This is a genomic window from Pseudogracilibacillus auburnensis (assembly GCF_003201975.1).
In the GTDB taxonomy this organism is placed as follows: domain Bacteria; phylum Bacillota; class Bacilli; order Bacillales; family Amphibacillaceae; genus Pseudogracilibacillus; species Pseudogracilibacillus auburnensis.
In genome coordinates this window covers 57,672-115,342 of record NZ_QJJQ01000003.1, presented here as the reverse complement: position 1 = coordinate 115,342, position 57,671 = coordinate 57,672, and the positions used below count along the sequence as shown (strand labels likewise).

The window sequence follows — 57,671 nt, the reverse complement described above, 5'->3', positions numbered from 1 at the left end:
CACTCCATCGTTGCGCCATTTTATCTCAGCGGTGTTACGAAATGATCCCGTTTCAACAGAAAAGAGATAAGTACCGCTCAAGCAAATACACCAATGTCAAGCCGTTAGGTGTAGACAAAGGCGATGGTGCGCTTCTGCTGATTTGTTAAACTCTGAACGCGATAAGTATGTGAAACAGTCGTATTATCGGCACACTTGAACGCTCTAAAGTGCGACGAAGCTTCAGATGAAATTAGTAATTCCACACTGAACCCAAGTCTACATTATACGAACGAGTTAAGCATATCACAAAAAAAAATCACTAGCAATAAATTTAACTAAATTGTAACAAAATTCAGAAATACAGTATCGAAAATAAAGTTCGGAACATTACTCTCATCATTTCAGATTGTAATATTCCAAACAAATATTTTACTCCTTCTCATTTGTATAGTCAAATTTATTGCTCTTAATAATTATATCATGCACCATTTTATTTATTCTTGCACATTTTCTTGATAATCACAATTACTACATTTTACCTGGACTTGTTTTTTTGTTCTTTTTTCAACTAAATAAGCGTCACATTTTGGACAACTTCTAGCTACCGGCTTATCCCAAGAAACAAATTCACAGTCAGGGTATGTGTCACATCCATAAAAAACTCGGTTCTTTTTCGACTTTCGTTCAACTATTTCACCTTTTTTACACGATGGACATGTTACTCCGATCTTTTTTAAAATAGGCTTCGTATTACGGCAATCAGGGAAGTTAGAACATGCCATAAATTTGCCGTATCGTCCCATTTTATAAACCATCGGGTGGCCACATTTTTCACAGTCAATACCAGCAGGTTCATCTTTTATCTCAATCGTTTTCATTTCCTCTTCCGCTTTTTCAAGACGAACATGAAAATCTTGATAGAAGTCATCAATGATATTAATCCAGCCGACTTTTCCTTCTTCGACCAAGTCTAGATTATCTTCCATTTGTACAGTGAAATCAACATTTGTAATTTCAGGAAAATATTCATCTAATATATCGACCACAATTTCGCCAAGTTCGGTTGGAACGAATCGTCTATTATCTAAATTAACATATCCTCTACGTTGAATCGTATCTAAAGTTGGAGCATAAGTAGAAGGTCTACCAATTCCTTGTTTCTCTAAAGTACCAACAAGTGTCGCCTCTGTATACCTTGGTGGCGGCTGTGTGAAATGTTGATTAGGCGTTAGATCTTTATAGGTTACACATTCACCCTCTTTTAAATCAGGAAGATACTTTTCTTCTTCCTTCTTCTCATGATCTGTTCCTTCTATATATACAGTCATAAATCCTTTGAATTTTATCTTTGAACCGGTTGCTCTAAATTCGACACCATTATTTAGTAAATGTACGGTCATCGTATCCATTACTGCTGGTGCCATTTGACTAGCCAAAAATCGATCATAAATTAATTTATATAATTTATATTGATCATTAGATAAAATCCCTTTTAAGGAAGCAGGGTCCCGCAAAGAAGATGTCGGTCTAATTGCTTCGTGAGCATCTTGAGCACCTTCTTGTTGTTTCTGATTTTTTATCGCACCAACATATTGTTTGCCAAACTTTTCTTCAATATATGATACAGCTTCATTTCTTGCAGTTACTGAAATTCGAGTTGAGTCTGTACGCATATACGTAATTAACCCGGTGATACCACCAGATTTTCTACCTAGGTCAATTCCTTCATATAACTGCTGGGCAATCATCATCGTTTTTCTCGCCCGAAAATTTAATTTTCTAGCGGCCTCTTGTTGTAATGTCGATGTAATAAATGGCTTAGCAGGATTTCTTCTTCTCTCCCGCTTATTTACTTTATCAATTTTAAATTGTTTATCTGTTAATTTTTTTATGATCTCTTTTACTTCAGCCTCATTGTGTAACTCTCGTTTCTTTCCATCTATACCGTAAAATTTACCGGTAAAACTATCTTTGTTTTTTAGGAAAGCTGCTTCGATTGACCAATATTCTTCTGGCTTAAAGTTTTTAATTTCTTTTTCGCGCTCAATAATCATTTTCACTGCAACAGATTGGACACGTCCTGCACTTAACCCTTTTTTCACTTTCTTCCACAACAATGGACTAATATTATAGCCGACTAGACGATCCAAAATCCGCCGCGCCTGCTGTGCATCTACTAAATCATAGTCAATCTTTCGAGGGTGTTTAAAAGACTCTTTAATCGCGTCTTTCGTTATTTCATTGAATACAACTCGACATTCAGAATTTTCATCGACATTTAATGCGTGGGCTAAATGCCAAGCAATAGCTTCCCCTTCACGATCCGGGTCAGCGGCAAGATAAATTTTAGTCGCTTTTTTTGCTTCTTTACGTAATTCCTTTAAAATATCTCCCTTTCCTCGAATGGTGATATATTTCGGTTTATATTGCTCTTCCACATTAACACCCATTTGACTTTTTGGTAAATCGCGTACATGACCCATTGATGCTTTCACTTTATATTTTTTTCCTAAATATCTTTCAATTGTTTTTGCTTTAGCTGGTGATTCTACGATTACAAGATAATTTGACATATTCTTTCCTCCTATTAACTTGAGGGTTAATTTATATAGTTAGTTTTCGCATTCATAAGAGGATAACCCAAATACTTTGAACATCCTCTTGTGTTTTTTATATTTATATGAAATAAAATAGAAATCTCCACTAATAGTAAGGACATCATGTTGTTTTGTCAAATATAGCGATTATTTTTTTATAGATTATCCTTGTTTTTCAGATATATAAAGTGTAATAATGGGCAGTTTACCACGATAATTTGTCTTTTTAACTTATTTCCAATCATCTAAAATATCATTCGCACACATAATTAGTTTTGCCCCATCTTGAATCATTTGATGGCAACCGACTGTTTGTTTTATTAATGGTGAACCTGGAACAGCGTAAACTTCTCTACCTTGATCTAATGCTTGATCGACAGTAATAAGAGTACCGCTTTTTTCTGTCGCTTCGATGACTAATGTTGCTAAACTTAATCCGCTAATGATACGATTCCTTTCAGGAAAATGATATTTTCTTGGTGGGACATCGGGGGGATATTCAGTTACAACTAGCCCCATTTTTGCAATTTGTTCAAATAATTGAATATTTTCTCTAGGATAAATATGATTCAATCCACTTCCTAACACAGTAATTGTTTTGCCCTTGTGAAATAAAGCTAACTTATGGGCGAGACTATCTATTCCATACGCTAGTCCACTAACAATGACCCAATCGTTTTTTATGATCGGTGTGACTATCTGTTTTAGTTTTTGTGGAGCTTCATTGGTTGGCTTTCTAGTGCCAATAACACTTATTGAAGGGAGATGTTTAAGGAGTGCTATATTACCTAATGTATAAAGTACAAGTGGCGCATCAGGAATTGTTTTAAGTTGATCTGGATACTCCTTATCATATATGGTAACAATTTGCGCTATTTCCTCATCTTTTTTCATCATCTGCGGATGGTCAAGGTGATTCAATTTTTTATAGATGGTTGACGCTTTTTTTAGTGGGATGGATAAGGAATGACTTATCTCGTTTGGGGTAAAAGAGAAGATTTTTTCTAAGGTTTTGTCGAACTGTGTTATTTTATGTATCATTCGACGAGTCATAAAACGGTGTAAAAAAATGAGACGTTTCCGGACTTTTTGCAACGATGCAACAACTCCTTTTCTATAAAGAGAAGAACCTAAAAGGTTAGGTTCTCCATTGATTTATAACATATCAAAATAAAATGTCTTTGTAAAGCTTCTTTTCAAACGATAGTTACCTTATTATTTGGCGAAAGCCTAGTTGTTCTGGTCTAGTTCAAAGGAAGTTCAATTAATTGCGCCACTTTGCGTGGTAACATTGAACCACCCCGCAATGTGCAGGCGCAGTTTATACGTTGCTAAACGGTTGCTTTCGCTTTTCTAATGTGTTTTACATTTTTCGGCTAGATCTTTTTCTTTTAATAGGTTAATCATTGTTTCGCCCATTTTGGCTGGTGATTCAGCGACTTTAATACCACATTCAGCCATCACACGTTTTTTCTCTTTGGCAGTACCTTCACCACCAGAAATAATTGCTCCTGCATGCCCCATTCTTTTTCCTGGAGGGGCAGTCGCTCCACCGATAAATCCTGCAACAGGTTTGGTCATATTTTCTTTCACCCAACGTGCGGCTTGTTCCTCTGCAGTACCACCAATTTCACCAATCATCATCACAGCAAGTGTTTCTGGGTCTTCATTAAATTCTTTTAATACATCGATAAATGAAGTTCCATTAACTGGGTCTCCACCGATTCCTACAGCAGTCGTTTGTCCATAACCAGCTTGAGATAATTGATGTACTGCTTCATACGTCAATGTTCCAGAACGTGAAACAACACCAATATGGCCTTTTTTATGTATATAACCAGGCATAATACCGATTTTACATTCATCAGCAGTAATGACCCCTGGACAATTTGGACCAATTAATCGTGTATTTTTATCTTTCATGTAATCTTTTACTTTAATCATATCTGTGATTGGGATATGTTCCGTAATGCAAATTGTCATCTCTAACCCTGCATCAGTTGCCTCCATAATTGCGTCCGCTGCAAATGGCGCCGGAACATAAATAATCGACACTGTTGCCCCAGTAGCCTTAACTGCTTCTTCCACTGTATTAAAGACAGGAACGCCTAAAATTGTCGTCCCTCCTTTTGCTGGAGTAACACCACCGACAATGTTTGTACCATATTTAAGCATTTGTTCTGAATGATCCATCCCTGCAGAACCAGTAATTCCTTGTACAATCACTTTTGTATCTTTATCAACATAAATACTCATTATCGAAACGTCCTTTCTTGAAACTGATATCGCACGTTTATTTTGTCATTTCGCTCAAGCATCGTTATTTTTGTTTAACTGTTTCTTTTACCATGTTAACGATTTTTTTTGCTCCATCGCCCATTGAATCTGCAGCTGTAATATTGAGACCTGATTCATTTAATAATTTCTTGCCGATATCAACGTTCGTACCCTCTAATCGTACGACAAGTGGAATTTTTAAATCGAATTGTTTTGTAGCCGCAATGATCCCCTGGGCAATATAATCACACTTCATTATTCCACCAAACACGTTAACAAGAATTCCTTTTACCTTTGGATCAGATAAAATTATTTTAAATGCCTCGGCTACTTTTTCAGGTGTAGCATCTCCACCAACGTCTAAGAAGTTTGCCGGGTTTCCGCCTTCATATTTAATGATATCCATCGTTGCCATTGCAAGACCTGCACCATTAACCATACAACCGATATCTCCATCAAGTTGAATATAGCTTAAATCATATTTTGAAGCTTCTATTTCATTGCGATCCTCTTCATCAAGATCTCTTAATTCTAATACATCTTTTTGACGATATAACGCATTCCCATCAAAATTCATTTTCGCATCAAGTGCTAATACATTTCCCTCTTTCGTTGTAACTAAAGGGTTAATTTCCGCAACCATACAATCTTTATCAATAAATGCTTGATATAAATTTAACATTAAATTAGCAACTTTATTAATGACTTTATTAGGAAAATTTAAATTAAATGCTAATCTTCTCGCTTGGAACCCTGTTAAGCCAATAGCTGGATCAATTACTTCCTTAAAAATCTTTTCAGGTGTTTCGGCAGCAACTTCTTCAATTTCCATGCCACCTTCTTCAGAGCCCATCAAAACAATTTTAGAGAGATTGCGATCTAATACAAGGCCGAGATAATATTCTTTATCAATATTACATCCTTCCTCGATTAATAATCGTTTCACTTCTTTTCCTTCTGGTCCTGTTTGAGGAGTAACAAGTACTTTCCCTAAAATTTCTTTTGCATATGCACGTACTTCATCTAAATTGTGTGCAACTTTAACGCCGCCGGCTTTTCCTCTTCCACCAGCATGAATTTGAGCTTTTACAACCGTTACTTCACTACCGATTCTTTTCGCATACTCTACAGCCTCATCAATCGAATACGCTACATGCCCATTAGGTACATTTACTCCGTACTGCCTCAAAATATTTTTACCTTGATACTCATGTATGTTCATCTAAATGCCTCCGTTTAAAAAATTGACTGCTATCTTATTGTAATAAAAACGACAGAATTAAACAAAGAATAAGCATTAATTATCTATACTGATTCGTATTCCTTATCATTTGTCGATTTTTTGATCTAACCGATAAACAAAAGCGAACACCTCAGCAACAGCTTCATATAATTCTTCAGGGATCGTTTCATTCACATTCAAATTAGCTAACAATTCAACTAATGATGGATCCTCTAATACAGGTATATGATGTTCTTGAGCACTTTCAATAATCGTTTCTGCGACAAGTCCCTTCCCTAAGGCTGAAACTCGAGGTGGTGCACCTTCTGTTTGATCATAGGATAAAGCAGCTGCTTTTTTTCTATGTTCGTTCATATGAAAAAATCAAACCTTTCTTTTTGATTATTCAAGTCTTTTTTGGGCTGCTTGATCGTTTCATTTTGCTCGGGTACATGAAGTGGCTTCCATGTAATGGTCGATAAATGATAATGTAACTTATTTAAATTGTGAGCTAGTGTTTCTTTTAAATCAGTATTATTATATGTTAAATCGTGTATATCATTAAAAATTGTGACCGAAATTATTCTTTTCTGTATATGCATGTCGATAATTGTTTCTTGTAAATGGTGTAAATGTAAGACAAATAAAATTCGACAATAGTCTGGATCGATTTGATCTTTTTCCGTTTTTTTCCCTTCAAATTGCATAAAAATATCTTTATGTAAACCAAGCTTTTCTCCTGGAATCTGTAAAGCAGCATGAAGAAAATTATTCGATTCTTGCACAGATTGTAACTGCATACCATTAATGAAGTGAAGAAGTTGGTGGACTCGTTCATTTGAACCAACATTTTCTTGCTGAATCATTTGTAGGAGAAGCGATTTCACTGTTTCAGGTTGTTTATGATTTACTATAGTCTCTCCTTGCTCCAGTATGGAGGAAAAGTGCATTTTTAGCTGCGATTCATCGAGAAGTCCAATTGATTGGACATAATTGTTTATATGGATAATGAACTGTCTTTGTAAGGGCTCATATAAACTATTATGTTCTTTTGTCTCAGTTAAAAGTACATCTTGTGCTATCTTGTATGTCTCTTTATTCGCCATCATTTGTAATAATTGGATTAATTGCGTGTTATTCTCCATCTTATTTTGTTGGAATAATGGTCGTATTTTTTCTTTTGTAATAGTAGGTAAAAGTGGTATTAATTCATCCATTATCATGTTTCTCCATGTTGCTAATTGTTCACTTGAAATGGTATTAGTTTTCAATGGATGATGAAATAGTCCAATTATTTTTGCGGCTATTGCTTGTATTTCTCGGGCATTTACTACAATTGTTGAAAATGTTTGTAGGATTTGATTGCTCCTCTCTGAAGAAAATTGTCCTACCTCTTTTTCGCCAATGTTTTGTCCTGTCGTATGCTGAAAATTAGTTTTCAACGAGTTAATGGGTTGCTCTACTGTCTGTGACATGCTTGACTCCTTGTAAATTTCCCTTCCAATGAAAGAATTCCAAAATTGTTCAACCGATATATGGTTACGATTAGCTTGAAGGAATTGTCCAACTGCATTATTCAAACGAGATACTTGCTGATTGATATCGACAATTCCAGCCATCTTTAAAAGAGTAAAAATTGTTTCCCTTTGTTGAGGGGCATCAAACATTTGTTTGACTAATTGTAATTCCGAAGATAAAGGCCTCTCAACAATACTTTCTAAAAGCGTAAGTAATTTTTGTTGTGAATCCTGTAAATGAGGAAGTTGCCTTAATTCTGTTATTAGTTGGTGTAATAACGGCGAGATGGTTGTATGCTGATTGGAAGAAAGTGCTTGAAAAATAGTATTGGTCATAGGCAAGCGGTTAGCAATCATTTCTTTTAGCACTTGCATTGCATCCGTTTTACTTGGAGCTTTCTCCAACATTTGCACTGCTTGTTGTAGTTGCTCTTCGGTAAATGAAACTTTATCATTCATTAGAGCGTGCATAAATTGACTATTTAGTTTCGTCCCTTTTATCCCTAACTGAGTTAGTAAATGTACTATATTTTGGCTATTTTCTTGCTTTAAAGGTTCACCAATCACTTTTAATTGAACTAATTTATCAGCTGCTTGCACTTGAAAGAAATATCCTCTACCAACACTTAATGGAGTAGTAATTTCCGCTACTAATTTATGAGCACCAATTTGAATTTCGGCACGATTATTTGGGAATATTTTCAATATTTTCCCTTGAACAATTTGACCATCTCGTAAAGTAGTCACTCCATTATTTGCCGGCTGTATAAGTCTATCTCTCACTATTCCTAATACCGTCATTCTTACCCTCCTAACTCGTTATTGCCTGCATAACTGGGCCAAAACTTCTTCGATGATAAGGAGTGGCACCATATTTTTTTAATGCATGAAGATGTTTTTTTGTACCGTATCCTTTATTGTTTTTAAAGTCATACATCGGATATTTTTCATCCATTTCTTCCATGAGACGATCACGAGTAACTTTTGCTAACACGCTCGCTGCGGCAATTGCCACACTCTTTTCATCCCCTTTGATTATTTCTTTTGTCGGAAATGGTAAACCAGATAATTTTACGGCGTCAATGAGTGCCATTGTTGGAGTTTGCTCCAAATTAACCAATGCCTCAATCATTGCCCTTTTTGTCGCTTGGAATATGTTTATCTCATCAATAATTTTATTATGTAAAATAGATACATGGTAACTTATTGCTTGTTCAGTAATTCTTTCATAAAATATATTACGCTCTGTTTCTGTTAATTGTTTTGAATCCGTTAAGCCAATCAATGTAAAACCAGCTGGCAACATAACAGCTGCGGCAACTACTGGACCAGCTAAAGGACCACGTCCTGCTTCATCTACACCGGCTAATCCTGCTTTACCATATGTACAAAATTGTTGATCAAACTGATCCATTTGATGAAAATTATGTAATAATGTTGCTTTTTTTTGCTGTTTTTTATCGTAAATAGTAATTAATCGCTGAACGCCTTTACGTTTATCCTCCCGTAGTTCATTTATTAATTCTACGTCTATTTCATCTTGATCAAGAAGCTCTTTTATCGTATGTATTGGCTTTGTTTTCATGCTTTTGTTCTCCCTATTATATATATCGGTATGATTTAAGTATTTTTAAAATGGAAAAAACGAGACTGGGACATAACGAAGTGATCAAATTTAAAGATGAACCACACACTACCTTATCGGATTTATCTTTGATAAAAACACTTTTGTCCCAGCCTCTTTATTCAGGTACTTCTAATGTTATTCTTCCTAATTTCCCTGTGCGAAAGTCTTGTAAAATAAATTCTGCTACTTTATCAAAATTAACTTGTCCACCACTTTCTAATGCACCACGATGTTTTCCAATATGAACAAACGTATCCCACATATCGTCATGTTCCGTTAATCGGTATCGTTTTTCTAGTTGATTTGGATCATGTTCAAACAAAAAATCGATCACAAACGCAGCAACATCTTGTGTCGGAACTAACTCATATTTAATAGTGCCGATCGCAGCTAATTTCATCCCAATTAATTGTTCTTCAAATTTTGGCCATAAAATACCTGGCGTATCTAATAACTCAAACTTTTGCCTTACTTTAATCCATTGTTGTTTTTTTGTTACCCCTGGACGATCACCAATTTTGGCAATTTTTTTATTGGCTAACCTGTTAATTAATGTAGATTTTCCGACATTTGGCACCCCTGCAATTAATGCACGTACTGCCCTTTGTTGTACTCCTTTATTTAATAGCCTCTTTTGCTGTTCCAACCCTTTATTGTTTACGACTTCTATTATTTTAGCGATATCATTTTTATTATTTACATGGATCGCAAGTGCAGTTATTTCATTTTCATTAAAATAAGTGATCCATTTTTTTGTTTTAACAGGATCGGCTAAATCCTGTTTCATTAACAAAACAACTTTCTGTTTATTTTGAATAATCTCTTGTAACATTGGATTTTGTGATGCATGTGGCGCACGAGCATCGACAAGTTCAATGACAACATCGACTAATTTAAGATTTTCTTCAATCTCTCTTCTCGCTTTTGCCATATGTCCTGGAAACCATTGGATCAATGAGAAACACCCCTAATCTTTCAAAAAATGAATCCTCTGAAGCGGCCAATAAATGATACTCGTTTTACCGACTATTTGATCGATACTAATCAGTCCTAGTGATCGACTATCGGTGGAATTACTTCGATTATCTCCCAAAACTAATACATAGCCTTCTGGGATTTCATCATATCCACCTGGTAGCATCTCTAGTGTAAAATCATTCGTAATAATTGGATATATGATAGGAGTATCATCATGTTGCTCAAGAAATGGTTGTTCGACTTCTTTTCCATCTATATAAAGAATATTATCTTCTACCATCACATGTTCACCAGGTAAACCAATTACCCGTTTTATAAAATCTTTTTGCTCTGATGCATGGAAAATAACGATATCAAACCGTTCTGGTTTTGTAATATGGTAAATAAATTTATTCACTATCATTTGGTCACGATCATAAAGGGTTGGTTGCATGGAGGGACCATCAACGATGATTGGGGAAAATAAAAATTTCCGGACAAGTAATGCAAAAATTAATGCGATGATAAATACTTTAAACCAATCAGATCTTCCATTTGAGATTTGTTGCGACATTTATTCCCCTCCGTTTACAGCTAGCCTACATATTTAATTGTAATGGAGCAATAGTTTTTTTACCAATAATTTATGAATTATTTATACTTTCTCTCCATTTTTACAACCCTAGTACATCCGACAAGTAAAGAAATATAAAGATTCTTTTATGAGTTTCATGAAGAACTTACCAATCAAACCTATTTTCATTCCATTGGTTTCTAAACTCATTCCAATTAATAAATGATGGCTGTACAGAGAGGACATCCATTTGTTGCTCATCTTCTTCATACATAGTTAATGGTTCTCTTGAAAATTTCTTCCCAACCTTCTACTATCGTCATCACTTGATAAGTTAAAGGGATACCCTTTCTTATGGATTTTCTCTAATCATACACTTCCAAGCCGGCACTACTTTCTGTCCCTGCAGGATAATGATGGATAATATTGAAAAAACAAGTGATGCATAGAACACAAACAGCAGCAACTTATATTAACTTTTTCTTATTTATCTTCTTTTCCATACTTATATCATCATTTTACATGAGGAAAAATGAGGGAACTCTTTCCTGTTAGATTTCTTCCTTGCTTTCCTCGCTATGATCTAAAAGATAAGCAAATTTATGTATTCCTACATATAAATTTCCGTTTATATGTATGAACGTATGTTCGTTTGTGTTATACTAAAAAATAATAGTAGACTGGCTTCTTATGAGGGAGGGTGGCACACTTTTTCTTTAAGGATATTTCCTAAAGGAGGAGGTGGTGTCATTGGGTATGGAGAATGTGTTAGCGCTGATGATTTCATTTGGCGCATTGATTGCATTTATCGTGTCCGAGCGAGACAAAAAATAATCCCTCCTGCTCTTGAGCCAGCGCGTGAGGGATTATCATCTTAACGTGCCATCCCCTCTTTGAAAAGGGTTGGTCTACTCTCACCGTTCCATGTTGATGGCATGGAACGGTTTTTGTAAAATATGTTTTCTAGTCCTATTATACCACAATATATTGATTGTGACACCTATAATCAAAACAGCCCCTTGATTGCGTTAACTGTTCCCTCGTATACAATATCTTGAAGTGCCAAGCTCCTCTTGAATAAAAAAGACATGTTTCTTGTGATGTCCGGTAATACCTTATACGTTTAATGAGTTAACACTTCAGTTCATTTTTAGCTTTATTGATAATCGCTTCAATAAATGGAGCTTTAACTGAGGCGTAAAGTAGTCTATCCATATGGTACTTTTCAGCTAAGTCCTCTTTTAACTGATGAATAAGCACTATTGGATAGTTTCTTAAATAATCTCTGAATAGGATATTATTATTCCAATACTCACTCTGGTACTGATAAATATGAAAGTGATGTGTGCCTGCTCTCCACTGTCCTTTTCTAAAAAAATCGTCTAAAAAGGAACTCCTTATGAAAGTACAAATTCATATCCTATCTGACTTAGTGACCCAATAAACTCGTCTACATCTCTTAAATCTTTTACTCCAGCCATTATGTCAATAATAGGTTTTGATCCTAAGTCCTTAACGGAAGTGCTGCCAACTTGCTCAATCCCAATAATCTTTCCCATTCCGTGTTGGTTGCAAGAAAGTTTTAGATAATATGATGATCTATCGCATTCTACGATCTTACAAACTAGAAAGAGGAAAATCTGTCATGAGACGGTGCCCTCCATAATAAGATAAATTAACAGTTCTTTATTCTTAATATTCTAATAATTATTCCTGCTTGTGTACACTCATTTTTATCGATTGGAGGTGATAAAAAAGTTGTTTGCAATTCATTCCAACAATAAGAAAGGAAGGGATATTGAATGGTTGAAACAGCTTGGTCATTATTACCACCTATTTTCGCAATCGTATTAGTTTTACTGACAAGAAGGGTGCTTTTATCTTTAGGGGTTGGAATTATTGCCGCGGCATTATTTATTACGAACTATCATATGATTGATTCAATTTTACTCATATGGGAAGCATATAAGGGCGTATTTGTTGCTGATGGTAGTTTAAATACTTGGAATATCTATATTTTACTCTTTGTGCTGATGCTTGGAATTATTACTGCGTTTGTTCATTTACTTGGTGGAACGAAAGCATTTGGCGAATGGATCATTCGTCGAGTAAAAACACGTGTTGGTGCCCAGTTAATGACGATGACACTAGGGATCGTCGTTTTTTTAGATGATTATTTTAATAGCTTGACTGTTGGTCAAATTGCAAGGCCTGTGACAGATCAGCATCGTGTTTCTAGGGCAAAACTTGCCTATATTGTCGACTCTACAGCCGCTCCTATTTGTGTGATTGCCCCTATTTCTAGCTGGGGTGCTTATATCATCGGCTTAATCGGTTCGGTGTTCGTAACACATAACATTACAACTCAATCAGAACTTGTGGGCTTTTTAAAGATTATTCCGATGAATTTTTATGTTTGGGCAGCACTTGGTACCATGTTTGTTATTATTATTAGTAAAGTTGATTTTGGTGCGATGAGAATGCATGAACAACATGCGATAAAGACAGGAGAAGTGATAAAACATCAATTGAAGGAAATAGATAGTCATGATACTAATCAACACGAAAGCAAGGTAGGGAAAATGAGTGATTTAGTTATACCGATAGCTGCTCTTTTTATTGCTACGATTGGTTTAATGTACTGGACAGGGAGTCAATCTGTAACAGAGAGTAAAAATCTCATTACCATTTTTGGAGAAGCAGATGTTTCTAAATCGTTATTATATGGGGGCATTGTTGGTACGATCACTACGTTTCTATTATTTATCCGCCATTTTAAACAAGGGGAAGTAGAAAAAAGTCATTTTGTAAAATCCGTCATTACTGGAGCAAAATCGATGCTCCCTGCATTTGCTATTTTAATCTTCGCTTGGGCAATTTCTGATCTTATTGGTCAGCTTGGAACAGGATTATATTTAGCCGAACTTGTCCATCAGTCTAACTTACATTTTTGGTTCCTTCCATTTATCGTCTTTTTAATGGCTGGGTTTATCGCCTTTGCTACTGGCACGTCTTGGGGATCTTTTGCCTTACTTATGCCAATTGCAGGGCAAATTGCTGCTGCAACAGAAATCGATCTACTCCTGCCTATGCTTGCTGCAGTACTTGCTGGTGCTGTGTTCGGTGACCATTGTTCTCCTATTTCTGATACAACGATTCTTTCATCAACAGGTTCAAGTTGTCATCATATTGACCATGTAACGACACAGCTTCCATATGCGTTAGTTTCAGCAGGAATTGCTGGAATAGGCTACTTAGTGTTTGGCTTTACTGGAAGCGTGTTGCTCGGTTTAGCCATTGTTGGGATTAGTCTTGTCGGATTATATATTTTTCTTACTAAAAAACCAGTCAAAAAGTTATCTTAACTCAACTTTCGAGAGTGAAAAGGGACAAAAAACCTTTCATAGAATGAAATTGGATGAAAATACAGTGCTCAAGTTGACCTTGGATTAACTGTTTGCTCTAAGGAGTCTGTTTACATCTAGACTCCACCTGCTCTTTTCGTTACGTTTGTTGCTATTATCACGCATTTGATATAAACTGCGCAGGTTAATTCTTAGATGTAAAAAACAAATCTATTTGGGTCGTCAAAGATTTTCTTTTTTTGAAAATGTGAAAAACCTCCAAACAATTGTTTAGAGGTTTTTGTTTTTAATCGTATACTATTAGATTCTTTCTTTAATACGTGCTGCTTTTCCACGAAGTTTACGGATATAGTACAATTTAGCACGACGTACAATACCTTTACGAGTAACTTCAATTTTATCAACACGTGGGGAATGAAGTGGGAATGTACGCTCAACACCTACACCATAAGAAATTTTTCTTACTGTGAATGTTTCATGGATTCCCCCATTTTGTCTTTTAATGACGATCCCTTCGAAAATCTGAATTCTTTCTCTCGTTCCCTCAACAACCTTTGCGTGTACACGCACTGTGTCACCAGGACGAAAATCAGGATGATCTGTACGTAATTGATTTTTCGTAATGTCTGCAATTAATTTTTGCATGGTATTCACTCCTTCCAAACTAATGCTCTTACCAAATAGCTTGATAGCGGAACATCGTTTTCGAGCTTAACGATTTAAGCACATCTTATAATATATCATAAGTATGAAAATGGAACAACTAAAATCTTATTTTTTTTCGCTTTTTATTTCCTTTAACAATAGTAATTCAGCTTCACTTAAAGTCGTTTCATTCATTAAGTCTGGTCTTCTTTCAAATGTTCGTCTTAGTGATTCTTTTTTACGCCATTTATCAATTTCCGCATGGTGACCTTGAAGTAAAACAGCTGGTACTTTCATCCCATTATAATCTGCCGGTCTCGTATAATGTGGGTGTTCAAGTAAACCAGTTGAAAATGAATCTTGTTTCGCAGATTCAACATTTCCTAAAACATTTGGTAAAAGTCTGACGACACTATCAACAACGACGAGTGCACCAATTTCACCACTCGTTAATACATAATCACCAATAGAAATTTCGTCGGTAACCAAATGCTTACGAATTCGTTCATCATACCCTTCATAATGACCACATATCATAATAAGATGGTCTTCTTTTGCTAGTTCTTCTGCTTTTTTCTGTGTGTATGTTTCTCCCTGTGGGCACATTAAAATAACTCTTGGTTTCGAATGACGTTGTTCTTTCGCAAATTGAACCGCATCAAAGATCGGCTGTGGAGTTAAGACCATACCAGCACCACCGCCATATGGGTAATCATCCACTTTTTTATGCTTATTTGCTGAAAAATCACGGAAATTAATTAGATTATAATGAAATTCTTCTTTATCCAATGCTCTTTTTAAAATAGAGCTATTAAAAGCCCCATCGAGCATTTCCGGAAATAATGTTAAAATATCAATATGCATTACTCTATTAATCCTTCCATTAATTCAATAATGACTTTCTTATTTTTGATGTCAACCTCTTTCACGACATCTTCTATATATGGGATTAAAATCTCTTTTCCACTTTTTTCCTTAACAACCCAAACATCATTCGCACCTGGAGAAAGAATATGATCAATCACTCCTAATTCATCTCCCGTTGTAGTTACGACAATACAGTTAATAATTTCATGGTAATAGTATTCATGTTCTGCTAGGTCCGTAAGTTGTTCTTCTTTAATATGTAGATTAATTCCTTTCAATTGCTCTACATCGTTAATCGAATCATAGCCAGCAAAATGTAATAAATCATTATTTTTTTGTGTACGAAATCCGTCGATTGTAAGTGGAATAAATGAATTTGATTGATCGATAACATAGACTACTTCACCTACTGCAAAGCGTTCGGCAAAGTCTGTGATCCGTTTTACTTTTACTTCTCCTTTAATGCCATGTGTATTAATAATTTTTCCGACTATAAACATTTTATCACCTTTTACTCATGATCAATTCTAATGACTATATCATCTTCTATCACGATTGATTTCTTGCCGACAATCTCATCCCATCGCATGCCGACTTTCACATCGACAAGTCCGTCGACTTCTTTTTCAATAATTTCACTACCAATTTCAAGTAGTTCTAGTTGTTCCATTTTAAAATCTATCACCATTATTTTATCTTTCCGATGTTTAATTTCTTGTTGGAATCTTTCTGTAATTTCTGTTTTGGAAGGGCCTAATTTATTCTTTAGTTTACGTTGTTCAAATAATAACTGTTGGCACTCTCGTTCTAATTGTATTTTATCTCGTGCAAATTGTTCTCTTAGTACTTCTTTACTCTTTTCAGTAATAACTTGTTTTATGAGAACTCTTTTCATTATTTGCATTTAAATCCCCATCCTTTAAAAGAATTCTACGCACACGGATTAGACAACAATCTATTATGATTCATTGTTACATAATTGGGGTTTATATAAACGATCCATTTTTTCTATCTGATGTATACAACTGAGGTTTAATTTTATAGGGGCTCACATATGAAAAAATGACGAGATTGGAAGGGAAAAGGCAGTCCTTTTCCCACCAAATCGTACTTACATGATGTCGAGATAAACACGTTTATTTGTTTCCGGCTTTGAAGAATAAACGATCGTACGAATTGCTTTTGCAATTCTTCCGTTTTTTCCGATTACCTTACCAACATCTTCGTCATTTACAGTTAAATGATAAACAATTTTTTTAGCTTCTTCCCTTTTTTCGACAACGATATCTTCAGGGTGGTCAACTAAAGGAGTCACGATTGATTCAATTAAAAGCTTCATGAAATCACTCTACTTTACTTTTGATTTTTCGCATCGTGAAACTTTTGCATTATACCTTGTTTAGAAAATAAGTTACGGACAGTATCACTAGGTTTTGCACCTTTTGACATCCAGTCTAACGCTTTTTCTTCGTCGATTTTAACCGATACAGGATCTGAAACTGGGTTATATGTTCCAATTTGTTCAATCGAACGACCGTCACGTGGTGAACGAGAATCTGCTACTACGATTCGGTAAAAAGGTTTTCTTTTTGCGCCCATTCTTTTTAAACGAATTTTAACTGCCATTTGTTTGCACCTCCAATAATCTATTACACCTAAATGATTTTAACATGGTTCATTTAGTCTGTAAAGTATTTTTACATGACAGTTACATAAAAGGTAGCTGAAAACCTTTTCCTTTTTTCCCTTTTTGCATATTTGTCATCTGTTTCATCATTTTTTTCATCTCATTAAACTGCTTTAATAGTCTATTTACTTGGGAGACATTTGTTCCTGAACCTTTAGCAATTCGCTTCTTTCTACTTGCATTCATAAGCGATGGATCTTGTCTTTCTGCTTTCGTCATCGATTGAATAATTGCTTCGACAGAAATGAGTTGCTTTTCATCAAATTGAACATTTTTCATCCCTTTCATTTTATTGGCACCCGGGATCATCGCAAGAAGGTCTTCTAAAGGCCCCATTTGTTTCACTTGACTCATTTGTTCAAGAAAATCATCAAATGTAAAGGACATCGTGCGCATTTTTTCTTCTAATTCTTTTGCTTGTTTTTCATCAATATTCGCTTGTGCCTTTTCAATTAAGGTCAACACATCACCCATACCAAGAATACGAGAAGCCATTCGTTCTGGGTGGAATTCTTCTAATTCGTCTAGCTTTTCTCCCATCCCGATAAATTTGATTGGCGTATCGGTAACAGCTTTAATGGATAAGGCTGCTCCACCTCGAGTATCACCATCTAATTTCGTTAAGACAACACCTGTAATATCTAAATGCTCATTGAAGCTTTCCGCAACATTTACCGCATCTTGTCCTGTCATCGCATCAACGACGAGAAAAATTTCATCCGGTTTTACTTCTGCTTTTACATCTTCTAATTCTTGCATTAGCGTATCATCAACATGAAGGCGACCCGCCGTATCAATAAGTACATAATCATGATGTTCTTGTTTAGCGTATTCGATCGCTTTTTTACTTATTTCAACAGGGCTTACGTCTGTTCCCATTTCAAATACAGGCATATCTAATTGCTTTCCGAGTGTTTGCAGTTGTTTAATTGCAGCTGGTCGGTAAATATCACATGCAACGAGCAGAGGTGATTTATTGTATTGTTTTCGTAATAAATTGGCGAGTTTTCCTGTCGTTGTCGTTTTCCCTGCACCTTGTAACCCGGACATCATAATGACTGTTGGTGGTCTGTCACTTACAGCAATTTTACTTTGTTCGCCACCCATTAAATTTGTCAACTCTTCTTGGACAATTTTAATGACTTGTTGTCCTGGTGTTAAGCTTTCCATTACTTCTTGCCCAATAGCACGTTCTTTTATGTCGTTGATAAAGCTTCTGACAACTTTAAAATTAACATCTGCTTCTAATAGAGCAAGGCGAACTTCTCGTGCCATCGTCTTTACATCTTGTTCGCTAACTTTTCCTTTACCAGTGATTTTCTTGATCGTTTCTTGTAAACGATTTGAAAGTCCTTCAAATGCCATAGAAGGTATCCTCCTAGTCTATTTTCTGTAATTTGTCCATTACCTTTACTATTTCGGTAGTGTCTGATCCGTTTATTATTAATTGTTGTAGCGTTGTAAGTAATTGATTCCGCTTCATAAATTTTTCATATAAATGAAGCTTTTCCTCGTAAGAATGTAGTAATTGTTCTGTCCTTTTTATGTTATCATAAACAGCTTGTCTTGACACGTCCCTTAAGTTCGAAATCTCTCCTAATGAATAATCTTCACGGTAGTACAGTTCCATATATTCTTTTTGTTTATTCGTTAATAGCTCATGATAAAAATCATATAACATATTAATTTTCGTTGTTTTTTCAAGCACGTGTCTTCATCCTTTTTAATCAAGGCTTTTTTTATAGCCCGATTCCTTCGTTCACATTTCAAATACACTTCACTTACCACAGACAGCTGATGGGCCCTCTCGCGTGCTACGCTCCTGCGGGGTCTCCGACGCACAATGTTTATTGCACCGAGTAATCGCAGGTGTAATACGTTGCCACAAATGTTTTCGATGGGACGAGCATTTAGCGGAGTCCTAGGACGTGCTAGTGTTGGCGTAGGTCGCATGGACCGTGCTACTTTTAGCCGACCGAATCCTTCGTGTATTCGATTTGCTTAGTGCATGATACATTTTTCATTCTAATCGTAACAATCTTTTCCATAGCTACCTAAACAAGCATTCTATTGGTGATCCTCATCTTCTTCCAGCATATCAGCAAATAATCCATATACAAATGCATGTGCATCAAACTTTTTCAAATCATTAATTCCTTCCCCAAATCCAACTAATTTAACTGGTATATTTAATTCATTTCGGATCGCAAGGACGATTCCACCTTTTGCAGTTCCGTCCAATTTCGTTAGGACAATGCCAGATACTTTTGTTGCATCTGAAAATGTCTTCGCTTGGCTTAACGCATTTTGGCCAGTTGTAGCATCTAATACTAATAGTACTTCATGTGGCGCATTTGGAACTTCACGCTCAATGATACGATGAATCTTTGCTAATTCATTCATTAAATTTACTTTATTTTGCAAACGACCAGCAGTATCACAAATTAATATATCTGCATTTCTTGATTTAGCTGCTTTAATGCCGTCAAATATGACTGCAGCAGGATCACTTCCAGCTGACTGCTTGATTACTTCAACCTCTGCTCGTTTGCCCCATTCTTCTAATTGTTCAATTGCTCCTGCCCTAAACGTATCACCCGCAGCCAAAACGACATGTTTTCCTTCCTTTTTTAACTGGGCAGCTAATTTACCAATCGAAGTCGTTTTTCCGACTCCATTTACACCAACGACTAAAATCACCGTAAGCTCATTTTCCTGGATATTGATATGTTCTACCGTTTCATCGTCATCATGATAATAAATTTCTACTAATTTTTCGGAGATGACATCTTTTACTTCATTCGTTTCTTTTATATTACGACGTTTCACTTCAAATTTAAGTTCATCAATTAAATCCATTACAGTGGAAACACCAACATCGGACATGATAAGCGCCTCTTCTAGCTCTTCAAAAAACTCCTCGTCAACTTGACGGTATCGTGCCATTAAATCATTTATTTTATCGGTAAATGATTGTCTAGTTTTTTTCATCCCCTCTTTATATGTTTCTGTTTCTTCTTCATTTTTAATAAAACGATTTTTAAGTTTGTTAAAAAAACTCAATGTCCTTCTTCCTTTCTTAAATCTTTACGTTGATTCCACAAGGTCTGATGTGTCTTCGAGTCTTACAGAAACAAGGCGTGATACACCAAGTTCTTGCATGGTGACACCATATAAAGCGTCTGCTTCTTCCATTGTTCCCTTTCGATGAGTAATCACAATAAATTGTGATTCTTCACTAAATGTTTTTAAGTAATTTCCAAACCGAACTACATTTGCCTCATCTAGTGCCGCATCCACTTCATCAAGGATACAAAACGGTACGGGACGTGCACGTAAAATAGCAAATAATAAAGCAATCGCTGTTAAGGCGCGTTCCCCACCTGATAGAAGTCCAAGGGAACGTAATTTTTTCCCAGGAGGGCGAGCGACGATTTCAATTCCTGTCTCAAGTAAATTATTTGGATCAGTTAATGTTAATTCAGCATGACCACCACCAAACAATTGTTTAAAGACATTCGTAAAAGAGGACTGTATTTGAACAAACATTGTGCTGAACCGTGCTGTCATCTCTTCATCCATTTCCCGTATAACTGTATGCAAGGTATTTTTCGCAGCAATTAAGTCATTTTGTTGCTCGGATAAAAATGTGTATCGCTCCTTGATTCGCTCATATTCTTCAATCGCTCCGATATTAACAGTTCCTAATTGATCAATAGAGCGTTTAATTGTTTTAACTTCTGCTTTCGCCCGTTCTATATTCTCAACCTTATCATACATTTCAGCTGCCTTTTCATAGGTCATTACGTATTCGGTTTGTAATAGGGATAGACGGTTTTCTAATGCTACATCAAGCCGGTTTGCTTGTACCTCTTTTTCTTGAATCGTTTGGACAAACTTTTCGTGATTTTTGTATAATCCTCTTATTTCTGTTTCCTCATCATCTGTAAGCTGCATTTTCTTTTTACGTTCAGCTCGTAGTTGTTCAATTTTCATCATCGTATCATGACGAAGCTGTTTATATTTTTCGATCTGTTCACCTAATTCATCTTCCCTATTTGCCGATTGTTCTAGTTGTTTTATTTCTTCCATTTGTTCGGTTATCTCGTTATTTTCAGCTTCTAATTGGTTACATTGCTCCTGCAAACCGTCGATACGATGTAAATGGTTTTTCCTTCTTTCCTCCCTTTCAGCAACCGTAATTTGTAATTCATGTAATTGCTTTTCTGTATTTTTTTCATTATCTTTTACGGTTTGTTCTTCATATGTTAATCTTTCAATTGTTTGTTCCGTATTCATTATTTTCGTATTCATTGTTTCTAATCTTTTAACGATTGACTCTTTTTGTTTTTTATAACGCGCTCTATCTTCCTCTAATTGTTCCATACCTACATGATAAGTCGTTAAATTATCTTTTGCTCTTCTAAGTTTTATCGCAAGCTCGCTCTCATTCGCTTGAACTATTTCTAAGTTGTTTTTACATTGTTGCAAATCCTGTTCTGCCTTAGTAACTTCATGTTCAAGCTGCATGATTTTCTCCCTTTGTTTATTAACTTTAGTGGAAAAATCATTTCGCCGCATTTCAAATTCATGAAGTTTTTCTTCTAATAGTGTAATTTCCTTTTCTCGTGAAAATAAGGATTGATTTGTTTTCTTTTTAGCTCCACCTGACATCGATCCCCCCGGATTTACAACATCCCCATCAAGTGTAACGACCCGAAAACGTCTATTCGTTTTTTGAGCAATTTCGTTAGCATGTTGTAAAGTATCCGTAATAATGACATTTCCCATCAGGTGTTCTTTTACTTTGTCATATTTTTTATCTGTTTGGACAATGTTTGCAGCAATGCCAAGAAAGCCTTCATGCTGTTCCACAGTTCGGATCAAATGGTCTGGAATTGTTCTCGTTTCAATCGATTGTAATGGTAAAAAGGTTGCCCTACCTTTATTTTCTTTTTTCAGCCAATGAATGACATTTCTTGCCACCATATCGTTTGAAACGACAACATATTGGGCTTGTGCCCCTAAAATGGTATCGACTGCCGTCATATATTTTGTCGGTACTTGTATTAAGTCCAATACCGCCCCTTCGATATCTTGCAAACGATTTTCTTTACTAGCTTGTAAAATTTCTTTTACCCCGTAAAAAAAACCTTGAAAAGTCTCTTTCATTTCGACTAACATTTCTTTTCTTGATGTTAATTTTGCGATATGTTCATTTCCTTCATACAGCTTTTGCTGCATCACATCGTACTGATTACGTTCGCTCGCTAAATGTTCCTTTAGTTCCGTAATGTAATCCTCTTGCTTTTGAACTTTTTCATGATTCATTTGTATTTTTTCATCTATTTGCTGTTTTTCTTGAAGAAAATTTTCTTCTTCTTCTAAAAAACTTTTATGTGAATCGCTTTGTTGTTGTTTCTGTCCATCTATTTGAGTTAATTGTTTTTCAGTAGATTGTAATTCATTTTGTAGCACAGCTTGCTCATTTAAATATTCGATGTAATCTGATTTTAAATCTTCTATTTCTTCTTTTACGGCATCAAGTCCATGAAAAAGTTTATTTTCTAGTTGTTTTATTTGTGTTTTCACTTGTTGAACCGTTTCTGTTACATGTTTTAATTGCTCACGTTCAGTCGTTAAGGACGTTTTCGTTTGTGCCAATCTTTCTCCCAAGACATGTTGTTCATGGACTAGTTTTTGTTTATTTTCTTGCATATGTTTCGAGCGCTCAATCAGTACATTTCGTTTTCCTTCATATTTTTCAAGTTGTTCTGTCGCTGTTAATAACTTATTTTGTAACGTTGTTATTTGCTGGTCAAGCTCTTCCAGATAATGCCTATCTTTTGTCACATTTGCTTCGCGTTCTTGAATCGCTGTTTTTTCTTTTATTTCTAGCAATTTTTCTTCCTCTATTTTATGAAGGAGTTCTTGCCACTCTGTATGAAGATGTTCGATTTCAGTCACTAATAAAGCTATTTCTACTTTTTCTAAATGTCCTTTTTTTTCCTTATACTTTAATGCCGTTGCGGCTTGTTCTTGTAATGGTTCGATTTGCTGTTCAATTTCATGAATAATATCTTCCACTCGATCTAAATTATCGGCTGTTTCTTTCAGTTTAAATTCTGCTTTATGTTTTCGTTGTTTATATTTTAAAACACCTGCAGCTTCTTCAAAAATTGCACGCCGTTCTTCCGCTTTCGAACTTAAAATTTCATCAATTCTTCCTTGTCCAATAATAGAAAATGACTCTCGTCCGAGCCCAGTATCCATAAATAAATCGACGATATCTTTTAATCTACACGATTGTTTATTAATAAAAAATTCACTTTCACCCGAACGATAAACACGTCTCGTTACATTCACTTCATGGTAATCAATTGGTAATTCATTATCTTCATTATGTAATACTAAAGACACCTCTGCAAAATTTAGCGGGTTTCTCGTATCACTACCTTGAAAAATTATATCTTCCATTTTTTGACCACGCAATGACTTTGCTGATTGTTCCCCTAACACCCAACGAATGGCATCAATAATATTACTTTTTCCACTTCCATTAGGACCGACTACTGCCGTTACGCCTGGAACAAACTCTATCGTTGTACGTTCAGCAAAAGATTTAAAGCCAACCGTCTCTAAACGCTTTAAAAACATAAACATTCTCCTTATTAAACTTCACGCATATGGATAGGAAAAATGAATCATTCATCAATATTTCCATACAAATATTTGTGTTATGTTCTATATCATTGTAAACTAATTTTAAGTTATTTTATATATATATATTTTAAATTGCGGGGGAACCGATATGAATTTAGATAAACCTTCACAGGAAAACTTGAAATACATTTTAGAACAATTAGTCGACAAACTAGGTGTCGCTAATCGTATGCTATTAGATGAAAAAGACTATGATTTAAATAAATATGATGATTTAAAATTTTTATATGATCATGTCGTTACATCTGGCTCTTTAAGTCCAGCTGAAACACAAGCATTTGTGGATGAATTACGCTCTGTACGAAAAGTATAAGCAAAAAAACGTGAATAAAAACAACCTGAAAATCGTTGGAATTGATAGTTCTCTCTTAATAGAAGGAGCTTTTCAACGATTTTTTTGATTTATACTGTTATTATTTACTCAACTTTCGCACGAATAAAATGAGTTCAAACAGTTCGCTTGGTTAAGCTACTTCTCCAATCAATAGATGTTGTTCATATAAGAACGAAACTGTGCAGTAACTGCTAGGTTGTTTTCCGCTACGGACCATTGCTTTCCGTGGGCACGGCCTCAGCCTCCTCGAGAAAACCACTCTGCGGGGTCTTCGGACACGCGCTTTTCCCACAGGAGTCAATGATCCTTCGCTCCAAACAACCACCAGAATAGTGAAAACAAATGCCTCGTACTATTCTATTACACATCCCAGCGAAGGAAATACACGGAGATTCCTATTGGATAGCAAGGAGACCACTGCAAAGTGATTATCGGAAAAATAATGATTAAGCACATTTATAGCAGCCTGAATATGCGTAGACTCCTGCGGGAGGAAAGGCCTAGATGAGACCACACAACGAGCAAAGCGAGTGAGGAGGCTCAACAGCCGCCCACGGAAAGCGAAGCATATTCAGGATGCGGTAGTATACGAATCTATCCCCAATTTTTTTATAACCTTTTCAGTTGTCTCAAAAGGCGGAGTGTATTTCCGTAGCGGTAAGACACATTCACATTCACTATAAAAGTTACTGTGCAGTTTATCTCAAGTGCGTGTTAATAGCAACAAACGTAACGAAAATAGTAGGTGAGTCTAGATGTAAACAGACTGCTTAGAGCAAACAGGTAATCCAAAGTCAACTTGAGCACTGTATCTATTTATGGTTCCTTTTTAATTGTTCAAGCATTTTTTTAGCCGCAAATTGTTCTGCCTCTTTTTTGGAACGGCCGATTCCAATGGCATTTATTTTATTATTAACCGTCACTTGTGCACTAAACTCTTTCGCATGGGAAGGTCCTTTTTCCTCAACGATTTTATATTTTAATGTGTTTCCTTTTTCTTTTTGAATAAGCTCTTGTAATTTTGTTTTATAATCCATCACATGCGAAAAAGCATCACTAGTAATATGAGGGAACACGTGACATTCTAGAAACGATTGACAAACAGCCATGCCTTGGTCTAAATAGAGCGCACCTAGAAATGCTTCAAACACATCGGCAAGTAAAGCTTGTCTATTTCTACCACCTGTTCGTTCTTCTCCTCTACCTAATAAAATATATTCACTCAATCCTAAAATTTCAGCGAAGTGATATAAAGATTCCTCACAAACAATATTCGCTCTTAATTTAGTCAATTCACCTTCACTCATCTGTTTATGCCGTTTATATAAATAATCAGAAACCGCTAACTCTAGTACAGCATCTCCGAGAAATTCCAAACGTTCATTGTCAGATAAATGTCTATTTTGATGCTCATTCACATATGATGAATGGGTAAAAGCTTGAATTAATAGCTCTTCATTAGAAAACGAGATCGATAATGTTTTTTTAAACTTCTTTACGTCCAATTTACTCACCCCTTTAAAAGAAAATGGAAAAGTCCCGCACATGCGAGACTTAAAATCATGGTAGTTACAAAGTTCTCTTATGTATACTACTAATATTTTATATAATAGCAACTTTATACATAATACTGTCATTCATAAGTGCACATGCTCATTATTGCTTGCCTTCAATATAGTTAACAGCATCACCAACAGTATTAATGTTTTCTGCTTCTTCATCAGCGATTTCTAAATCAAACTCATCTTCTAATTCCATTACAAGCTCAACAACGTCCAATGAATCTGCTTCTAAATCATCTCTGAAAGAGGCTTCCATCGTAATTTCTGATTCCTCTACATCTAATTGTTCAACGATAATTTCTTTTACGCGATCAAATACTTCTGACATCTCTTTCACCTCCCTCCAATAGTATATGTGAATTCAACTAAAATTACTAGTGATACTTTTATTACATAACCATGCCACCATCAACATGAATCGTTTGACCAGTTATATATTTTGCATCATCTGATGCTAGAAAACAGACAACATTGGCAATATCTTCTGGTTCTCCTAATTTTTCTAATGGAATGGTTGATAGGATTGCAGTCTTTTGTTCATTTGTTAACACATCTGTCATATCTGTCGTAATAAATCCTGGTGCAATCGCATTGACGAGAATATTACGGGATGCTAGTTCTTTCGCTGTTGATTTTGTTAATCCAATCATCCCAGCTTTTGCAGCAACATAATTTGCTTGTCCTGCATTTCCACTAACCCCAACAATGGATGCGATATTAATTATTTTTCCTGCACGTTGTTTCATCATTTGTCTTGTTACTGCTTTTGTACAAAGAAAAGCACCTTTTAAATTTGTTTCAATGACATCATCAAACTCTTCTACTTTCATTCGCATTAATAAGTTATCTCTCGTAATCCCAGCGTTGTTTACTAGAATATCGAGTGTGCCAAATGTTTTTATCACTTCTTTTATCATTGCTTTTACATCTTGTTCATCCGCTACATTCGCACGGATTTTAATTGCTTCTACACCTAGGTCTTTTAATTCCTGGACAACCTCTTCTGCTTTTGTTTCATTTCCAGCATAGTTGACAGCAATATTTGCCCCTTTTTCTGCTAATGCTAATGCGATCGCTCGTCCAATCCCACGTGATGAACCTGTAACGAGTGCTGTTTTACCTTTTAACATATTAGGCATCCTCCTTATACCAAGATAGAAATTGCTCAAGAGATTCTTGATCTTGGACAGCAAATGTTTTTATTTTACGATTAATTTTTCGGACTAAACCACATAATACATTTCCTGTTCCTACTTCAACGAAAGCGTCGACTTCCTCTTTGATCATATTGTTAATTGATTCTTCAAAACGAACAGGGGAATATAGTTGTTGAATTAATAACTGTTTTATTTCTTCTTTATCTGTCACAGCCCCTGCGGTTACATTTGCATAAACTGGAACCGTCGCATCGTGAAATGTTACTTGGTTTAATGAGTCTTGAAAGGTGTCATTTGCCGATTGCATCAATCGTGAATGGAATGGTCCGCTCACATTTAGAGGCAGAACTCGTCTTGCCCCAGCATCCTTTAAAAGTTCTCCCGCTTCTTCGATACCACCTCTAGAACCTGAAATAACGATTTGTCCTGGACAATTTAAGTTAGCAATATCTACTATTTCTTCTTCCGAAATTTTTTCAAGTTCTACACGTATTTCTTCTTCTTTCATGCCAAGTACAGCTGCCATTGTCCCTTTTCCTTTGGGGAAAGCTTTTTCCATTAACCTACCACGTGTCATCACTAATGGAAGTGCTTCTTCAAGAGAAAGAGCTTGAGCGGCAACTAAGGCACTATACTCTCCTAAACTATGACCAATCGTCATGACCGGAGTAATATTTTCTTTTATTAGCAAAGTGAAGACAGCAATACTATTTAACAGTAAGGCTGGTTGAGCATTTTCTGTTTCTGTTAATGTCTCTTGTGGTCCGTTAAACATTATATCCGTAATATCCTTATGTAAAACATTGTTCGCTAACGTATAGAGTTGCTTTACTTCCTCATATTGATCATATAACTCTTTTCCCATTCCTACTACTTGTGATCCTTGCCCTGGGAACATGAATGCAATTTTTTTCATCTATTATTCCTCCTCCACAAAATCTAACGATGTTACAGTTCTTTCAATCGTACCAATAACGTCGTTTTCAATCATATGACATGCTTGTTTAATCGTATGGTATATAGCACGACTATTCGATGATCCGTGCGATTTAATGACAGGGGCTGATAATCCAAATAATGCCGCACCACCATATTCTGGATAATCAAGTTCGTTTTTTAGTTTTTTTAAATCATTTTTTATTAGTCCAGCGGCAAGCTTCGTCTTTAAAGAAGATGTTAATGTATTTTTAAGTAACTTCATTACGTGTAAAGCGGTTCCTTCAATTGATTTCAATGTAATATTACCGCTAAATCCATCAGTGACAACGACATCAGCAACCCCATTAAGTAAATCTCTTGCCTCCACATTGCCAATAAAATGGATCGGTGCATTGGCCAGTTGTTGAAATGCTTTTTTCGTTACATTATTACCCTTTCCATCCTCTGTCCCGACATTTAATAAACCTACTGTTGGCTTTGGAATCATTCTAACTTTTTCACAATAGATGGAGCCCATCACTCCATATTGTACGAGATTGTGTGCACTTGCATCGACATTTGCTCCTGCATCAAGTAATAAAAATCCCTTTCCATCTGCTGTTGGCAAAGTCGGACTTAGTGCTGGACGATCAATTCCTTTTGTACGTCCGACTACAAACAGTCCAGAGACGACGAGGGCTCCTGTATTGCCTGCTGAAATACAAGCATCCGCCCGCTTTTCTTTTACTTCGTTTGCCATTAAGACAACAGAAGCATTTTTTTTCCTCCGCACCGCTCGAATCGGCTCTTCATCTCCTTCGATCATTTCGTTCGTATGAATAATGGTAATTCGTTCATCATTCGATAAATATTTTTTAATTTCATTTTCATTACCAACTAATGTAATATGTAATTCTTTCACATTATCAATGGCTTCCATCGCGCCTTCTACCACTACTTTTGGCGCGTTGTCTCCCCCCATTGCATCTATCGCTATTTTCATGAATTATGTCTCCTTTTTGTCTCCACTTGAACGATACATATGAAATTCGCCTGTAAAAACTAGTTCATTTTTTACATAACTTTGAACGTTGACGATCGTAATTCCATTTTTTTGAACATCCTTTACCTCTGCTTTTGCAACTACTTGTTCTTTCAGGTTCACTTGTCGTTTAAACATAATTTCCGACTTTCTCGTTAAAGCTAGTTCATCGTTTATTAAGGCGACAGCCAATGAATTTGCTTGCGCGAAAAGGTGATGTCCACGAGCGATTTTATTCCTCGAAAAAACGTGCTCACGTTGAATTGTCATAATCGATATCGCTCGTTTGTCTAACTCTAAGTCAATAATATCTCCAATGACCTCTTCAAGCGGTAAAGACTTGACTGTTTCATTCCAGTGATTCGTCGCCACAGATTTTATCCTCTCCCTTAGCTCCGGGATGGACAATTCTAACCGGTCTAAGCGAATCGTTTGAATACTTACTTTAAAATAATTCGCTAACTCTTCATCCGTAATAAAGGGTGTACTCTCTATTTTTTCAACTAATAATTGTTGGCGTTTATCTTTTTTCATCCTCATTTTTTACACATCCATAGCACGTAATTATGACTAGGTAATAATAGTAATATATAACACCATGTTTAAAAATGCAAGGGGCAAAATATCAAACTTTCATCTTCATGATTACTTCATGTTGAATTATTTGCTTAGAAAAATAAGATTGGAAGGGGATGCCGCCGCAAATCACTTCTCCTACTTTACTGTTTACAAAGTCTGTGGGAGTGGATCACAATCTGCTTTTCTATAGAGACCTATCCAAGCTCTTTCCATGGCTATTTCAGTACATCTTACTTTCGTGATGATCGCCTAATCAAACCTTTGTTGTTCTGTATATTCTTCAAGCATTTTATTTAAACTTAGATAGGCCCTATCTGTTTCTAATAAATGATTTGAAATGATGTACGCAGCATCTTTCCTAGCAACTTCTAATGCTCGGTAATCATGAATTAAATCGGCAACTTTAAATTCTGGTAATCCGCTCTGTTTTTTTCCGAAAAAATCTCCAGGGCCTCTTAATTTTAAGTCTTCTTCTGATAATCGAAAACCATCATTTGTCTCCGTCATAATTCGCATTCTCTCTTTTCCAACTTCTCCTTTTGGATCTGCAATTAAAATACAATAGCTTTGTTGATCCCCCCTACCAACTCTCCCCCTAAGCTGGTGTAACTGAGATAATCCAAAACGTTCTGCATCATAAATAACCATGACACTTGCATTTGGTACATTTACTCCTACTTCAATGACTGTAGTAGCAACGAGAATATGGATTTTGTTTTGGATAAACTGCTGCATCATTCCTTCTTTTTCATCATTTGGGAGCCTTCCATGTAATAAGCCTATCTTTATATGGGCTGGGTAGTATGTCTCTAGTTGATGGTATAAATCAATGGCATTTTGATAATCAAATGCTTCCGATTCTTCAATTAAAGGAGACACGATATATGCTTGTTCACCATGAGCAATTCTTTTTTCAATAAATTGTAACACCCTGTCTAACATATTATCTTTTACCCAATATGTTTCGATCTCTTTTCGACCTGCTGGCAATTGATCAATAATTGAAATATCCATATCGCCAAAAGCAGTAATAGCAAGTGTACGTGGAATTGGTGTAGCTGTCATAAATAATACATCTGGTTCAAGCCCTTTTTCCCGTAATGTTCGCCGTTGTTCAACACCGAAGCGATGCTGTTCATCAATGATAATTAATCCTAATTGATGAAAAATAACATCGTCTTGAATTAATGAATGGGTACCTATCACAATTTGAATATCATTCTTTTTAATGCCGTCAAGTATCTCTTGACGTTTTTTTCCTTTTACCGAACTGGTAAGTAGGGCAATCTTAGTTTCAGAGCCAAGCAACTTAACAATCGATTGATAGTGCTGTTCAGCCAAAATTTCAGTTGGCACCATAAATGCACCTTGATTACCTGCTGTGATAGATGCATATAAACATATGGTTGCAACCGCCGTCTTTCCAGACCCTACATCCCCTTGAAGTAGTCGATTCATTTGGATCGAAGCTTTCATATCTACCAATATTTCGTCTAAAGAATTCCTCTGTGCACCTGTTAATGTAAAGGGTAGTTTTTTGATGAAACGTGCAACCTTAGCATCATCGAGTTCCTGTTTTCTACCTTCTGATAGTTGGCGATGATGTTTTTTTAATAGATTCATTTTTAGTTGAAATAATAATAATTCTTCGTAAATAAATCTTCTTCGCGCATGTTTCAGTTGTGCTTGACTTGATGGATGGTGGATCATTTTTAGAGCGTCTTTTCGTGTTGGCAATTTGTAAGCTGTTAAGTATGTATCAGGCAAAATTTCTTCTATTTCATCAAGATAATGGTCGATGCATTGTTTGATCAATACTTTTAACTTTCCAGGTTTGACATCGCCTTTTACAGAATATATTGGTTGAATATGGACGTCTGTATTTGGATAACCAACCTGATAGTTGCTTACAGTAATTTGGAGACGATGAGCATCCCATTTCCCGGATAAAGTAACAATTGTACCTTGAGGGAGATGTTTTTTTGCAAAAGTTCGATTAAACATAACCGCCTTGACGGCGGCATGTTCGACTTTAATATTAAATGTGAGTCGAGAACGCTTTCTGCCATAGTGTGTAATAGAGGGATCATGGATTACTTGACCAACAATAGTAACATGATCGTCATGAACCAACTCTGACAATGGCTTAATTTCTGCTACATCGTAACGAAATGGAAAATAATGAAGAAGATCTTCCATCGTGTATATGTCCATTAAGGCAAGATCATTTTTAAGCTTTTCTCCTACCCCTTTTAGCATATCTACCGAATCTGTTAACAAATTTTATTCACTCTTTCTCTTTTAGAGGTTGTTCAAAAAGTCCGTAAAAATGACACTTCGCATTTCTTTGTTGGCTTGCTTTTCCGCTACTCACGTATTAAATTGCATACGCTCCGTTCCTTGGAAAAGAAGACAACTTTTCCGGCGTGTTAAAACATTTGCTCAAAGCTACACCGCCTCGAACTGCTCGATCCTTTTTATCCTCTTTTTGAACACGCACTTTTATAAGAATTTCCACACACATTTTTTCGGACAATCGTTTATTTATTATTATAACAAGTTGAAATCGTTAATGATAGAAAATTATCGTACGACTGTTCCACGTACAATATCGTGTAGATGATAAGGGCAAACGAAAAAAACGCAACTTTTGAAAATACTCATAAAGTTGCGTTCATCGTTTACATGTAGCTCTTACTACACCAACTTAATCCTAAAGGAAATCATTTAATTTATGTAGAAATAAGGCTAGTTTTTAACTGATTACGTTTATTCAACCATTAAAATAAATGAGTAGATCGGTTGATTACCAAAATAAAATTCAACATCCACATCTTCTACATGTTCATTCACATAGTGTTTTAATCTATTTAATTCGTCTTCTTGTACATCTTCACCATAAAATATCGTTATAATTTCGTCATCTTCATCAATTATTTCGTTTATTAATAATTGTACCGTTTCTAATTTATCCGGATTTGTCACCTTAATCGTCCCGTCGTTTAATCCCATGTAAGAATCCTTTTTAATTTCCATATGGTGAATAACTGTATCACGAGTCGCATACGTAACAAGACCAGTCTTTACATCCTCGATTGCTGCCATCATATTTTCTTCATTCGTATCGACGGACTCTTCCTCGTCAAATGCAAACAGAGCACTAATCCCTTGAGGTATTGTTTTTGTTGGAATAATAATAATATTTTTCGTTGATAATTCCTTTGCTTGGTTGGCGGATAAAATAATGTTTTTATTATTCGGGAAAATAAACGTATGTTTAGCATTCGTTTTTTCAATGGCGGTTAGTAAATCTTCCGTACTCGGGTTCATCGTTTGGCCACCTTCGATAATCGTTGTAGCCCCAATACTTTCAAACATTTCTTTCAACCCACTGCCGAATGCAACCGCAATAATTCCATATTCTTTTTCCACTTCTTGTCCTTTACCTTCTAAAGATTCGTCAATAATGGATGCATATTGTTTTCGCATATTTTCAATGTCAATTTTCGTTAATTGTCCATATTGCTGTGCAATTGTCATTACTTTTCCCGGGTATTCGGTATGAATATGTATTTTTACAAAATCATGGTCTGATGCAACTAATAAAGAATCACCATATTCGCTTAATGTCGTACGAAAGGCATTCTCATCAAATGGAGTTTTGTCTAGTTTTTCTGGATCAAATTCAACAAAAAACTCTGTACAATAGCCATATTCAATTGATTCTGCACTGATGAAAGATTGTACTGCATGCTCATGTTCTTGTTGAATCCTCATTTCCATATTTGTTTCATCTTTTCCTGAAATTTCTTCGCCTTTTAATGCTGCTAGAAATCCATCATATATGACAACGAGACCTTTACCACCAGAATCAACTACTCCGACTTCTTTTAATATCGGTAACAAGTCTGGTGTACGTTCCAATGATTTTTTGGCTGCTTCTACTACTTTTTCCATTAATTCAGTAATATTTTTTACTTTTTGAGCTTCCTCTACTGCAACTTTTGCCGCATCCTTCGCAACTGTTAAAATAGTCCCCTCTACTGGTGTAGTTACTGATTGATAAGCAACCTGAACTCCAGCATCTAACGCAGTTGCTAAGTCGATGGCGTTTATTTCGTTTTTTCCTTCTAAACTTGATGAAAACCCACGAAATAATTGGGATAAAATGACACCAGAATTTCCACGAGCTCCCATTAATAATCCTTTAACAAAAGCGTTTACAACAGTAGACATTTCTTCATTCGCTATGTTGTTAATTTCCTTTACACCAGAAGACATCGATAAATTCATATTTGTACCTGTATCTCCATCAGGAACAGGAAAGACATTTAGTTTATTAATTATTTCTTTATAATTGGATAAATTAGTAGCCCCCATTTGAATCATTTGTATAAGTGTGGAACTATTTATTATATTTGTATTCATTAAGATACCTCCCCTAAACTATTTGTATCCGAACTATAAAAATGAATGTATAAAAACAATATTACTACATTTAGTATAAATGCTTACCAAAGTATATTATTTAATTGTTACTAAGTCAAAGAGTATATAAGTTTAAGGAGATACTTTATAAATACTACTTCTTAAAAAAACCATATAATAGTATTCCTATGGGGGCAATTTTGGGGCTAGTAAAATAAGTGGGGACTGAAGTACAATATATATAAAAGAAGTAGCGCAAATAAGCGTCTTTCTCCATAAAATTAACCCTCCAACGAAATTATAATAAAATAACTTCTATTATATGTTCTAATTTTATTTCTATCTCATCAGTAAACAGTCTCTCATTTAAAATATCAATATACAGCAAGCGACCTTCTATGGTTTTATATTCATGATCGACATAATATTTTATTCGTATTTCCAAATCATTTTCTAACGCATCCCGCAACAGCATATTATTTTCTGCTATCTGTTGTTCATCCAGGACAGGCATTTCTTTATGTTCTTGTTCTTCCCACATTTTGTTTAACATTTCTATATGTTCTGGAAGCATTAATGATGTCCATTTCATTGTGCCACGATCGTTCACTTTCATATTACCACCCTTTCTGTTATAGGGATAATGGCCAACAAATTGTTTATTTTAAAAGTACGTCTTGCGTTTCTTAAATAACAATATGCTGTAAAAGTTGAACTGTTCATTTTCAGTACTCTTACAGTTCGTTTTGTTATAATACCTTTATCATCCATATACATAATCACTAATGTTGGACAACGTTTCACATACTTAATTAATTCGTTACGCACATTCGTTCCCTCCTATCATTCTTATTGTATGCGAACGAATGTTTCTTTACAACTGGAAAAATAATCCGAAAAGGACTTTTTTCTATGTAGAGAATAAAACGGGAATCGTGTAAAGCTTGAAACATATCTATTGCGGATGTGCTAAATTATAAGATCATATTATATAAACTAATTTTAGAGGGTGTTCATTTATGAATTTTACTGAAGAAGAAATAAGAGATGAACTTCCGTTTATTGATTATGATATTGGATTGTGTAAAACTTTAGATGGATTATCAGAGCTAAATAGGATCGGGGCTTGGATTAGAACATATTCATATATGGGGAATCATAAAGCCCGAGTAAATAATTTGGCGTAATTTAAAAGGGAACAAGATGCATTTCAAACCGTCGACCATATGATAAATAGCCCCTCACGATTGAGGGGCTATGTTTTATTTATTACTGTAACGTTACCATCCCCTTATACATCTACACCTGTGACAGCAACGACGACATCTTCTGCAACGACCAAATACAAGATCATCCCAAAAACACATAAGTCCAATCCCCCTCCTTAAGATTAAGGCTGGCCGACCTTCCTACTAATAACATATGAAATGCTTATGTTTTTGAATAGACAAACTTTCGGGTTCAAACAAACATTTTACTTCACTAAGTTAATAACCTTTCGATTTAAGCACAGCTTATGTGTATTCCGACCATATACACCGTCAACCTCATAAGGCAAGTAAACCAGTTGGAATCGTCTAATGGTATCTACTCTGTTAGGTCCTAATATTCCATCAACGGTGCTACATTTAAAATAAACTGCACTCCATGCAAGTTGTTTGTTTAACTCAATCCTTCAAGAGCCGTTCCTTATGGTAGTGAAGGAAACTATATCTACTGTTAATAGGAAGAAATGAAAGAACGTTAAAAACTCACTTCCAGCTCATTGATGGTTCTACCAATATGGGCAATTGTATTTCTAACATTTTCAATACTTGTTATATCAAGATTTGCCATTTTATATAAGTAGAATCCTTGTTTAAGTACATTTGTCCATTGCTCACCAACGGCTATTCCTTCTGTTTTTATCCGCTAACGCAATGATCGTAGAGGCGGTAATATCAACCGAATAAGTAAGGGAACGTTATCCTCAAGGGATAACGTTATGAAAATCCTCAAGCAAACTGGCACTCTGCCAAGTATCACTATCCTGGTCCATGACCTTCATACAGTTCTTACACTAGTTGCATCTAGTATGGGGATAGCTTTATCACCTTCATCTTTCTCTCCACTCCTTGGAGTCATTCACAAAAAGTGGAAAATGTCTCCTTTTCGTTAGAACGTCTATCGTATGGAGAAAAGACAATCAATCAGTAATACTAAAAAAGTTTCTTTCATCTATGACTAACACTTAATTACATGGAAGAGGATTACTTGAAACATAAAAGGAGAAACTTATAAATGAGGGCGAAATCTGCAGCTACTAGTCGCTAGACGCGTTTAGGTAAACTGCAGAAGAGATCACAGGACTTATGGACATTCAAATACTAGTACTAATAATAGAGCCGTAAATACCTTCTTGTCAGCGAAAATTTGTGAGTTTTGGGCGGAGTTTAGAGTGGTTTTAATTTAAGCCCTTAACAACCCTTATGGTGTCAAAAGGATGAAATATATTCCTACATTGTACAGACTTTTTGCAATAAGTGAAAGAATTCCTCATTACCATACCTATTTCTTCTAAAGGCTAGGTAGAGTGACACCGTTTAAAAACACAATCTATTTTCTAGAAAATACATATGCTATAAGAGTTTCATCATAATTGGAGGAGGATATTTATGGATCATGTAGAACCAACAAAACTTTGTCAGGAGTTTGCGGACATACTTGACTCTACACCAGGTGTTATTAACAATGTTTGTATAGCGACTCGCTCACGTACAAATATACATCCTACTGTGTTAGGGAGAGAAGCTAATTCTTTTATGTTTGTTCCACAAGCCTTTTCGTTTGAAAATATTGATAGGGAGGGACGGGCGCTTTGTCTTGGGGAAACCGTTATCCTTCAAGAGGAAATTAACCCATTTATAAGTGAGCTAAGAAGAAGAGATATTAAAGTAACGGCAGTACACAACCACTGGCTTTTTGACAGCCCTAGATTGTATTATATGCATTTTGAATCGATCGATCCACCGCTTTCTTTTGCGAGCAAATTAAGTCGTGCGATGGAAGTATTAACGACAAGAAATGTATTTGGTGAATCAGAATCTTGTGAGGATTGTATTCATGAGGAGAAATGGGATCATTCACAACATCGTAGAATGAAACCTAATCCGAGTCGTTTACAACATCTGTGTGAAGACTTTAATGATATTCTTGGTGGAACAATGCATTCACTCGAAAATGGTCAATGCATTGTCATGAAATCACGGCTTAATATTAAGCCTACTGTTCTTGGTAGAAGAGGACGCTCGTTTTTATTAATTCCACAAATGTTTACATTCGAATCTATCTCAAGGGATGGTCGTGCCCTTTGTAGTGGAGAAACTGTTATCCTTCAAGAAGAAATAAATCCATTTATCCGTAAATTACAAGATCATGGTATATTGGTTACAGCCGTTCATAACCATTGGTTATTTGACCATCCACGACTTATGTTTATGCATTGGGTAGCGATCGATAAACCTCGCAATTTCGCTAGAAAAGTAAGTGACGCTTTGGATGTATTAACAACCAGTACCGTTCGTCCAACAAGAATGGATAAATAAAAAAATTCGTTTTATATGTGTGAATCTTTCTCGTAAAATAAAATTAAATTGCATTCTTCCGCTTGATATGATAAATTATATAAGTATGAATTGACATATGTATATGTAGTAAGGAGGGGTTTTCATGTCAAGAAAATGTGTTATTACTGGACGTAAAACTGGAACTGGAAATAATCGTTCTCACGCTATGAATGCAAATAAACGTAAATGGAAAGCTAACGTACAAAAAGTAAGAATTATGGTAGATGGCAAGCCAAAACGAGTTTATGTTTCTGCAAGAGCTTTAAAATCTGGAAAAGTTAAACGCGTTTAACAGTCAACTAATACTGAAAGCACCCTTTTATTTTGGGTGCTTTTTTAGTGCTAACAAATAATATGATGTTGAGTAGAACCACGTCCATCTTTTAAGCATGAAAGTATCATAAGTAAAAAACGAACAAACATTTCACATTAAATAACAACGAATACACACTGGATAAGCGAAAAAAGATGCGAATGACTTAATCTTTTTTAAACATGCCCATCATCACTCTAACAATTCCACCGATAAATCTTGGGAGTTTAATTGTATAAAACTTCATTATTCCTCCTCCTAATCAGTTAAAAACAATAATAATCTCTCACAAACTATTCACTAATCATCTAATACATATCGTATGCACTTATTTTAATAAAAAGAACATTTATCATTGTTTTAACGAAAAAAGAGAAGAAACTTTTTAATTATGTATGGCACGTCTTATTGCTTCCATTGCCATTTGTCTATTTTCTTGATTAAAAACAGCACTTCCGGCAACTAAAATGTCTGCTCCTGCATCTGTACATAACTTTGCTGTTTCAACATTAACCCCGCCATCCACTTCTATTTCAAATGGATAATGATGCTTCTGACGTAATTCATGTAATTGCGCAATTTTGGGGATCGTTTCTTTAATGAATGACTGTCCTCCAAAGCCAGGGTTTACTGTCATAACTAACACAAGATCTATGTAGGATAAAGTTTCCTTAATCATTTCCACTGGTGTTGCCGGGTTAATTACAACTCCAGCTTTTACACCGTGACTCTTAATTAATTGGATCGTCCGGTGCAGATGGGGACATGCTTCCTGATGAACCGTAATAATCGATGCACCAGCACGTGCAAATTCTGGAATATAGTTATCAGGCTGTTCAATCATTAAATGAACATCTAACGGTAAATTGGTAATAGGCCGAATCGCCTCCACAATAAGTGGACCAATCGTAATATTCGGTACAAAACGACCATCCATCACATCGACATGAATATAGTCCGCCCCACCTTTTTCTACCTCTGTAATTTCTTCTCCTAATTTTGCAAAATCGGCTGATAATATGGAAGGTGCTATTTTAATCATCTTTTAATACCTCGGCTTTCTCGATATAATTTCTTGTAAAAATTGCAAATAATGTTCATAACGGTAATTGTTTATCTCTCCATTTTCCACTGCTTTTTTTACTGCACATTGTGGTTCTTGATCATGCAAACATCTTCTAAATTTACATGCATCTCTTCTTTTATTCATTTCCACAAAATAAGCAGATAAATCTTCTGCCTCCATTTCTGGAAAGTCTAATGAACTAAATCCGGGAGTATCTGCTACTAATCCATTGTTTATTTGGAGAAACTCTACATGTCTTGTCGTATGTTTTCCACGGCCTAAACTATGCGAAATTTCTCCAGTTTTAATGGATAATTCAGGGTTTAATGCATTTAATAAAGTTGATTTCCCAACACCGGATTGCCCCATTAAAACGGTTATTTTATCTTGGAAAAATTGCTTTATTTTCTCCATCCCTTGACTAGACTGTAAAGATAAAAATTCAACCTTATAACCTATCTTTTCATAAGCTTGTTTATAACTAGTCATTTCTTCCACTTCTTCTATTGAGGCTAAATCTTTTTTTGTTATAACAATCATCGGTTTGATCTTTTTTGCTTCGACAATAACTAAAAATCTATCTAAAAGAAGGGCACTAAAGGAAGGCTGGCATACAGAACTTACGACTACTGCTTGGTCAATATTCGCAATTGGCGGTCTTTGCAATTCATTTTTCCTAGCGTCAATTTCCTTAATATATCCTTCCCCATCGTTCGTTTGTTCAAATATGACTAAATCTCCAACTAAAGGGGTTATTTTTTGATTGCGAAAGACACCTCTTCCTTTACAAGCATAAATAGTATGATTGGACTTTACATAGTAAAATCCGCTTAACGCCTTAATGATTCTACCTTCCTTCATTTATCCACCTTCCTTATAAGGAACTGATCGCTCAATAATCACTACGCCGTCTCTTACTACTTTATATTCAGCCGTTTCACCTGGAGCAATAACTAATGTTAACGTGTACTCTTCATTACTATTAATAACCTCTTCATGGAAAACATTCGAAATATCATTATTTACATCTTCCACGTATATCTGGACAGTTTGCTCTTTTTGTAATTCACCATTGTCATTTTCAACTGGCTGGAACGGAATGGTAAATGTGACATTGTGTGAACTCGGTGGTGATGCTTTTGGACCAAGCGATACATCTATATCTACTCTGCTTCCTATCGTGACATCTGCATTCGCTGCAGGATTTTGCCGAATAATTACTCCTTCTTCAACCGAATCAGAATGCTCTTCTGCTACTTCTAATTGTAATCCATTTTTTTCCGCATAGGATTTTGCCTCATTTAATGTTAGCCCACTCAAATTACTTAAACTAATTGTTTTTGGACCACCGCTCACTTCAAATATTACTTTCGTATCATTTGGAACTACTTTAGAGCCTGCTGCAGGCTGGATTTGGTTAATGATCTCTCCATCTGGTTTGTCAGACTCTTTTCCATAGTCGATCACTTCATACCCTGCATCTTCTAAAATTCGTTTTACTTGGTTAAAATTTTTGCCGACATAATCTTCAAATGTCACTTTTTCCTGCCCATCACTTACATACACATCAATTGTCGATTTTTCTTTTACTTTCCTACCTTCAGCGGGATCTGTCTTCACGACAAGACCTTCCTCAATTTCTTCTGAAAAAATAAGTTCCTTATTTGCCTTTAAATTTACTTTTTCTAGTTCAGCGACAGCTTCCTCGTACTCATAACCAGCTAAGTCGGGAATCGTCACCTCTTTTGGGTTGCCACTCAATAAAAACATAACAAAAGCGATCCCTAAAAGTATCGTGAAAATAAAAGCAGCAAGTAACCATTTTCGAAACTTTTTTTTCTTCTTTTTAGGCTTCTCTTTTCCATTTTTTTCTTTCGGTTTATCCTTATGACCAGTTGTCTTTTCACTTTCATGGTGGATTAATGTTTTTTCTTGATCACTTGCATGTAATCGATCATCTGTAATAATTGGAATTGCTTTCGTTTCCTCGCCCTCCTCTTGGGGCGGTTCATAAACAGCTTCATTTATATGGTTTGGTTCTAATGCTACATTTAACGCCTGTTCCATTCCATAAACGGAACTATAACGATGAAACGGATCTTTTGCCGTCGCTTGTAAAACAATATTTTCAACACTTTGTGGAATGCTTGCATCAAGACTTCGTACAGAAGGTGTTTCATTTTGTAAATGCTTTAATGCGATCGAGATTGGTGATTGACCTGAAAAAGGTAATTGTCCAGTTAGTAATTCATATAATACAATCCCTAATGAATAAATATCTGATTTTTTTGTTGCCATCCCACCACGTGCTTGCTCTGGTGATAAATAATGAACAGACCCTAATATGGAATTTGTTTGTGTCAATGATGTTGCACTAAGCGCAATTGCAATACCGAAATCTGTTACTTTCACATTTCCGAAACGATCCATCAGAATGTTTTGTGGTTTTATATCTCGGTGGATTAAACCATTGGCATGGGCATGGGCAATTGCATCGGTTAATTGCTTCATAACTTCAAGTGCCTCTTCTACCGGTAGTGGACCATTTTGCATGATATATTCTTTTAATGTGAAGCCATCAATATATTCCATTACCATATATAAAATATGATCTTCTTCCCCAACATCATAAATATTAACGATATTTGGATGGGATAAACTAGTTGCCGCTTGAGCTTCTCGATCAAATCGTTCAATGAATTCTGGATCGTTGGCAAATTCTAAACGTAGAACTTTGATTGCTACATCACGATCTAAAATAATGTCTCTCGCTAAATATACATTTGCCATTCCACCGCCACCAATGGTTCTTTTAATTCGGTAGCGCTCACTAAGTAAATGCCCTTCTAACATGTTGTTTCACCTACTTCATCTTCCAACACGTTGCGAATAATAGCGAGTGTGATATTATCTTCTCCACCGCGTTCATTTGCCACTTGAATAAGCTTATTCGATACTTCCTCCAAATTTTCCTTCGTCCGTAGATAAGTTTCTATTTCATCATCTGGGATTTTATTCGTTAATCCGTCCGAACATAGGAGTAAACAATTGTTTTCATCCCAATTGATCGTTTCCATATCCATATTAACAGACTCTTCCGTCCCGACAGCCCGTAATAATACATTTTTTCTCGGATGTTGTTCTGCATCTATTTTCGATATTTGTCCTGTACGAATCAGTTCATTTACGAGAGAATGATCCTCGGTTAATTGTTCTAATTTTGTATCATTTAACAAATAACAGCGACTATCGCCAATATGTGCAATCGTCACAAAGTCAAATGTACAAATACTTATCACGACTGTTGTCCCCATACCTTCAAACTCTTCATGTTCTAAAGAACGCTTATAGATCATTTTATTCATCTCTTCGACAGCAGCTTGTAACCATTCTTCCGCCTCGATTGGGGTTGAAAATCTATTGGATTGTTCCCATTTATCTTGTACTATAGAAACCGCTAATTGACTTGCTACTTCACCAGCTTGATGTCCACCCATTCCATCTGCTACAATCGCTAAAGCTTGCCCTGATTCATTAAAAAATATGCCCCCAGAATCTTCATTTGTTGATCGCATTTGTCCGCGGTCTGTGATAAATTGACCATCCACTCACATCACCTCTTTCGCTTTCATCATGGACATGTTCATCCACTTTTTTTACATAATCTCGTCATAAAAAAACCGTCTGATTCCATCGTTTGTGGAAATAATTGTAAGCCATATTTCGTCACGCGCGCTTTATCATAAAAAATAGGATCTAATTGTTGAAGAAATTGTTCGTCTACCTTAAAATCTGTCTGTTGATTCAAAAATTCTTTGACAACTTCTTCATTTTCCATTATGTCTACAGTACATGTACTATAAACAAGTTTTCCATTATCTTTTAATAAAGGAGCAACGTGCAATAATATTGCCAGTTGAACTTGTTGGAGCTTTTTAATATCTTGTTCCGTTTTATTATACTTAATATCAGGTTTGGATCGAATAACACCTAAGCCTGAACATGGAGCATCAATTAAAATACGGTCGAAGCTTTTTTCCTCATGGATCGTTTCAAGATTTCTCGCATCACTTTGTCCAACGTGAATGTTTGTTAACCCAAGTCTGTCTGCATTATTTTTAATGAGTTTTGTTTTATTTTGGTGGAGATCATATGCATAAATAGTACCTTGATTCTCCATCAATTCTCCAATATAAGTGGCCTTTCCCCCAGGTGCACTACACGTATCGAGCACATGCATAGACGGTTCTACTTGTAATGATTTACTTGCGAGCATAGAGCTTTGATCTTGAATAGTGATCATTCCATCATTCATTAAATTAGTTTTGAAAATATTTCCTGTCTCAAGAGTAATAGCATCTGGGACATAGGGAGATAGTGAAGCTTCTATTCCCTCTTTTTCCAATATCGATAAAACTTCCGAACGGGATGTCCGTAATCGATTTACTCTAATACTTACTGGCTTTTTCGTTATATTCGTCTCACACATCGCTTTTGTCACTGCAAAACCATATTCTTTTACCCATCTACGAATGAGCCAATCTGGATGACTCGTTTCGACTGATAATTTTTTCATATCATCTGTTATCGAATCGGTACTCGGTACACCTTTTCGTTGAATCGATCGTAAAACACCATTTACAAGAGAGGCTATCCCCTTATGTCCTTTTCGCTTGGCAATTTGTACTGCTTCATGAATGATTGCATATTCGGGCACATTATCTAAAAATTCCATTTGAAATACGGACATTCTTAATAACATGTTTACCCAATCAGCGAGCTTTTTGGGGGACTTAATAAACGGTGCTAAATAAAAGTCTAACGTAAGCTTCCGTTCGATTGTTCCATACACTATTTCCGATAATAAGTTTTCATCTTTTTCATTTATTTTATTTTTAGTAATCGCTTGTGAAAGGAGAAGATGACTAAAACCCCCTTCTTTTTCAATACGCATTAACATATCAAGTGCGACATTTCTCACATTACTATTTGCCATTTATTTCACTCCAACATTTGTCCAACTTGTAAAAAGTTAGGATTGCCTCTAAACAACTCTGTTACGGTCATTCGCTTTCTTCCTGCAGGTTGTACCTCTGTAATATGAATGCCTTTATTATTGCCGCACACGACAGTAAAAGATTCATGTTCTTTCACTTGGACGATTTCGCCTGGTTTTTTATCTGCATAATGTTCGTCTGTTAGCTCGCCCCACCAAATTTTCATACGCTCTCCATCATAATAAGTATATGCGACAGGCCATGGATGAAGTCCGCGTATTTGATTGTACACTTCCTTATTCGACTTATGCCAATCAATTTTCTCTTGCTCTCTCGTAATATTAGCAGCAAATGTCGCTTCCTCATCCTTTTGCTTTATTCGGTCATTCGTTCTAGCAAAAATGTCTGGCAACGTTCTAAGCAATGTTTTCGCACCGACAATCGATAAGGTATCGTGTAAAGTACCGACATGATCTGTCTGTAAAATGGGAATCTTTTCTTGCGTAATAATATCACCAGCATCTAGTTTTTCTACCATATACATAATCGTAATTCCTGTTTCCTTTTTCCCCTGTAATAATGCGTAATGGATCGGTGCCCCTCCCCTTAGCTTTGGAAGTAAGGATGCATGGACATTAATACTACCAAATGTTGGATAGTCGAGTAGCTCTTTCGGTAATAATTGCCCATATGCAGCTGTCACAATTAAGTCTGCTTCATATGAAAAAATTTCTTCATATGCAGTACGTAATTTTTCAGGTTGAAATACAGGGATCTGATGTTTCAGTGCTTCTTCTTTGACAGGGGGAGCTGATAAAACTCTCTTTCTCCCTTTTGGTCGATCTGGTTGCGTCACGACTAATACTATTTCATATGTTGATTGGATTAAAGCTTGTAAAATTGGAACTGCAAAATCAGGAGTCCCCATAAAAATTATTTTTTTCATTCCATATTCCTTTCTAGAGGATGTTCAAAAAGTCGAATAAAAATGACGCATCGAATTACTGCGCTAACTTGCTTTTTTAGGTACTCACGTATGCAAAAGCATACGCTCCGTTCCTCGGGAGCTTGCGTCGCCTTGAACTTCTCGATCCTTTTTATCGGCCTTTTTGAACACGCACTTCTACATTAAATGATTTGGGTTAATGTCTACGATAATCTGTAAATCTTTTTTTCTTTCTTCCGCAAATTGTTCCAACACTTCTTCCATATATTGTTGTAAAAAAGGTTCATTTCGATATTTGATCATCATTTGATAGCGATAACGGTTTTTCATTCTCGCAATCGGTGAAGGAGTTGGACCTAAAATAGAAGATTGTGCATGTAATTTATTTTCTAACAAACTGCGAATTTTCTGAGAAACTTCGTATACTTTCATTTCATTTTCATGAGTGATCGTTAGTAATGCGAGAAAAACATATGGTGGATATAGAAATGATCTTCTTATGTTCATCTCTTCTTGATAAAAACGTTGAAAGTCATATTTACTAGCTAGCTCAATACTATAATGATCCGGAGTATATGTTTGGACGATCACTTCCCCTGTTAATTCATGTCTACCAGCTCTTCCACTTACTTGTGTAATAAGTTGAAATGTCTTTTCGGAAGAGCGAAAATCTGGTAAATGTAGCATCGAATCAGCTGCAAGAACGCCAACTAAAGTGACATTTTCAAAATCTAATCCTTTGGCAATCATTTGGGTTCCGAGCAAAATATCTGCTTCATGATTGGAAAATTTTCGTAGCAATCTTTCATGAGCCCCTTTTTTCCTCGTTGTATCGACATCCATGCGGATCACTCTTGCTTCGGGAATTATTTTCGTTAACGCTTCTTCCACTTTTTCCGTCCCCGTTCCGAAAAAACGAATATGTTTACTGTGACAAGCAGGACATTCTACCGGCATTTTTTGTTCGTGGGAACAATAATGACATTTTAAAACATTGTCCCTTTTATGATAAGTAAGGGAAATATCGCAGTTTGGACATTCTTCTACATATCCACAATCACGACAAAGTGCAAAGGTCGAATAACCACGTCTATTTAAAAGTAAAACGATTTGCTCATTTTTTTCGATACAGTCTTTCATTTTATCGGTTAATCTCCTTGAGAACATCGTCCGATTTCCTGCATGAAGTTCATCTCGCATATCGATAATATCAACCGTTGGCATTGCTTGTTCATTTGTTCGTTTTGACAATGTAAGTAAATGGTATACCCCTTTTTTCCCGCGGGCAAATGATTCAAGCGTCGGTGTTGCACTTCCTAAAATGATGGGACAGTTATTATATTCTCCCCTTTTAATAGCAACATCTCTCGCATGATAACGCGGCGTTTCTTCTTGTTTATAGGTCGTTTCATGTTCTTCATCGATGATAATAATGCCTAAATTTTCAAATGGGGCAAAAATTGCTGATCGGGCACCGACAACGACTTGGACTTCTTTCTGCTGAATCTTACGCCATTCATCATATTTTTCACCGACAGATAAAGCACTATGAAGAACTGCGACATTTGAACCGAACCGACCTTTAAATCTTTTTACCATTTGCGGAGTAAGAGCAATTTCGGGTACTAAGACAATCGCTTCTTTTCCTTGTTTCATCACTTTTTCAATCGCTTGTAAATATATTTCCGTTTTTCCACTACCAGTTACCCCATGTAATAGAAATGTTTTATGCTCTTCTTTTATCAATGCTTCTATTATTGGCTCCATTGCATTTCTTTGTTCTTCTGTTAGAGGTAATTTTTCTGTTTTAGGAAACTCCTCTTCATAAGGGTTGCGATACACTTCCACTTTTTTGATCGTTAATAATTTTCTTTCTAGTAGTGGATTTAGATTTGTACGATTGATATTTAGTTTTGAATAGAGCTCCATTAATTCAATCGGATCTGAATGTTGAATAAAAAACTCAATCATTTCTCGCTGTCTTTTCGCCCGGTTCGATAATTGTTGTAGATCTGCTTTAAGTACTGATAGTTCAGCTGGTATGACAATCGTTTGATACTTTTTCGTAATTTGTGATTTCACGAGATAATTTATCGCGAGATCACCGCTTTCAATATACTTTTGAATCGTTCTATGTCCGATTTGCTGCACCGTTTCATCGTAGGAAATGGCGGCATTGTCTAAAAATTTTTCTTCTAAGTCTAATTGTAAAGGTAGCTCTGTTAGGCGTATAAGCTCTTTTTTATATTTTGCTTTTAAAATTTGTGGTAACATTGCTTGATACGTCGTTATATATAATGACAATGTCTGGTTGGCTAACCATTTACCTAACTGTAATAATTCTGCCGTTAAAACCGGCGTTAAATCTAATACATCGATCATTTCTTTTAACCCATCAAATGAAGATTGGTCGATTCTTTTTATGACAAAGCCTGTTATTTTCCTAGGACCAAAAGGAATAACTACCCTCATACCGGGTCGTACAATCGCTTGAAATTTTTTTGGTATTTGATAATCGAATGTTTGATTGACCATGGTAGCGGGAACATCGACAATCACCTTAGCCACATTCACTTGATTTCATCCTTCATATCACGCTCAATAAAGTGAATAATTTGTTCTGCAATCGCATCTTTCGTAGCGAGTGGGAGCTCTTCTTTTTTAAGTTGTTTATTTAAATAAGTGACAATATTTGTATCTACTCCAAAGCCTGCTCCTTTTTCAGCTACATTATTGATCACAATGGCATCTAAATGTTTTTTTTGTAATTTTCCCTTACCATATTCAAAAATGTTCGATGTTTCAGCAGCAAAGCCAACGATAAACTGTGTCGTTTTTCGTTCTCCTAACGATTGTAAAATATCTTTTGTTCTTTCCATTTCAATGATTAAATTACCAGGTTGCTTTTTCATTTTTTCGTCATACGTTATTTTCGGGCGATAATCGGCAACAGCTGCCGACTTGATGACAATATCAGCCTCTTCAAAATGATCCCACATTGCTTGATACATTTCCTCTGCTGTAACGACATTTATTCGTTTTATTGTTTCCTGTTTCGTTTCTAGATGAACTGGTCCCGTAACAAGTGTTACTTCTGCCCCAAATCTTGCTGCGACTTCTGCTAGCGCAAAACCCATTTTCCCTGTTGATCGATTTGAAAAAAAACGAACTGGATCAATTATTTCTCTTGTTGGCCCCGCTGATATTAACACTTTTTTCCCAGCTAATCGTTTTCGATTTTCGAGATGATTTGTAATGGCGGTAATAATTGACTGTGGCTCTTCTAGTCTTCCTTTTCCTACATAACCACACGCTAAATAACCTGCACCAGGCTCGATAAAATGGTAGCCCCAATCTGCAAGCTTTTGCATGTTTTCAATAACGGCAGGGTGTTCATACATATGTACATTCATTGCTGGTGCAATATATATATCAGCCCTCGTTGCAAGCAAGGTTGTCGTTAACATATCATCAGCAATCCCATAAGATATTTTACTTATAATATTGGCGGTAGCGGGCGCGATTATGGCAATATCTGCCCAATCCGCTAAATCGATATGAGCAATTTTATTTGGATCTTTTTCATCGAATGTATCAATATAAACATCGTTACGAGACAAAGCTTGAAAAGTGAGTGGAGAGACAAATTTTGTTGCTCCTTTTGTCATCATGACTCTGACATCTGCACCTTGCTGTGTAAGTTTACTCGTTAAATCACAAGCTTTATAAACAGCAATTCCTCCAGTAACTCCTAATAGTATTTTTTTATTTCGTAACAAAATCAACACCCCCGTTCAAATTTTAAAAAGGAGTTGTAAGCAAGTATACTACTCCAATCATTTTTTTCTTCGTTTATCGCAAAAACCCTTGCACATTTAGCAAGGGTTTACAGTTTTTTATTTAGTTTCCTTTATAAATAATTTATCATTTTTAATTTCTTCTAGTGCAACCCCAACTGATTTTAATGATTTTGGATGTTCAACTAATGGTTTGCTCTCACTTTGTAATTCTCTCGCTCTACGGGCAGAGATCGTAACTAATGTATATTTTGAACTAATTTTTTCCTGTAAACTGTCAATTGATGGTTCTAACATTTGTGTCATCCTCCAAGATTTTTTTGTACTGGTTTTCAATTCTATCACGTTTGCAATGTTCACTAACAATAATTGCTTTTACTTTTTCGACTGCTTTATCTACATCATCATTTACGACAACATAATCATATTCACTCATCATGTCAATTTCTTTTTTCGCTTCTTTTAAGCGATTAATGACAAGGTCGTTCGATTCTGTACCACGACGAACAATTCGATTTTTAAGTTCTTCTAAGCTAGGTGGAAATAGGAAAATAAACACACCCTCAGGGAAGTTTCTTTTCACTTGCATCGCACCTTGTACTTCAATTTCTAAAAAGACATCTTTTCCTTTTTCTATTTGCTCTTCTACGTACTCTTTCGGTGTACCGTAATAATTATTAACATATTCGGCATATTCTAATAGCTCGTCCTGTTCAATCATCTTTTTAAATGCATCTTTCGTTTTATAAAAATAGTCTACACCCTCTGTTTCTCCTGGTCTTTTCTTACGTGTCGTTGCTGAAACGGAATATTTTAAATGTGTTTCTTTTTCAAACAAACGTTGTCTTACGGTGCCTTTTCCTACTCCAGAAGGACCTGAGAGTACAAATAAAATTCCTTTTTCATCAAACAAGATTGTTCCTCCTAATTATTCATCCGTTATTTCATCTTGATTAATCATTCGTTGTCCAACTGTTTCAGGTTGAACCGCAGATAAAATGATGTACGAACTATCTGTAATGATAACTGCTCTAGTACGCCTTCCATATGTTGCATCAATCAAATTATTATTTTCCCTTGCAACTTGAACAATTCGTTTTATCGGTGCTGATTCTGGCGAAACGATCGATATAATTCGATTCGCGGAAACAACATTTCCAAAACCGATATTAATAAGATGTAATCCCAAAGCAGTAACCTCCATTATTACGCCTATCATTTTTTCTATACTTATATTACTCGATATTTTGTAATTGTTCTTTAATTTTTTCAATTTCGCTTTTCATCGAGACAACCCACTCACTAATTTTAGAATCGACAGATTTAGATCCAATTGTATTTACTTCTCGATGTAATTCTTGAGTTATAAAATCAAGTTTTCGCCCGATTGGGTTTTCATGTTGAATAACTTGTCTAAAATGGTGAATATGACTTAAAATCCTCGTTATTTCTTCCACGATATCGCCTTTTTCAGCGAGTAATGCTATTTCTTGTAAAAGTTGTGCTTGGTCTACAGCGATCGAATCACCTACATGTTTTTCAATTCGTTCCTTGATACGATTACGGTAGTGAACATAGACATTTTCTTGACGTTCTTCTACTGATTTTACCATACTTTCAATCGATTTGATTCGTTTAATGATATCCTTGATTAAAAAAGCACCTTCACTTTCACGGTTCACTAAAACTTGTTTAGCAGCTTTTTCTACACTATGTAATAATAATTGTTTGATAGAATCAGACGATGTCTTTGTTTCTTCAATGGAAAAAAGGTCTTCATTCGATGTGAGAGCGGTAAGCGGTAAATCACCTACTAACCCATATTTGTTTTGAACAATTTTCATTTGATTTATGTATTGATTAATTAAGTGATAATCTACTTGTAATGTTTTATTCGTTAAATAATCTCCTGTAATCGAGATGTAAACTTCAATTCTTCCACGTACGAAATTTGCTTGAATAATATTTTTAATATCCATTTCTAATTCGTGAAGAGAGCGTGGTATTTTAGGTATAAAATCTAAGTAGCGGCTATTCACGCTTCTTATTTCAACAGTGATCGTCGTTTCTTCCAAATGAAACGTATCGAACCCATAACCTGTCATACTCATTACCATTTTTATCACTCCAATAATGTTATTATACATTCTTGCTTATAAATTCTCTATTAAAAAGCAGAAATCCTTTCAAGCTAGATAAAAAACTTGGCATGCGCAAAGCATTTGCCCTGATTTCCATAGTCGCGCTTATAAAAGCAAACTATCGTTACTAAGTTTCATCTCCTTTCGCAATCCATAATATACGTTCAACAAATTCACAGAGTAAGCTTGGAGTGCTTCACATTATATCCTTAACAACCTTGGTATAATAAACTGTTTTCCAAAAGATTGAGACTGCGAAAACTTCTTCTAGCTAATAAGTGTAATAAGAGAGATGATGCTGCACTTCTATACGTAAATGATCGTCTTTTTTACCGATCCTTTCACGGAATACTCTATTTTTAAAATAGAGGTATGAATCAGACGGAATCGCAAGAAATGAAACATACAAGGGTAAAGTAGATTTGAGGGAGTAAGACGGGTGAATTAATGGAGCATCCAAAACAGATGTTTCTAATATAATTTTGGCCGAGCAAACATTGGATGGGTACTAAGAGGTTTTAAGAAGATGAATATGATGATGTTACGAGGTAGAACTAAAAGTAACTAATGATAAAAAGGGTATATATTAAGGAAAATTTAAAATAAGAATGATAATAAATTTATTTCCACACAACTTGGGTGGATTTTATTGAAGGGTAAATTTTCATCTTGGAATTCCTTTCATTCATTAGCTGATACCGGTGAAATAAATAACACAAAACTTAGAAGAAAAGCAAAAGAAAAAGAAACTAACATCTTTTTCATCGAAATCCTCCTCCAATCTAATTAATGCTGAATATTACTGTATAAACAATGTAAACTACGATAGAAATTTCTAAATTACTTAACTATATTGTTGTATATGTTTTTATCCTTTTGGTTACTAATTAGAAATATTCGCGAAATAGAATCATACTAAACAAAACTACAATACACTGAATGAATGACACTATAATATCTTTTTTCCAAGTATTACCCGACGTATTTTTATGTGGATATCTATGTATTACTCTTAAAAAAAACAAAAAAACAAACCAGAATAATAGAAACTCGAAAATAATTATTACATAGTCTAAATAATTCATCGTTAACCCCTTTCATTAATTTATACTAAAGTTTGATCAAAGGATACGAAAGTTCGTGTCTATTCCTTTTAGGGAAGTTTATTGACAGTTTTCGGCTCATTTATTTAGTCATTACTTGATAAAGAGAGAAATATTTTCGAATTTTTGGTATTAATTGTTGATCGCTTCTTTCAATAAATATTTAATTGATTATAACATAAAATGGAAGATAATTTAACAGCACGAAATAAAAGGGATGTGTAGTACATGAAGGTTAGGCAAAAGGAAAATTGGGGTAATGATCTGGGTAAAGTAAGATGATTAACATCTAAGTCTATAAATGAGGGACATCCAGATAAAGTTGCAGATAGGATATGTAGATGCTAAATTAGGTTTTGATTCGGAGACTTGTGCAGTAATAATCAGTTATAGATGAGCAGTTAAACGAAATAGCTAAAGGTGTAGATGTAGCGTTAGAGTCAAGAAACAGTAAAAAGAAAGGATTTATTGTTTTTACCTGTCAACATAATAAAACACATGAAATCAAAATTGTAACATCAGGTTTCATGTGTTTTATTCAGCTTAAAAGAGGTTTATCCGGCTCTCCAATGAATTATCGCTTGCTTGAAAAACCGAATATAACGGTTGGTAATGCGCTTAGCACAATAATAAATAACCAATCACGTAAACCTAATGACATCGTATGGAAAATTGGCTGTAGTGATTCAACATAAAGAACGACAAGTAATAATAGTAACGATGATAAGACAGCTCCAATTAGATAAAAATTACTGAACGGATTTCGGGAAAAAATTCCTTGTTCACTTCGACAATCAAACACATGAATTAATTGTGCGACAACTAAAGTAGTAAATGCGACTGAACGTGCATAGGTTAAATTTTCTGGGTTATTATCATACGTAATCATAAAGGCAATGAGTGACACAATTCCAATCATGAGTCCTCTGGAAATAATTTTAAACCCAAGCCCCCTGGAAAAGACGCCTTCTTTTGGATCACGTGGTTTTTGTTTCATCACATTTGTTTCAGGCGGATCAAGCCCAAGTGCCATTGCAGGTAGACCATCCGTTACTAAGTTAACCCATAAAATTTGCACAGGAACTAATGGAAGCGGTAAGGCAAGCATCATGGCGACTAGCATAATAAAAATTTCACCGACATTTGATGCGAGTAAATACCGGATAAATTTACGAATATTTTCATAAATATTGCGCCCTTCGCGAATTGCTTCTTTAATCGTATTAAAATTATCGTCCATTAAGATAAGAGATGACGCTTCTTTCGTTACATCTGTTCCACTCATTCCCATACTAACCCCAATATTACTCGCCTTAATGGCAGGGGCATCATTGACACCATCACCCGTCATGGCAACGATATGACCACGCTTTTGAAATGCTTGGACAATTTTCAATTTATGCTCGGGTGTCACTCTAGCAAAAACAGCAACACGATCAATCATTTTCACTAATTCATTTACATCCATATTATTTAATTCATAACCTTCTAACACGAGATCATTCTCACTAGTTTGTAGACCAATTTCTTTCGCAATAGCGGTAGCTGTTTTTTTATGATCTCCTGTAATCATCACTGTTTTAATCCCTGCTGCCTTACATTGTTCAATCGACTTTTTCACTTCTTTTCGCGGCGGATCCATTAATCCAAATAAGCCGATAAATGTTAAATCTTTTTCTAAACTACTTATATCTAAACGATCCCCTTTTTGTAATGGTTTAATACTAATAGCGATAATTCGTAGCGCTTTTTCTGCCATATGATTCATTTTCGCTTCAATATGTTTCGTGCTCTTTAATAATTGTCTCCCATCCTCATGCATCATAAATGTACATCTAGGAACGATCATTTCTGGAGCACCTTTTGAAATAAGAAACCTTCGATTATTTTCATCTTCAACGATGACACTCATTCGTTTTCTTGTTGAATCAAAAGGGAATTGTTTAATCATTTTAAATTGATCTTTAACGACATGACTTAGTCCCATTTTCCTCGCTGCAATAAGCAATGCACCATCGGTTGGATCACCATCAATCATATATTTTCCCTTCTTAACAAGTAAAGATGCTTCATTACAAAGTAACCCGTAAAGTAACATCGATTCCAAATTAGGAAATGTATTGTTTATTTTCTGGTCATTTGCATAAAATTCCCCAGTCGTCGCATACCCTTCCCCTGTCACAAAGATATTCTGGTTATTAAGAAACATTTCTTTAACCGTCATTTTATTTTCGGTAATTGTTCCTGTTTTATCAGAACAAATGACGGAAGCACATCCGAGCGTTTCAACAGCTGAGAGTTTTCTTACAATGGCTTTACGTTTAATCATACGTTGCACACCTAATGATAATGCGACAGTGACGATAGCGGGAAGACCTTCAGGAATAACAGCAACCGCTAAAGAGACACCAGCTAAAACCATATCATACAAAGGTTGTCCATGATAAATCCCTACCCCAACTGTAAGTGCTGTTAATAAGAAGACAACATATATTAACACTTTTCCTAGTTCGATTAATTTTAATTCAAGTGGTGTAATTACTTTTTCTGTTTTCACCATGAGAGAAGCAATTTGTCCGATCGCCGTATTCATCCCAGTTTGGACAACAATCCCAATCCCGCTTCCTTTTGTTACTAAAGTACTTTTAAAGCCGATATTACTTTGATCTTGCATCGTAAGGTTATCACGTTTTATAGCGGTGCTCGTTTTTTCGACTGGTAATGATTCACCTGTTAAAGTAGACTCTTCTGTTTCTAGTCCATTTGATTTTACAATGCGAAAATCAGCTGGTACTCTGTCACCTGTAATTATGCGGATAACATCACCGACAACAGCTTGTTCAGATGGGATCGTACTCCATTCTCCATCACGTAAGACTCTAATTTTTGGAGCAGATAATTCTTTTAGTTTTTCTAACGACTTTTCTGCTTTTTGTTCTTGAAAAAAGCCGATAAAGCCATTTAATAACACAATCGTCATAATTGCGATCGCATCAATATACTCCCCGAGCATCCCTGCAATTAATGTGGCGGCTAATAAAATAATGACCATGAAGTCTTGGAATTGCTTCATAAACAAGACCCAAATTGGTTGCTTTTTCGCTGTTTGCAAAGTGTTTAGACCAAATTGTTTTTGACGTTGTTCCACTTGTTTATACGACAAACCCTTTTCTGTAAAAACATGTAATTTTCTTTCCACATCGTTTACATCCATTTGATACCATTTCACATTTTATCCCCACCTATATTTTGACATAGTAATTTGTGTATTGTTCACTTTTACAATATGTATGCAGACTCGTCCAAAATAATGCTATAATAGCTGGTGAGGTGACTTAATATGCCATATGATGGAATCGTAACGAGAGCAATAACGAAAGAATTACAAACATCTTTAATAGGTGGACGGATAAATAAAATATACCAACCGACAAATACAGAACTCGTCTTTACGGTAAGAAATAATCGTCAAAATTATACTTTACTTCTTTCCATTCATCCATCTTATGCAAGGCTTCACTTAACGAACGATACTTATCGCAATCCAAATGAGCCACCGATGTTTTGTATGTTATTACGTAAACATATAGCCGGTGCAGTAATTGAACATATCGAACAACATCAATTAGAACGGATTGTTACCTTTGAATTTAAAGGGTTTAATGAAATTGGTGATCCAGTAACAAAAACATTAATCATTGAAATTATGGGGCGACATAGTAATGTTCTTTTGCTAAATGAAGATAAAAGTATGATTATTAACTGTTTAAAACATGTTCCTCCATTTCAAAATCGTTACCGCACACTATTACCCGGCTCACCATATAAATTGCCTCCCTCACAAGATAAGCTTAATTTATTAGAAACGAATGAAGAGCAATTTATCAAAAAATTGGATTTTAATGCGGGGAAAATGGATAAGCAAATTGTGCAAACTTTAACAGGTATTTCTCCATTGGCCGCAAAAGAAGTCGTTCATCGTGCCCATTTAGGTTCTGAGGCAACCTATAAAAAAGAGTTTGGAACGTTTCAAAAAGAAGTGATCGATTGTACATTCGAGCCAGCTATTTATCGAGAGAAAAAAGAAGACTTTCACGTCATTCCAATTTCATATCTTGATCATAAAGAAGTTTATGTGGATGCAAATGAAATGGTTGATATCTTTTATTCAACTAAAGCAGAACGTGATCGTGTCAAACAACAAGCGAAAGATTTAGAACGGGTCGTGAAAAATGAAGTAGAAAAAAATGAGCGGAAATTAAAAATCCATGAAACGACGATTAAAAAAGCAAAAAATGCCGGGACATACCAGAAATATGGTGAATTATTAACTGCTCACATGCATTTAGTCAAAAAAGGCGATCAATCAATTACCGTTGCCGATTATTATGACCCCGACCAAAATGAAGTAACAATTCATTTACAAACAGATAAAACGCCGAGTGAAAACGCACAACTTTTTTTTAAACGATACCGGAAACTTTCTACAGCAAAAGGGAATGCTAAAGTGGAAATGAATAAGGCAAAACATGAAATTGCTTATTTAGAACAAATTTTACAGCAAATTGACACTGCTCGAGATGAAGATATTGAGGAAATTCGTGAGGAACTACGAGAACAAGGATATGTGAAAAAACAAGCTCAAAAGCGAAAAAGACGATCAAAACCGACGCCTGAACTATTTACATCAACAGACGGGACACTTATTTATGTCGGGCGAAACAATAAGCAAAATGACTATGTTACACATAGAATCGCAAATAAAAATGATCTATGGCTGCATACATTAAATATTCCGGGTTCACACGTCATTATTAAAGATGCTAATCCATCAGAACAAACATTGCATGAAGCGGCACAGCTTGCTGCCTATTTTAGTAAAGCACAGCACTCTGCTTCGGTACCGGTTGACTATACGGAAGTTCGTCACGTAAAAAAACCATCTGGCGCAAAACCCGGATTTGTTACATATAGTGAACAAAAAACACTATACGTTACACCTGACGAAAAAGTAGTAAAAGAATTAAAAGCTCGTTCTTAAAATGTTAATGTGGAAATAAGGATACATCCATAATAATGCTAAATAGTGATACTCCCCTTGCCGGCTGGCTTCATGATCATATAAGCTAAGCCGGCAATATGATGGGGGCTAGGCCACCCGAAGGAATGGATAACGTTTGGCTAAATCAATAAAGAACATCCTGCATCTCCGCTTACTCTTTTGCATGAGGTAATTGCTTCTCTCGCAAACTGGCCCGCGAATAAAACTAGCCAATATCATCTAATCGTAACCGAAAATACGACTCTCAGTAGATTGAGAGAACGATTAAGACTTTATCACGTCCACAAAAACAACTTTTTGCGATTTCGGGTAACGAATAAGACCTTCCTGATCAAAAAAAACGATTCTTCGTAATACCGGGTAACGAATTAGAAACTATCGTGTCCGTTAGCGTCTTCATACGGACATATGGTACATTAATCGAACTGTTCACTTAATAATAAGTCAATAAAACTGTTTACTTGTGGTAATTTTCGCATTCCGCCTTGATAGCATAACCAAGTATCTCTTGTAATTGCTTCCCCTTCAACTTCCAAAGGCAAATGCGGGAATTTATTCATTAAGTTTCGAGAAACACTTTT

At 35.5% G+C, this 57,671-nt stretch carries 52 protein-coding genes (1 of these 52 only partly in view); 6 read left to right on the top strand and 46 right to left on the bottom strand.

The genetic code is table 11. The annotated features are described in order from the left end of the window. Positions 1-476: 476 nt before the first annotated feature. The 11 genes from topA to DFR56_RS23675 form a co-directional block, all read right to left on the bottom strand. Entirely contained in the window at positions 477-2,555 is a 2,079-nt protein-coding gene (topA, locus tag DFR56_RS05480; protein ID WP_110394436.1) for a type I DNA topoisomerase, read from the bottom strand. Between the two features lie 255 nt (positions 2,556-2,810). Next, positions 2,811-3,674: a DNA-processing protein DprA gene (dprA, locus tag DFR56_RS05475; protein WP_110394435.1), complete on the bottom strand. Its 864-nt coding sequence runs from the start codon at positions 3,672-3,674 to the stop codon at positions 2,811-2,813. A gap of 258 nt (positions 3,675-3,932) precedes the next feature. Then, entirely contained in the window at positions 3,933-4,835 is a 903-nt protein-coding gene (sucD, locus tag DFR56_RS05470) for a succinate--CoA ligase subunit alpha (RefSeq protein WP_110394434.1), read from the bottom strand. A 64-nt stretch (positions 4,836-4,899) separates the two neighbouring features. Beyond that, positions 4,900-6,078 carry an ADP-forming succinate--CoA ligase subunit beta gene (gene sucC, locus DFR56_RS05465; RefSeq protein WP_110394433.1) on the bottom strand — a complete coding sequence of 393 codons (1,179 nt, stop codon included), beginning with the start codon at positions 6,076-6,078 and terminating at the stop codon, positions 4,900-4,902. A 105-nt stretch (positions 6,079-6,183) separates the two neighbouring features. Further along, positions 6,184-6,453: an EscU/YscU/HrcU family type III secretion system export apparatus switch protein gene (locus tag DFR56_RS05460; RefSeq protein WP_110394432.1), complete on the bottom strand. Its 270-nt coding sequence runs from the start codon at positions 6,451-6,453 to the stop codon at positions 6,184-6,186. Continuing rightward, entirely contained in the window at positions 6,450-8,396 is a 1,947-nt protein-coding gene (locus DFR56_RS05455) for a hypothetical protein (RefSeq protein ID WP_110394431.1), read from the bottom strand. Before DFR56_RS05455 ends, DFR56_RS05460 begins: the two co-directional genes overlap by 4 nt. Before the next feature lie 10 nt (positions 8,397-8,406). Then, positions 8,407-9,180 carry a ribonuclease HII gene (locus DFR56_RS05450; protein WP_110394430.1) on the bottom strand — a complete coding sequence of 258 codons (774 nt, stop codon included), beginning with the start codon at positions 9,178-9,180 and terminating at the stop codon, positions 8,407-8,409. Positions 9,181-9,337: 157 nt separating this feature from the next. After that, complete coding sequence (gene ylqF, locus DFR56_RS05445) at positions 9,338-10,177, bottom strand: ribosome biogenesis GTPase YlqF (protein ID WP_278250655.1); 840 nt, start codon at positions 10,175-10,177, stop codon at positions 9,338-9,340. Between the two features lie 12 nt (positions 10,178-10,189). Then, entirely contained in the window at positions 10,190-10,753 is a 564-nt protein-coding gene (gene lepB, locus DFR56_RS05440) for a signal peptidase I (protein WP_110394429.1), read from the bottom strand. 1,131 nt (positions 10,754-11,884) lie between these two features. Then, positions 11,885-12,085: a GrpB family protein gene (locus DFR56_RS23680; RefSeq protein WP_280523445.1), complete on the bottom strand. Its 201-nt coding sequence runs from the start codon at positions 12,083-12,085 to the stop codon at positions 11,885-11,887. A gap of 65 nt (positions 12,086-12,150) precedes the next feature. Continuing rightward, positions 12,151-12,312: a GrpB family protein gene (locus DFR56_RS23675; protein ID WP_280523443.1), complete on the bottom strand. Its 162-nt coding sequence runs from the start codon at positions 12,310-12,312 to the stop codon at positions 12,151-12,153. 243 nt (positions 12,313-12,555) lie between these two features. On the opposite strand from DFR56_RS23675, the gene DFR56_RS05430 reads away from it, so the two are divergent. Beyond that, positions 12,556-14,118: a Na+/H+ antiporter NhaC family protein gene (locus tag DFR56_RS05430; protein ID WP_110394428.1), complete on the top strand. Its 1,563-nt coding sequence runs from the start codon at positions 12,556-12,558 to the stop codon at positions 14,116-14,118. Positions 14,119-14,418: 300 nt separating this feature from the next. Here the strand turns inward: DFR56_RS05430 and rplS are convergent, their stop codons facing one another. From rplS to smc, 10 genes are all read right to left on the bottom strand, one after another. Continuing rightward, on the bottom strand, positions 14,419-14,763 hold the full coding sequence (rplS, locus tag DFR56_RS05425) for a 50S ribosomal protein L19 (RefSeq protein WP_110394427.1): 345 nt from the start codon (positions 14,761-14,763) through the stop codon (positions 14,419-14,421). A 126-nt stretch (positions 14,764-14,889) separates the two neighbouring features. After that, entirely contained in the window at positions 14,890-15,627 is a 738-nt protein-coding gene (gene trmD / locus DFR56_RS05420) for a tRNA (guanosine(37)-N1)-methyltransferase TrmD (RefSeq protein ID WP_110394426.1), read from the bottom strand. Continuing rightward, positions 15,627-16,130, bottom strand: coding sequence for a ribosome maturation factor RimM (rimM, locus tag DFR56_RS05415; protein ID WP_110394425.1), 504 nt, complete (start codon positions 16,128-16,130; stop codon positions 15,627-15,629). The genes trmD and rimM overlap by 1 nt, the downstream gene beginning before the upstream one ends. 11 nt (positions 16,131-16,141) lie before the next feature. Next, on the bottom strand, positions 16,142-16,534 hold the full coding sequence (locus tag DFR56_RS05410) for a YlqD family protein (protein WP_110394424.1): 393 nt from the start codon (positions 16,532-16,534) through the stop codon (positions 16,142-16,144). A 207-nt stretch (positions 16,535-16,741) separates the two neighbouring features. Beyond that, positions 16,742-16,969: a KH domain-containing protein gene (locus DFR56_RS05405; protein ID WP_110394423.1), complete on the bottom strand. Its 228-nt coding sequence runs from the start codon at positions 16,967-16,969 to the stop codon at positions 16,742-16,744. Between the two features lie 14 nt (positions 16,970-16,983). Then, entirely contained in the window at positions 16,984-17,256 is a 273-nt protein-coding gene (gene rpsP / locus DFR56_RS05400) for a 30S ribosomal protein S16 (protein WP_110394422.1), read from the bottom strand. A gap of 82 nt (positions 17,257-17,338) precedes the next feature. Further along, positions 17,339-18,682 (bottom strand): signal recognition particle protein, encoded by a 1,344-nt coding sequence (gene ffh, locus DFR56_RS05395; RefSeq protein ID WP_110394421.1) that lies wholly within the window; start codon positions 18,680-18,682, stop codon positions 17,339-17,341. 13 nt (positions 18,683-18,695) lie between these two features. Beyond that, on the bottom strand, positions 18,696-18,998 hold the full coding sequence (locus tag DFR56_RS05390; RefSeq protein ID WP_242694738.1) for a putative DNA-binding protein: 303 nt from the start codon (positions 18,996-18,998) through the stop codon (positions 18,696-18,698). Between the two features lie 386 nt (positions 18,999-19,384). Next, the gene (gene ftsY / locus DFR56_RS05385; RefSeq protein ID WP_110394419.1) at positions 19,385-20,380 is read right to left on the bottom strand and encodes a signal recognition particle-docking protein FtsY; all 996 of its coding nucleotides are present in this window, start codon (positions 20,378-20,380) and stop codon (positions 19,385-19,387) included. Between the two features lie 24 nt (positions 20,381-20,404). Next, complete coding sequence (gene smc, locus DFR56_RS05380) at positions 20,405-23,974, bottom strand: chromosome segregation protein SMC (RefSeq protein ID WP_110394418.1); 3,570 nt, start codon at positions 23,972-23,974, stop codon at positions 20,405-20,407. Between the two features lie 154 nt (positions 23,975-24,128). On the opposite strand from smc, the gene DFR56_RS05375 reads away from it, so the two are divergent. After that, entirely contained in the window at positions 24,129-24,353 is a 225-nt protein-coding gene (locus DFR56_RS05375) for a DUF1128 domain-containing protein (RefSeq protein ID WP_110394417.1), read from the top strand. A gap of 833 nt (positions 24,354-25,186) precedes the next feature. Here the strand turns inward: DFR56_RS05375 and rnc are convergent. The 10 genes from rnc to DFR56_RS05325 all read right to left on the bottom strand — a co-directional run bounded on the left by rnc (position 25,187) and on the right by DFR56_RS05325 (position 34,888). Further along, positions 25,187-25,879, bottom strand: a complete 693-nt coding sequence (gene rnc, locus DFR56_RS05370) for a ribonuclease III (protein ID WP_244916430.1) — start codon at positions 25,877-25,879, stop codon at positions 25,187-25,189. Between the two features lie 151 nt (positions 25,880-26,030). Further along, positions 26,031-26,264, bottom strand: coding sequence for an acyl carrier protein (gene acpP / locus DFR56_RS05365; RefSeq protein ID WP_110394415.1), 234 nt, complete (start codon positions 26,262-26,264; stop codon positions 26,031-26,033). A gap of 61 nt (positions 26,265-26,325) precedes the next feature. Continuing rightward, the gene (gene fabG / locus DFR56_RS05360; protein ID WP_110394414.1) at positions 26,326-27,066 is read right to left on the bottom strand and encodes a 3-oxoacyl-[acyl-carrier-protein] reductase; all 741 of its coding nucleotides are present in this window, start codon (positions 27,064-27,066) and stop codon (positions 26,326-26,328) included. Between the two features lies 1 nt (position 27,067). Beyond that, entirely contained in the window at positions 27,068-28,009 is a 942-nt protein-coding gene (gene fabD, locus DFR56_RS05355; protein WP_110394413.1) for an ACP S-malonyltransferase, read from the bottom strand. Positions 28,010-28,012: 3 nt separating this feature from the next. Further along, entirely contained in the window at positions 28,013-29,014 is a 1,002-nt protein-coding gene (gene plsX / locus DFR56_RS05350; protein ID WP_110394412.1) for a phosphate acyltransferase PlsX, read from the bottom strand. A 3-nt stretch (positions 29,015-29,017) separates the two neighbouring features. Beyond that, entirely contained in the window at positions 29,018-29,593 is a 576-nt protein-coding gene (gene fapR / locus DFR56_RS05345) for a transcription factor FapR (RefSeq protein ID WP_110394411.1), read from the bottom strand. 288 nt (positions 29,594-29,881) lie between these two features. Further along, complete coding sequence (gene recG / locus DFR56_RS05340) at positions 29,882-31,912, bottom strand: ATP-dependent DNA helicase RecG (RefSeq protein WP_110394410.1); 2,031 nt, start codon at positions 31,910-31,912, stop codon at positions 29,882-29,884. Positions 31,913-32,401: 489 nt separating this feature from the next. After that, on the bottom strand, positions 32,402-34,060 hold the full coding sequence (locus DFR56_RS05335; protein ID WP_110394409.1) for a DAK2 domain-containing protein: 1,659 nt from the start codon (positions 34,058-34,060) through the stop codon (positions 32,402-32,404). Positions 34,061-34,358: 298 nt separating this feature from the next. Next, positions 34,359-34,670 carry a YolD-like family protein gene (locus tag DFR56_RS05330; RefSeq protein WP_158525509.1) on the bottom strand — a complete coding sequence of 104 codons (312 nt, stop codon included), beginning with the start codon at positions 34,668-34,670 and terminating at the stop codon, positions 34,359-34,361. A 2-nt stretch (positions 34,671-34,672) separates the two neighbouring features. After that, positions 34,673-34,888: a transcriptional regulator gene (locus DFR56_RS05325; protein ID WP_110394407.1), complete on the bottom strand. Its 216-nt coding sequence runs from the start codon at positions 34,886-34,888 to the stop codon at positions 34,673-34,675. 191 nt (positions 34,889-35,079) lie between these two features. Between DFR56_RS05325 and DFR56_RS22830 the strand changes: the two genes are divergently transcribed. The 3 genes from DFR56_RS22830 to rpmB all read left to right on the top strand — a co-directional run bounded on the left by DFR56_RS22830 (position 35,080) and on the right by rpmB (position 37,957). Further along, the gene (locus DFR56_RS22830; RefSeq protein ID WP_158525508.1) at positions 35,080-35,247 is read left to right on the top strand and encodes a hypothetical protein; all 168 of its coding nucleotides are present in this window, start codon (positions 35,080-35,082) and stop codon (positions 35,245-35,247) included. Positions 35,248-36,714: 1,467 nt separating this feature from the next. Continuing rightward, positions 36,715-37,644: a DUF1259 domain-containing protein gene (locus DFR56_RS05320; RefSeq protein WP_110394406.1), complete on the top strand. Its 930-nt coding sequence runs from the start codon at positions 36,715-36,717 to the stop codon at positions 37,642-37,644. Between the two features lie 124 nt (positions 37,645-37,768). Continuing rightward, positions 37,769-37,957: a 50S ribosomal protein L28 gene (gene rpmB, locus DFR56_RS05315; protein WP_110394405.1), complete on the top strand. Its 189-nt coding sequence runs from the start codon at positions 37,769-37,771 to the stop codon at positions 37,955-37,957. A 187-nt stretch (positions 37,958-38,144) separates the two neighbouring features. Here rpmB and spoVM read toward each other — a convergent pair whose 3' ends face one another. From spoVM to DFR56_RS05240, 14 genes are all read right to left on the bottom strand, one after another. Next, on the bottom strand, positions 38,145-38,225 hold the full coding sequence (spoVM, locus tag DFR56_RS05310) for a stage V sporulation protein SpoVM (protein ID WP_110394404.1): 81 nt from the start codon (positions 38,223-38,225) through the stop codon (positions 38,145-38,147). A gap of 138 nt (positions 38,226-38,363) precedes the next feature. Further along, positions 38,364-39,020 (bottom strand): ribulose-phosphate 3-epimerase, encoded by a 657-nt coding sequence (rpe, locus tag DFR56_RS05305; protein ID WP_110394403.1) that lies wholly within the window; start codon positions 39,018-39,020, stop codon positions 38,364-38,366. Positions 39,021-39,023: 3 nt separating this feature from the next. Continuing rightward, positions 39,024-39,905: a ribosome small subunit-dependent GTPase A gene (gene rsgA / locus DFR56_RS05300; protein WP_110394402.1), complete on the bottom strand. Its 882-nt coding sequence runs from the start codon at positions 39,903-39,905 to the stop codon at positions 39,024-39,026. Next, positions 39,906-41,897, bottom strand: coding sequence for a Stk1 family PASTA domain-containing Ser/Thr kinase (pknB, locus tag DFR56_RS05295; RefSeq protein ID WP_110394401.1), 1,992 nt, complete (start codon positions 41,895-41,897; stop codon positions 39,906-39,908). Beyond that, a complete protein-coding gene (locus tag DFR56_RS05290) occupies positions 41,891-42,652 on the bottom strand; it encodes a Stp1/IreP family PP2C-type Ser/Thr phosphatase (protein WP_110394400.1) in 762 nt (253 codons plus the stop codon). The genes pknB and DFR56_RS05290 overlap by 7 nt, the downstream gene beginning before the upstream one ends. 35 nt (positions 42,653-42,687) lie before the next feature. Beyond that, positions 42,688-44,040 carry a 16S rRNA (cytosine(967)-C(5))-methyltransferase RsmB gene (rsmB, locus tag DFR56_RS05285; protein ID WP_110394399.1) on the bottom strand — a complete coding sequence of 451 codons (1,353 nt, stop codon included), beginning with the start codon at positions 44,038-44,040 and terminating at the stop codon, positions 42,688-42,690. 5 nt (positions 44,041-44,045) lie between these two features. Then, positions 44,046-44,987: a methionyl-tRNA formyltransferase gene (gene fmt, locus DFR56_RS05280; RefSeq protein WP_110394398.1), complete on the bottom strand. Its 942-nt coding sequence runs from the start codon at positions 44,985-44,987 to the stop codon at positions 44,046-44,048. A 177-nt stretch (positions 44,988-45,164) separates the two neighbouring features. After that, entirely contained in the window at positions 45,165-47,561 is a 2,397-nt protein-coding gene (priA, locus tag DFR56_RS05275; protein ID WP_110394397.1) for a primosomal protein N', read from the bottom strand. Continuing rightward, positions 47,558-48,766 (bottom strand): bifunctional phosphopantothenoylcysteine decarboxylase/phosphopantothenate--cysteine ligase CoaBC, encoded by a 1,209-nt coding sequence (coaBC, locus tag DFR56_RS05270; protein ID WP_110394396.1) that lies wholly within the window; start codon positions 48,764-48,766, stop codon positions 47,558-47,560. The genes priA and coaBC overlap by 4 nt, the downstream gene beginning before the upstream one ends. A gap of 117 nt (positions 48,767-48,883) precedes the next feature. Next, positions 48,884-49,081, bottom strand: coding sequence for a DNA-directed RNA polymerase subunit omega (gene rpoZ / locus DFR56_RS05265; protein ID WP_110394395.1), 198 nt, complete (start codon positions 49,079-49,081; stop codon positions 48,884-48,886). Beyond that, a complete protein-coding gene (gene gmk, locus DFR56_RS05260; protein ID WP_110394394.1) occupies positions 49,062-49,697 on the bottom strand; it encodes a guanylate kinase in 636 nt (211 codons plus the stop codon). Before gmk ends, rpoZ begins: the two co-directional genes overlap by 20 nt. Positions 49,698-49,712: 15 nt before the next feature. Next, positions 49,713-49,973 carry an extracellular matrix/biofilm regulator RemA gene (remA, locus tag DFR56_RS05255; RefSeq protein ID WP_110394393.1) on the bottom strand — a complete coding sequence of 87 codons (261 nt, stop codon included), beginning with the start codon at positions 49,971-49,973 and terminating at the stop codon, positions 49,713-49,715. Between the two features lie 46 nt (positions 49,974-50,019). Beyond that, positions 50,020-50,901: a YicC/YloC family endoribonuclease gene (locus DFR56_RS05250; RefSeq protein WP_158525507.1), complete on the bottom strand. Its 882-nt coding sequence runs from the start codon at positions 50,899-50,901 to the stop codon at positions 50,020-50,022. 1,701 nt (positions 50,902-52,602) lie between these two features. After that, positions 52,603-55,257 (bottom strand): cation-translocating P-type ATPase, encoded by a 2,655-nt coding sequence (locus DFR56_RS05240; RefSeq protein ID WP_110394391.1) that lies wholly within the window; start codon positions 55,255-55,257, stop codon positions 52,603-52,605. A gap of 111 nt (positions 55,258-55,368) precedes the next feature. On the opposite strand from DFR56_RS05240, the gene DFR56_RS05235 reads away from it, so the two are divergent. Next, entirely contained in the window at positions 55,369-57,069 is a 1,701-nt protein-coding gene (locus DFR56_RS05235) for an Rqc2 family fibronectin-binding protein (protein WP_110394390.1), read from the top strand. 437 nt (positions 57,070-57,506) lie between these two features. Here DFR56_RS05235 and DFR56_RS05230 read toward each other — a convergent pair whose 3' ends face one another. After that, positions 57,507-57,671, bottom strand: partial view of a LysR family transcriptional regulator gene (locus tag DFR56_RS05230; protein ID WP_110394389.1) — the final stretch only. It continues 696 nt past the right edge of the window; only the last 165 of its 861 coding nucleotides appear in the window; its start codon lies off the right edge, out of view; it ends in the stop codon at positions 57,507-57,509.

Bases quoted from the DNA above. Each gene is read 5' to 3' on its own strand.
- topA (WP_110394436.1), bottom strand. From the start codon at position 2,555: ATGTCAAATTATCTTGTAATCGTAGAATCACCAGCTAAAGCAAAAACA.
- sucD (WP_110394434.1), bottom strand. From the start codon at position 4,835: ATGAGTATTTATGTTGATAAAGATACAAAAGTGATTGTACAAGGAATT.
- sucC (WP_110394433.1), bottom strand. From the start codon at position 6,078: ATGAACATACATGAGTATCAAGGTAAAAATATTTTGAGGCAGTACGGA.
- DFR56_RS05460 (WP_110394432.1), bottom strand. From the start codon at position 6,453: ATGAACGAACATAGAAAAAAAGCAGCTGCTTTATCCTATGATCAAACA.
- DFR56_RS05455 (WP_110394431.1), bottom strand. From the start codon at position 8,396: ATGACGGTATTAGGAATAGTGAGAGATAGACTTATACAGCCGGCAAAT.
- DFR56_RS05450 (WP_110394430.1), bottom strand. From the start codon at position 9,180: ATGAAAACAAAGCCAATACATACGATAAAAGAGCTTCTTGATCAAGAT.
- lepB (WP_110394429.1), bottom strand. From the start codon at position 10,753: ATGTCGCAACAAATCTCAAATGGAAGATCTGATTGGTTTAAAGTATTT.
- DFR56_RS23675 (WP_280523443.1), bottom strand. From the start codon at position 12,312: ATGGGAAAGATTATTGGGATTGAGCAAGTTGGCAGCACTTCCGTTAAG.
- DFR56_RS05430 (WP_110394428.1), top strand. From the start codon at position 12,556: ATGGTTGAAACAGCTTGGTCATTATTACCACCTATTTTCGCAATCGTA.
- rplS (WP_110394427.1), bottom strand. From the start codon at position 14,763: ATGCAAAAATTAATTGCAGACATTACGAAAAATCAATTACGTACAGAT.
- trmD (WP_110394426.1), bottom strand. From the start codon at position 15,627: ATGCATATTGATATTTTAACATTATTTCCGGAAATGCTCGATGGGGCT.
- rimM (WP_110394425.1), bottom strand. From the start codon at position 16,130: ATGTTTATAGTCGGAAAAATTATTAATACACATGGCATTAAAGGAGAA.
- DFR56_RS05410 (WP_110394424.1), bottom strand. From the start codon at position 16,534: ATGCAAATAATGAAAAGAGTTCTCATAAAACAAGTTATTACTGAAAAG.
- DFR56_RS05405 (WP_110394423.1), bottom strand. From the start codon at position 16,969: ATGAAGCTTTTAATTGAATCAATCGTGACTCCTTTAGTTGACCACCCT.
- rpsP (WP_110394422.1), bottom strand. From the start codon at position 17,256: ATGGCAGTTAAAATTCGTTTAAAAAGAATGGGCGCAAAAAGAAAACCT.
- ffh (WP_110394421.1), bottom strand. From the start codon at position 18,682: ATGGCATTTGAAGGACTTTCAAATCGTTTACAAGAAACGATCAAGAAA.
- DFR56_RS05390 (WP_242694738.1), bottom strand. From the start codon at position 18,998: ATGTTATATGATTTTTATCATGAGCTATTAACGAATAAACAAAAAGAA.
- smc (WP_110394418.1), bottom strand. From the start codon at position 23,974: ATGTTTTTAAAGCGTTTAGAGACGGTTGGCTTTAAATCTTTTGCTGAA.
- DFR56_RS05375 (WP_110394417.1), top strand. From the start codon at position 24,129: ATGAATTTAGATAAACCTTCACAGGAAAACTTGAAATACATTTTAGAA.
- acpP (WP_110394415.1), bottom strand. From the start codon at position 26,264: ATGTCAGAAGTATTTGATCGCGTAAAAGAAATTATCGTTGAACAATTA.
- fabG (WP_110394414.1), bottom strand. From the start codon at position 27,066: ATGTTAAAAGGTAAAACAGCACTCGTTACAGGTTCATCACGTGGGATT.
- fabD (WP_110394413.1), bottom strand. From the start codon at position 28,009: ATGAAAAAAATTGCATTCATGTTCCCAGGGCAAGGATCACAAGTAGTA.
- plsX (WP_110394412.1), bottom strand. From the start codon at position 29,014: ATGAAAATAGCGATAGATGCAATGGGGGGAGACAACGCGCCAAAAGTA.
- fapR (WP_110394411.1), bottom strand. From the start codon at position 29,593: ATGAGGATGAAAAAAGATAAACGCCAACAATTATTAGTTGAAAAAATA.
- DFR56_RS05335 (WP_110394409.1), bottom strand. From the start codon at position 34,060: ATGAATACAAATATAATAAATAGTTCCACACTTATACAAATGATTCAA.
- DFR56_RS22830 (WP_158525508.1), top strand. From the start codon at position 35,080: ATGAATTTTACTGAAGAAGAAATAAGAGATGAACTTCCGTTTATTGAT.
- DFR56_RS05320 (WP_110394406.1), top strand. From the start codon at position 36,715: ATGGATCATGTAGAACCAACAAAACTTTGTCAGGAGTTTGCGGACATA.
- rpmB (WP_110394405.1), top strand. From the start codon at position 37,769: ATGTCAAGAAAATGTGTTATTACTGGACGTAAAACTGGAACTGGAAAT.
- spoVM (WP_110394404.1), bottom strand. From the start codon at position 38,225: ATGAAGTTTTATACAATTAAACTCCCAAGATTTATCGGTGGAATTGTT.
- rpe (WP_110394403.1), bottom strand. From the start codon at position 39,020: ATGATTAAAATAGCACCTTCCATATTATCAGCCGATTTTGCAAAATTA.
- rsgA (WP_110394402.1), bottom strand. From the start codon at position 39,905: ATGAAGGAAGGTAGAATCATTAAGGCGTTAAGCGGATTTTACTATGTA.
- pknB (WP_110394401.1), bottom strand. From the start codon at position 41,897: ATGTTAGAAGGGCATTTACTTAGTGAGCGCTACCGAATTAAAAGAACC.
- rsmB (WP_110394399.1), bottom strand. From the start codon at position 44,040: ATGGCAAATAGTAATGTGAGAAATGTCGCACTTGATATGTTAATGCGT.
- fmt (WP_110394398.1), bottom strand. From the start codon at position 44,987: ATGAAAAAAATAATTTTTATGGGGACTCCTGATTTTGCAGTTCCAATT.
- rpoZ (WP_110394395.1), bottom strand. From the start codon at position 49,081: ATGTTAGAACCATCAATTGACAGTTTACAGGAAAAAATTAGTTCAAAA.
- DFR56_RS05250 (WP_158525507.1), bottom strand. From the start codon at position 50,901: ATGGTAATGAGTATGACAGGTTATGGGTTCGATACGTTTCATTTGGAA.
- DFR56_RS05235 (WP_110394390.1), top strand. From the start codon at position 55,369: ATGCCATATGATGGAATCGTAACGAGAGCAATAACGAAAGAATTACAA.